The sequence below is a fragment of the Clostridium sp. CS001 genome (assembly GCF_020443565.1).
GTDB lineage: Bacteria > Bacillota > Clostridia > Clostridiales > Clostridiaceae > Clostridium_AD.
In genome coordinates, this window is sequence record NZ_JAIZZN010000010.1 from 57,672 (window position 1) to 115,342 (window position 57,671).

55 protein-coding genes and 1 pseudogene (2 of these 56 cut by a window edge) are annotated in these 57,671 nt (G+C 32.8%); 46 read left to right on the forward strand and 10 right to left on the reverse strand.

Annotation, left to right across the window (positions count from 1 at the left end; all coding sequences use genetic code 11):
• From hydG to LGK97_RS08955, 5 genes are all read left to right on the forward strand, one after another.
• Positions 1-892, forward strand: partial view of a [FeFe] hydrogenase H-cluster radical SAM maturase HydG gene (hydG, locus tag LGK97_RS08935; protein ID WP_226259417.1) — the 3' portion only. Its footprint begins 524 nt before the window's first position; only the last 892 of its 1,416 coding nucleotides appear in the window; its start codon lies off the left edge, out of view; it ends in the stop codon at positions 890-892.
• An 18-nt stretch (positions 893-910) separates the two neighbouring features.
• The gene (hydF, locus tag LGK97_RS08940) at positions 911-2,116 is read left to right on the forward strand and encodes a [FeFe] hydrogenase H-cluster maturation GTPase HydF (RefSeq protein ID WP_226259418.1); all 1,206 of its coding nucleotides are present in this window, start codon (positions 911-913) and stop codon (positions 2,114-2,116) included.
• Between the two features lie 227 nt (positions 2,117-2,343).
• The gene (locus LGK97_RS08945; RefSeq protein WP_226259419.1) at positions 2,344-2,598 is read left to right on the forward strand and encodes a (2Fe-2S) ferredoxin domain-containing protein; all 255 of its coding nucleotides are present in this window, start codon (positions 2,344-2,346) and stop codon (positions 2,596-2,598) included.
• On the forward strand, positions 2,591-4,309 hold the full coding sequence (locus LGK97_RS08950; protein WP_226259420.1) for a [Fe-Fe] hydrogenase large subunit C-terminal domain-containing protein: 1,719 nt from the start codon (positions 2,591-2,593) through the stop codon (positions 4,307-4,309). Before LGK97_RS08945 ends, LGK97_RS08950 begins: the two co-directional genes overlap by 8 nt.
• A complete protein-coding gene (locus tag LGK97_RS08955) occupies positions 4,310-5,482 on the forward strand; it encodes a SpoIIE family protein phosphatase (RefSeq protein ID WP_226259421.1) in 1,173 nt (390 codons plus the stop codon). It begins immediately after the preceding gene.
• 43 nt (positions 5,483-5,525) lie between these two features.
• Here the strand turns inward: LGK97_RS08955 and LGK97_RS08960 are convergent, their stop codons facing one another.
• From LGK97_RS08960 to LGK97_RS08970, 3 genes are all read right to left on the reverse strand, one after another.
• On the reverse strand, positions 5,526-7,262 hold the full coding sequence (locus LGK97_RS08960) for an NADH-dependent [FeFe] hydrogenase, group A6 (protein ID WP_226259422.1): 1,737 nt from the start codon (positions 7,260-7,262) through the stop codon (positions 5,526-5,528).
• Between the two features lie 48 nt (positions 7,263-7,310).
• On the reverse strand, positions 7,311-9,131 hold the full coding sequence (locus LGK97_RS08965) for an NADH-ubiquinone oxidoreductase-F iron-sulfur binding region domain-containing protein (protein ID WP_413228427.1): 1,821 nt from the start codon (positions 9,129-9,131) through the stop codon (positions 7,311-7,313).
• 89 nt (positions 9,132-9,220) lie between these two features.
• Positions 9,221-9,700, reverse strand: a complete 480-nt coding sequence (locus tag LGK97_RS08970; RefSeq protein ID WP_226259424.1) for an NAD(P)H-dependent oxidoreductase subunit E — start codon at positions 9,698-9,700, stop codon at positions 9,221-9,223.
• A gap of 981 nt (positions 9,701-10,681) precedes the next feature.
• Between LGK97_RS08970 and LGK97_RS08975 the strand changes: the two genes are divergently transcribed.
• From LGK97_RS08975 to LGK97_RS08990, 4 genes are all read left to right on the forward strand, one after another.
• Positions 10,682-11,950 carry an HD-GYP domain-containing protein gene (locus LGK97_RS08975; protein ID WP_226259425.1) on the forward strand — a complete coding sequence of 423 codons (1,269 nt, stop codon included), beginning with the start codon at positions 10,682-10,684 and terminating at the stop codon, positions 11,948-11,950.
• A gap of 12 nt (positions 11,951-11,962) precedes the next feature.
• Positions 11,963-12,496 carry a DUF5317 domain-containing protein gene (locus LGK97_RS08980; RefSeq protein ID WP_226259426.1) on the forward strand — a complete coding sequence of 178 codons (534 nt, stop codon included), beginning with the start codon at positions 11,963-11,965 and terminating at the stop codon, positions 12,494-12,496.
• Between the two features lie 144 nt (positions 12,497-12,640).
• Positions 12,641-14,392 carry a methyl-accepting chemotaxis protein gene (locus tag LGK97_RS08985; RefSeq protein ID WP_226259427.1) on the forward strand — a complete coding sequence of 584 codons (1,752 nt, stop codon included), beginning with the start codon at positions 12,641-12,643 and terminating at the stop codon, positions 14,390-14,392.
• A 258-nt stretch (positions 14,393-14,650) separates the two neighbouring features.
• Positions 14,651-14,863 (forward strand): heavy-metal-associated domain-containing protein, encoded by a 213-nt coding sequence (locus LGK97_RS08990; protein ID WP_226259428.1) that lies wholly within the window; start codon positions 14,651-14,653, stop codon positions 14,861-14,863.
• A gap of 67 nt (positions 14,864-14,930) precedes the next feature.
• On the opposite strand, the gene LGK97_RS08995 is transcribed toward LGK97_RS08990, so the two are convergent.
• Positions 14,931-15,422 (reverse strand): metallophosphoesterase family protein, encoded by a 492-nt coding sequence (locus LGK97_RS08995; protein ID WP_226259429.1) that lies wholly within the window; start codon positions 15,420-15,422, stop codon positions 14,931-14,933.
• Positions 15,423-15,600: 178 nt separating this feature from the next.
• Between LGK97_RS08995 and LGK97_RS09000 the strand changes: the two genes are divergently transcribed.
• From LGK97_RS09000 to LGK97_RS09010, 3 genes are read left to right on the forward strand one after another with little or no spacing between them, the layout of a single operon-like run.
• Entirely contained in the window at positions 15,601-15,969 is a 369-nt protein-coding gene (locus tag LGK97_RS09000; RefSeq protein WP_226259480.1) for a DUF2500 domain-containing protein, read from the forward strand.
• A gap of 16 nt (positions 15,970-15,985) precedes the next feature.
• Positions 15,986-16,723, forward strand: coding sequence for a hypothetical protein (locus tag LGK97_RS09005; RefSeq protein WP_226259430.1), 738 nt, complete (start codon positions 15,986-15,988; stop codon positions 16,721-16,723).
• Positions 16,716-17,693 (forward strand): 2-hydroxyacid dehydrogenase, encoded by a 978-nt coding sequence (locus LGK97_RS09010; RefSeq protein WP_226259431.1) that lies wholly within the window; start codon positions 16,716-16,718, stop codon positions 17,691-17,693. Before LGK97_RS09005 ends, LGK97_RS09010 begins: the two co-directional genes overlap by 8 nt.
• A 106-nt stretch (positions 17,694-17,799) precedes the next feature.
• On the opposite strand, the gene LGK97_RS09015 is transcribed toward LGK97_RS09010, so the two are convergent.
• Complete coding sequence (locus tag LGK97_RS09015) at positions 17,800-18,264, reverse strand: nucleoside deaminase (protein ID WP_226259432.1); 465 nt, start codon at positions 18,262-18,264, stop codon at positions 17,800-17,802.
• Positions 18,265-18,360: 96 nt separating this feature from the next.
• The gene (locus LGK97_RS09020; RefSeq protein WP_226259433.1) at positions 18,361-19,011 is read right to left on the reverse strand and encodes a transcriptional regulator; all 651 of its coding nucleotides are present in this window, start codon (positions 19,009-19,011) and stop codon (positions 18,361-18,363) included.
• Positions 19,012-19,311: 300 nt separating this feature from the next.
• Between LGK97_RS09020 and ade the strand changes: the two genes are divergently transcribed.
• The 9 genes from ade to LGK97_RS09065 all read left to right on the forward strand — a co-directional run bounded on the left by ade (position 19,312) and on the right by LGK97_RS09065 (position 30,981).
• Positions 19,312-21,036 carry an adenine deaminase gene (ade, locus tag LGK97_RS09025; RefSeq protein WP_226259434.1) on the forward strand — a complete coding sequence of 575 codons (1,725 nt, stop codon included), beginning with the start codon at positions 19,312-19,314 and terminating at the stop codon, positions 21,034-21,036.
• Between the two features lie 54 nt (positions 21,037-21,090).
• Positions 21,091-23,370: a xanthine dehydrogenase subunit XdhA gene (gene xdhA, locus LGK97_RS09030; RefSeq protein ID WP_226259435.1), complete on the forward strand. Its 2,280-nt coding sequence runs from the start codon at positions 21,091-21,093 to the stop codon at positions 23,368-23,370.
• A gap of 19 nt (positions 23,371-23,389) precedes the next feature.
• Complete coding sequence (gene xdhB, locus LGK97_RS09035; RefSeq protein WP_226259436.1) at positions 23,390-24,277, forward strand: xanthine dehydrogenase subunit XdhB; 888 nt, start codon at positions 23,390-23,392, stop codon at positions 24,275-24,277.
• Complete coding sequence (xdhC, locus tag LGK97_RS09040; RefSeq protein WP_226259437.1) at positions 24,270-24,770, forward strand: xanthine dehydrogenase subunit XdhC; 501 nt, start codon at positions 24,270-24,272, stop codon at positions 24,768-24,770. Before xdhB ends, xdhC begins: the two co-directional genes overlap by 8 nt.
• Before the next feature lie 75 nt (positions 24,771-24,845).
• Entirely contained in the window at positions 24,846-26,195 is a 1,350-nt protein-coding gene (locus LGK97_RS09045) for an NCS2 family permease (RefSeq protein WP_226259438.1), read from the forward strand.
• Positions 26,196-26,540: 345 nt separating this feature from the next.
• The gene (locus tag LGK97_RS09050) at positions 26,541-27,752 is read left to right on the forward strand and encodes an NAD(P)/FAD-dependent oxidoreductase (protein ID WP_226259439.1); all 1,212 of its coding nucleotides are present in this window, start codon (positions 26,541-26,543) and stop codon (positions 27,750-27,752) included.
• A gap of 20 nt (positions 27,753-27,772) precedes the next feature.
• Positions 27,773-27,991: a DUF1450 domain-containing protein gene (locus tag LGK97_RS09055; RefSeq protein ID WP_226259440.1), complete on the forward strand. Its 219-nt coding sequence runs from the start codon at positions 27,773-27,775 to the stop codon at positions 27,989-27,991.
• A gap of 59 nt (positions 27,992-28,050) precedes the next feature.
• On the forward strand, positions 28,051-29,703 hold the full coding sequence (gene hcp, locus LGK97_RS09060; RefSeq protein ID WP_226259441.1) for a hydroxylamine reductase: 1,653 nt from the start codon (positions 28,051-28,053) through the stop codon (positions 29,701-29,703).
• Between the two features lie 564 nt (positions 29,704-30,267).
• The gene (locus tag LGK97_RS09065) at positions 30,268-30,981 is read left to right on the forward strand and encodes a group II intron maturase-specific domain-containing protein (RefSeq protein ID WP_226259442.1); all 714 of its coding nucleotides are present in this window, start codon (positions 30,268-30,270) and stop codon (positions 30,979-30,981) included.
• Positions 30,982-31,104: 123 nt separating this feature from the next.
• Here LGK97_RS09065 and LGK97_RS09070 read toward each other — a convergent pair whose 3' ends face one another.
• Positions 31,105-32,136, reverse strand: a complete 1,032-nt coding sequence (locus LGK97_RS09070) for a YeiH family protein (protein WP_226259443.1) — start codon at positions 32,134-32,136, stop codon at positions 31,105-31,107.
• A gap of 190 nt (positions 32,137-32,326) precedes the next feature.
• Between LGK97_RS09070 and LGK97_RS09075 the strand changes: the two genes are divergently transcribed.
• The 23 genes and pseudogenes from LGK97_RS09075 to LGK97_RS09180 all read left to right on the forward strand — a co-directional run bounded on the left by LGK97_RS09075 (position 32,327) and on the right by LGK97_RS09180 (position 49,867).
• The gene (locus tag LGK97_RS09075; protein WP_226259444.1) at positions 32,327-33,205 is read left to right on the forward strand and encodes a LysR family transcriptional regulator; all 879 of its coding nucleotides are present in this window, start codon (positions 32,327-32,329) and stop codon (positions 33,203-33,205) included.
• 111 nt (positions 33,206-33,316) lie between these two features.
• Positions 33,317-33,543: pseudogene (locus LGK97_RS09080) on the forward strand (RNase III inhibitor); the annotation flags it as partial.
• A 362-nt stretch (positions 33,544-33,905) separates the two neighbouring features.
• Positions 33,906-34,691 (forward strand): EFR1 family ferrodoxin, encoded by a 786-nt coding sequence (locus LGK97_RS09085; RefSeq protein ID WP_226259445.1) that lies wholly within the window; start codon positions 33,906-33,908, stop codon positions 34,689-34,691.
• A gap of 131 nt (positions 34,692-34,822) precedes the next feature.
• Positions 34,823-35,380 (forward strand): methylated-DNA--[protein]-cysteine S-methyltransferase, encoded by a 558-nt coding sequence (locus LGK97_RS09090; protein ID WP_226259446.1) that lies wholly within the window; start codon positions 34,823-34,825, stop codon positions 35,378-35,380.
• Positions 35,380-35,514 (forward strand): hypothetical protein, encoded by a 135-nt coding sequence (locus LGK97_RS19780; RefSeq protein ID WP_264174999.1) that lies wholly within the window; start codon positions 35,380-35,382, stop codon positions 35,512-35,514. The genes LGK97_RS09090 and LGK97_RS19780 overlap by 1 nt, the downstream gene beginning before the upstream one ends.
• Positions 35,515-35,654: 140 nt before the next feature.
• A complete protein-coding gene (locus tag LGK97_RS09095; RefSeq protein ID WP_226259447.1) occupies positions 35,655-36,251 on the forward strand; it encodes a cysteine hydrolase family protein in 597 nt (198 codons plus the stop codon).
• Between the two features lie 487 nt (positions 36,252-36,738).
• Positions 36,739-37,587 (forward strand): sialate O-acetylesterase, encoded by an 849-nt coding sequence (locus LGK97_RS09100; RefSeq protein ID WP_226259448.1) that lies wholly within the window; start codon positions 36,739-36,741, stop codon positions 37,585-37,587.
• 64 nt (positions 37,588-37,651) lie between these two features.
• Positions 37,652-38,185 carry a PadR family transcriptional regulator gene (locus tag LGK97_RS09105; RefSeq protein ID WP_226259449.1) on the forward strand — a complete coding sequence of 178 codons (534 nt, stop codon included), beginning with the start codon at positions 37,652-37,654 and terminating at the stop codon, positions 38,183-38,185.
• 331 nt (positions 38,186-38,516) lie between these two features.
• Positions 38,517-38,654: a hypothetical protein gene (locus LGK97_RS19935; RefSeq protein WP_226259483.1), complete on the forward strand. Its 138-nt coding sequence runs from the start codon at positions 38,517-38,519 to the stop codon at positions 38,652-38,654.
• Entirely contained in the window at positions 38,635-39,138 is a 504-nt protein-coding gene (locus tag LGK97_RS09115; protein WP_319001555.1) for a DUF4179 domain-containing protein, read from the forward strand. Before LGK97_RS19935 ends, LGK97_RS09115 begins: the two co-directional genes overlap by 20 nt.
• 345 nt (positions 39,139-39,483) lie before the next feature.
• Positions 39,484-39,885: a DUF4418 family protein gene (locus tag LGK97_RS09120; RefSeq protein WP_226259450.1), complete on the forward strand. Its 402-nt coding sequence runs from the start codon at positions 39,484-39,486 to the stop codon at positions 39,883-39,885.
• A gap of 1 nt (position 39,886) precedes the next feature.
• A complete protein-coding gene (locus LGK97_RS09125) occupies positions 39,887-41,101 on the forward strand; it encodes an ABC transporter permease (protein WP_226259451.1) in 1,215 nt (404 codons plus the stop codon).
• Positions 41,101-41,760, forward strand: a complete 660-nt coding sequence (locus LGK97_RS09130; RefSeq protein WP_226259452.1) for an ABC transporter ATP-binding protein — start codon at positions 41,101-41,103, stop codon at positions 41,758-41,760. Before LGK97_RS09125 ends, LGK97_RS09130 begins: the two co-directional genes overlap by 1 nt.
• Positions 41,761-41,793: 33 nt before the next feature.
• Positions 41,794-42,516 (forward strand): TVP38/TMEM64 family protein, encoded by a 723-nt coding sequence (locus tag LGK97_RS09135; RefSeq protein WP_226259453.1) that lies wholly within the window; start codon positions 41,794-41,796, stop codon positions 42,514-42,516.
• 115 nt (positions 42,517-42,631) lie between these two features.
• Positions 42,632-43,252, forward strand: coding sequence for a YdjY domain-containing protein (locus LGK97_RS09140; RefSeq protein ID WP_226259454.1), 621 nt, complete (start codon positions 42,632-42,634; stop codon positions 43,250-43,252).
• A gap of 19 nt (positions 43,253-43,271) precedes the next feature.
• Positions 43,272-43,673 (forward strand): hypothetical protein, encoded by a 402-nt coding sequence (locus LGK97_RS09145; RefSeq protein WP_226259455.1) that lies wholly within the window; start codon positions 43,272-43,274, stop codon positions 43,671-43,673.
• Between the two features lie 87 nt (positions 43,674-43,760).
• Entirely contained in the window at positions 43,761-44,462 is a 702-nt protein-coding gene (locus LGK97_RS09150; protein ID WP_319001556.1) for a TVP38/TMEM64 family protein, read from the forward strand.
• A 118-nt stretch (positions 44,463-44,580) separates the two neighbouring features.
• The gene (locus tag LGK97_RS09155) at positions 44,581-45,558 is read left to right on the forward strand and encodes a (Fe-S)-binding protein (protein ID WP_226259456.1); all 978 of its coding nucleotides are present in this window, start codon (positions 44,581-44,583) and stop codon (positions 45,556-45,558) included.
• Positions 45,559-45,654: 96 nt separating this feature from the next.
• Positions 45,655-46,254 (forward strand): CDP-alcohol phosphatidyltransferase family protein, encoded by a 600-nt coding sequence (locus LGK97_RS09160; RefSeq protein WP_226259457.1) that lies wholly within the window; start codon positions 45,655-45,657, stop codon positions 46,252-46,254.
• The gene (locus LGK97_RS09165; RefSeq protein ID WP_226259458.1) at positions 46,244-47,452 is read left to right on the forward strand and encodes an ABC transporter substrate-binding protein; all 1,209 of its coding nucleotides are present in this window, start codon (positions 46,244-46,246) and stop codon (positions 47,450-47,452) included. Before LGK97_RS09160 ends, LGK97_RS09165 begins: the two co-directional genes overlap by 11 nt.
• Positions 47,442-48,308 (forward strand): ABC transporter permease subunit, encoded by an 867-nt coding sequence (locus tag LGK97_RS09170; protein ID WP_226259459.1) that lies wholly within the window; start codon positions 47,442-47,444, stop codon positions 48,306-48,308. Before LGK97_RS09165 ends, LGK97_RS09170 begins: the two co-directional genes overlap by 11 nt.
• Positions 48,305-49,090, forward strand: coding sequence for an ABC transporter permease (locus tag LGK97_RS09175; RefSeq protein WP_226259460.1), 786 nt, complete (start codon positions 48,305-48,307; stop codon positions 49,088-49,090). Before LGK97_RS09170 ends, LGK97_RS09175 begins: the two co-directional genes overlap by 4 nt.
• A 12-nt stretch (positions 49,091-49,102) precedes the next feature.
• Positions 49,103-49,867 (forward strand): ABC transporter ATP-binding protein, encoded by a 765-nt coding sequence (locus LGK97_RS09180; RefSeq protein ID WP_226259461.1) that lies wholly within the window; start codon positions 49,103-49,105, stop codon positions 49,865-49,867.
• A gap of 344 nt (positions 49,868-50,211) precedes the next feature.
• Here LGK97_RS09180 and ygeW read toward each other — a convergent pair whose 3' ends face one another.
• Genes ygeW through dpaL form a run of 3 tightly spaced genes read right to left on the reverse strand, consistent with a single transcriptional unit; the run spans position 50,212 to position 54,004 of the window.
• Positions 50,212-51,405, reverse strand: coding sequence for a knotted carbamoyltransferase YgeW (gene ygeW, locus LGK97_RS09185; RefSeq protein WP_226259462.1), 1,194 nt, complete (start codon positions 51,403-51,405; stop codon positions 50,212-50,214).
• 23 nt (positions 51,406-51,428) lie between these two features.
• A complete protein-coding gene (locus LGK97_RS09190; protein ID WP_226259463.1) occupies positions 51,429-52,742 on the reverse strand; it encodes a YgeY family selenium metabolism-linked hydrolase in 1,314 nt (437 codons plus the stop codon).
• A 50-nt stretch (positions 52,743-52,792) separates the two neighbouring features.
• Complete coding sequence (gene dpaL / locus LGK97_RS09195; protein WP_226259464.1) at positions 52,793-54,004, reverse strand: diaminopropionate ammonia-lyase; 1,212 nt, start codon at positions 54,002-54,004, stop codon at positions 52,793-52,795.
• Between the two features lie 384 nt (positions 54,005-54,388).
• On the opposite strand from dpaL, the gene ssnA reads away from it, so the two are divergent.
• Together ssnA and ygfK are read left to right on the forward strand one after the other, a co-directional pair.
• Positions 54,389-55,720, forward strand: coding sequence for a putative aminohydrolase SsnA (gene ssnA / locus LGK97_RS09200; protein ID WP_226259465.1), 1,332 nt, complete (start codon positions 54,389-54,391; stop codon positions 55,718-55,720).
• Between the two features lie 49 nt (positions 55,721-55,769).
• On the forward strand, positions 55,770-57,671 hold the 5' portion of the coding sequence (ygfK, locus tag LGK97_RS09205; protein ID WP_226259466.1) for a putative selenate reductase subunit YgfK. It continues 1,101 nt past the right edge of the window; only the first 1,902 of its 3,003 coding nucleotides appear in the window; its start codon is at positions 55,770-55,772; its stop codon lies beyond the right edge, outside the window.

A 57,671-nucleotide genomic window follows, 5' to 3' on the forward strand; every position in this document is an offset into this window, starting at 1 on the left:
AGCTACAACTGTAGAAGAATATAAAATGCTTAAGGATGCAGACATAGGAACGTATATTTTATTCCAAGAAACCTATCATAAAGAAACCTATGAAAAAGTTCATCCAAATGGTCCGAAACATAATTATAACTATCATACAACAGCAATGGACAGAGCAAAGCAAGCTGGAATAGATGATGTGGGTATTGGAGTTCTATACGGATTATATGAATATAAGTACGATACAATAGCAATGCTTATGCATGCAGAACATTTAGAAGCAAGTACTGGAGTAGGCCCTCATACTGTATCAGTACCAAGATTAAGAGCAGCCGAAAATGTAAGTCTTAAGGATTATCCGTATTTAGTGACAGACGATGAATTTAAAAAACTAGTGGCAGTATTAAGACTTGCTGTTCCATATGCGGGAATGATTTTATCCACAAGGGAAGATATAAAATTTAGAGAAGAAGTTTTAGCTTTGGGTATTTCTCAAGTTAGTGCAGGTTCTTGTACTGGTGTTGGTGGATATTCTGATGAATATAATCACCATGTAAGTGACGAAAAACCACAATTTGAGGTTGGAGATAATAGGTCACCAAAAGAAATCATAGGAAGTCTTTGTGCAGGTGGGTATATTCCAAGCTATTGTACTGCATGCTACAGAGAAGGAAGAACTGGGGATAGATTCATGAGACTTGCAAAGACTGGTCAGATACACAATGTATGTCAACCTAATGCTCTTCTTACTTTAAAGGAATTCGTAATGGATTACGGTGATGACAATATTACAAAAGTAGCAGAGGAAACTATAAAAAAAGGATTAGAAGAGATACCAAATGAAAAGGCAAGAGAGGCAACGAAGGAGAAGTTAGACAGAATAGAAAAAGGGGAACGAGATTTAAGATTCTAATAGTAGGAGGCATAGATTATGCAGCAAACACCAAATGCTAATAGGCTTCATATAGCTATTTTTGGAAAAAGAAATGTAGGGAAATCAAGTTTGATTAATGCACTTACGGCTCAAGACATTGCTTTGGTATCGGATTTAGCTGGAACCACCACTGATCCAGTGTATAAGGCTATGGAACTGCTTCCAATAGGGCCAGTTGTTATTATAGATACTGCGGGACTTGACGATCAGGGAGCCATTGGTGAGCTTAGAATTAAGAAGACTAAGGAAGTTATGGATAAAACGGATTTGGCTCTTTTGGTTATAGATGGAGAGGCAACAGACTTATCTTTTGAGAAAGAATGGTATGAAGATTTAAAGCAAAGAAAGATACCTGTAGTCGGTGTTATAAATAAGATTGACAAGAACGAAGTGGCAGTGGAAGATATTCAAAAGATAATAGATATACCTTTTGTGAGAATTAGCGCAAAGGATAATGTGAATATTGATGAGCTTAAGAAGGCAATTATGAACATGGCTCCCGAGGATTTTGAAAAGAGTACAATTGTGGGGGATATAGTAAAAGCAAAAGCTAGAGTAATAGTTGTTGCGCCACAGGATTTGCAGGCACCAAAGGGAAGGTTAATACTTCCCCAGGTTCAGATAATTAGGGATCTTCTTGATAATGATGCCATGGCTTACGTTGTAAAGGACAGTGAACTTCAGGATGTATTAGATTCACTAAAGGAAAAGCCAGATTTAGTAATTACAGATTCACAAGTATTTAAAAAAGTTAACGCTATAGTTCCAAAAGATGTACCGCTTACTTCTTTCTCTATACTTATGGCTAGATACAAAGGTGATTTAAACAGTTTGGTTAAAGGGGCTAGAGCTATAGATACTCTAAAGGTAGGAGACAAGGTATTAATAGCAGAGGCTTGCACACATCATCCCTTAGAGGGAGACATAGGACGGGAAAAGCTTCCTATATGGCTTGAGGAAAAGATAGGTGGAAAATTGGATATAACAGTTTGTGCAGGAAGTAGTTTTCCAGAGGATTTAAGTGGCTTTAAGCTTGTAGTTCATTGTGGAGCATGTATGTTTAACAGGCAACAATTAATGGCGAGAATTAAGAAGGCTAATATGGAAGAGTTGCCTATTACGAATTTTGGAATAGCTATAGCGCATATAAATGGTATATTAGATAGGGTACTTAGTGCTTTTGATGTGAATACACAAATATAAGGGTAATATCCACAACTGAAGTTAAATTGCTACTTCAGTTGTGGATATTTTTTAAAATCATTGTTAAAAAAAAGTCAAAGGCTATATTAATTTTGTCAAAGTTAGTGTAAAATTGAATTATAGATAGTTTTAATGTAAACGGTATGATGAAATAAAGAAATTTAGAATTTCATAATTAAGATATAGTGAAAAATAAATATAAGAAACTAATATGAAAGGATGATAATATGATAATTATTAGTGTGTGTGTAGGAAGTGCCTGTCATCTAAAAGGTTCTAGGGAAGTAATTGAAGGTTTGCAAAGATTAATTAAAGAAAATGACATTTCAGATAAAGTAGAACTTAAGGGCGCCTTTTGCAGTGGGAGATGTATGGAGGCAGTTTCTGTAAGTGTAGATGATAAGGAATTATTTTCCTTAAATGAAAGTAATGTAGATGAATTTTTTAAGGAAACTATTATGAGGAGCATATCAAATGAATAACATAAATTTTTCTAAAGCAGATTGTAGAAATTGTTATAAGTGTCTTCGTTCATGCCCGGTGAAGGCAATAAGATTTGAAAATGAACAAGCTATTATAGATGAGGAAAGATGTATAGAATGTGGACATTGTCTTACCATATGCCCACAAAATGCTAGAGAAATTAAAAGTGATTTAGATACTGTTAAAGAGGCTATAAAAAAAGGTAAAAATGTTATAGCAAGCTTAGCGCCCTCTTTTGCTGGTTTTTTTGATATGCAGCCTGGAAAAGTAGTGTCAGCATTAAAAAAACTAGGATTTAACATAGTAGAGGAAACGGCAGTAGGAGCAGAGGTAGTATCTAATCTATATAATGAGTATGTTAAAGAAAATGAGCAAGAAGTGTATATAACCACATCTTGTCCATCAGCTAATTATTTAGTGGAGAAATATTTTAAAGAGATTATTCCATATTTAATTCCCACAGTATCGCCAATGATAGCCCATGGAAAGTTATTAAAGGATAAGTTTGGCACAGAAAGCTTTGTTGTATTTATAGGTCCATGCCTTGCAAAAAAATCTGAGTTCCAAAGTTATTCAAAGGAGAATATAATTGATGCAGTATTAACTTTTGATGAGATAAACTTATGGACGTCTGAACTTGGAATAGAAATAGATGAGTTAAAAGAAGAAAAATTCGATACAAATCCCTATAGCAGAGGACAAGGATTTCCTCTTGGAGGAGGTATTATTGAAGCTATGGGTGAAAAATTAGAAAAAAGCCCGCTTTCAGTTATTACTGTTAGTGGAATGGAAGCATGTATGGAAGTCTTTAATAGTATTAAAAGTGGCGATTTAAAAGGAGTGCTAATAGAAGCAAGTGCATGTGATGGAAGTTGCATTGGTGGACCGGTTATGATCAAGAATGGTGAGAATTATTATACCAAGTTAAAAAAGGTTAGAAACTATATAAAGAGCCGTAAAAACTATAATGATCCAAAGGATATGGAGGTACCACAAAATATAAATTTCTCTAGGGAATTTGCGGAAAGGCAAGTAAAAAGAGTTTTAGCTACAGAAGAAGAACTTACAGCTATCATGAGAGAAATGGGAAAATATGAACTCAAAGATGAACTCAATTGTGGAGTTTGTGGATATAATACCTGCAGGATGAAGGCTCAAGCAGTATTTGAAGGTATGGCGGAGACAAATATGTGTCTTCATTATATGAGAACTAAGGCCGAAAGCCTTGCTAATGAAATAGTTGAGCATACTGCTAGTAATATTATTTTGCTAGATGGGGAAATGAATGTGAGAGAGATAAATCCAGCGGCTCAAGCTGTGTTTAAAATTCAACATCAAAATATAATTGGTAAGCCTATATCTATGCTTATTGATGATGAGGATTTTAGAAATGTAAAAGAAACTGGGCAAAGTATAACGGGCAAAAAGGTTGCTTATCCAAAGTATGGGGTAGTATTTATAGCTAATATAGTGTATCTACCAAAGCAAAACATGGTGCTTGCAAGTATGATTAATGTTATCAGCGAAGAGAAAAACAAAAAAGAACTTATGAAGGTTAAAGAAAATACCTTAAATGCAGCTCAAGAAGTTATTGAAAAACAAATGAGAGTTGCGCAAGAAATAGCAAGTCTACTAGGTGAAACCACTGCAGAAACAAAGATTATTTTAACCAAGCTTAAGAAAATAGTTGCGGGGGAAGATGGTGATTAAATGGGACTATTCATTGATGTAGCTTATGATAACTTGATAAAAAAAGATGAAGAACTTTGCGGAGATAGGGTAGAAGTTATAAGGCTAGAAGATAGTACTATAATTGTACTTGCAGATGGCCTCGGTAGTGGTGTAAAAGCTAATATATTAGCATCATTAACAGCTAAAATTGCAAGTACAATGCTTAAAGAGGGAGCAGATATTTACGAAACTGTAGATACCATAGTAAATACTCTTCCTGTTTGCAAAGTTAGGAATATTGCCTATTGCACTTTTACTCTTATAAAAGTTTATAATGACGGAAGGACATATATTGCGGAATATGATAATCCGCCGTTTTTTCTAATAAGGAATAAAACAGGTGTTGAAATTGATAAAAAGGAAAGTATAATTAATGATAAGAAAGTAGTGGAAAGTCAATTCACACTACAAGAAGGTGACGTACTAACTATAGTTAGCGACGGATGCATTCATGCCGGAATTGGGAATATGTTAAATTTAGGTTGGAGTTGGGACAATGTACAAAATTACTTAATTAGAAATACACAGTGTAGGCGAAGTTCAAAAAACATTGCAAAGGATCTAATTCAAGTATGTTGGGATTTATATGGGGGAAAGCCAGGGGATGATACTACAGCCCTATGTATAAAAGCTAGAAAACCAGAGTTCATTGATCTGTTTACAGGGCCACCTAAGGATGAGCGAAATGATAGCTCAATGATTAAAGAATTTATGAAAGGTCCTGGTAAAAAGATAATTTGTGGCGGAACGGCCTCTAATATTGCAAGTAGAGAGTTAAATCGTCCTATTAAAGTTGATCTAACCTTTTATGATAAGGATGTACCACCTACAGCTACTATGGAGGGAATAGATTTAGTAACTGAAGGAGTTTTAACTTTGAGCAAAGCGCTAGAGAAGCTAGCAAATTATGAGGCAGGATTTTTGCAACAAGAGTATTCCTGCGATTTAGAAGGCCTTGATGGAGCCAGTAGACTTGTTAAGATGCTAATTGAAGATTGTACTCATTTTAACTTATGGATAGGAAAGGCTATAAATCCAGCGCATCAAAATCCTAACTTTCCTGTAGATTTAAGTATTAAGCTAAAACTTGTAGACAAATTAGTAAAACATATGAAAAAACTTGGTAAGTACGTTACTATTAATTATTTATAAAAAAGGTAGCAGTTTTTGTTAAACTGCTACCTTTTCTTTAATACTATTTACGTTTTACATAATGTGTGTGAAGAAGTTCGTGAGCTTTTTCTCCATACGGCTCTCCAAGGAACTCTTCATATATTTTTATGATGGATGGATTCTCATGAGATTTTCTTATTATCTTGTTTTTATCTTCACTATATAAAACAGACATTCTCTTTGATAATATATCTTCATAATCATTTGAGTAAGGTTGTCCGCCACCATTAATACATCCACCAGGGCAAGCCATGATTTCAATTAAGTGATAGTTAGCTTCTCCAGACCTAATCGCTTCTAATAATTTACGAGCATTTCCAAGTCCACTAGCGATAGCAACTTTAACATCAAGATCGTTAATTTTTACAGAAGCTTCTTTTATGCCATCCATACCTCTTACTGCTTCAAAATCTACATTTTCAAGTGTTTCATTTGTAAGCCATTCATAAGCAGTTCTAAGTGCAGCTTCCATAACTCCACCAGATGTACCGAATATAACCCCAGCACCAGTAGATTCGCCTAATGGGCTATCGAATTCTCCTTCTGGTAATGAATTGAAATCAATTCCAGCTTCTTTTATCATTTTAGCAAGTTCTCTTGTACTTATAACTATGTCAACATCTGGTACTCCATCTGTAGCCATTTCCGGCCGCGCAGCTTCATACTTCTTTGCAAGACAAGGCATTACAGATACAACTATCATGTTTTCAGCGGTAACATTCATTTTTTGTGCAAGGTATGTTTTAGCAACAGCACCCCACATTTGTTGTGGTGACTTACAAGTAGATGGAATGTCTAATAAATCATTAAACTGATGCTCAAAGAATTTAACCCAACCAGGACAACAACTAGTAAGCATTGGAAGCTTTCCACCATGTTGTAATCTATGAGCAAATTCACTGGCTTCTTCCATTATTGTTAAGTCAGCTGCAAAGTCAGTATCAAATACTTTATGGAACCCCAAAGCTCTTAAAGCAGAAACCATTTTTCCAGTAACAGGAGTGCCATGTGGAAGTCCAAATTCTTCACCAAGAGCAGCTCTAACTGCAGGAGCAGTTTGAACAACAACAACCTTTTCTGTTTGGTCTAAAGCATTCCAAACTTTTGATGAGTTATTTACTTCTGTTAATGCACCAGTTGGGCATACAGCAACGCATTGTCCACAGAAAGTACAAGCAGTGTCTCCCATTGGTAATCCAAAAGCAGGAGATACAACAGTGTCAAAGCCTCTGTTTATACCAGATAAAACTCCAACAGTTTGAACTTCATTACATGCAGTTTCGCAGCGTCTGCACAATATACATTTATCTAAGTTTCTAACAATAGAACTACTTGAATTATCCATAGGGTAAGTTGACATTGCACCCTTATAGTGAATTTCACGAATACCTAGTTCTGCAGCTAATCTTTGTAATTCACACATAGTATTTTTTTCGCATAATAAGCAATCTTGTGGGTGATCAGAAAGAATTAATTCAAGAACAGTTCTACGTGCTTTAATAGCTCTAATAGAAGTTGTCTTTATATCCATTCCATCTGTAGCAGGAGTACAGCAGGCAGGGGCTAAGTTTCTCCTTCCTGTAACTTCAACCACACATACACGGCAAGAACCTGGATGGTTTGTAGTTTTGCCATCATGCATATTTAAATGGCATAATGTAGGGATATTTATATTTAACATTCTAGCAGCTTGTAGAATAGTTGTGCCTTGTTCTACTTGAATTTCTTTATCGTTTATAGTAAGGGTAATTAAACTCACAGCTTGCACCTCTTTCTCATATTTTATATTTTACAACTGATTGTCATATTATTTTTTAATAATTGCATTAACTGGACATGCAGTTTGACATGCACCACACTTAATACATGCAGCTTGATCAATAACATGTAATGTTTTAACTTTTCCACTAATACAGTTAACAGGACATTGTCTTGCACATTTTGTACAACCTATACATTTATCAGTGATATTGTATCTTAATAAGTCCTTACATACTCCAGAAGGACAAGTCTTATCATATACATGAGCTTCATATTCACTTTGGAAGTATTTCATAGTGCTTAATATTGGATTTGGAGCAGTTTGTCCAAGACCGCATAATGAAGTATCTTTGATAGTATTTGCAAGTGATTTTAGTTTATCAAGATCTTCTTTTGTTCCTTTTCCTTTTGAAATCTTTTCAAGCATTTCAAGGAGACGTTTATTTCCTATTCTACAAGGACTACATTTACCACAAGACTCTTCAACAGTAAATTCCAAGTAGAATTTAGCTATATCAATCATACAGTTATCTTCATCCATAACAATCATACCACCAGAACCCATCATAGATCCTATAGCACTTAGTGATTCATAATCAATTGGAGTATCTAAGAATTCTGCTGTAATACATCCGCCTGATGGTCCACCTGTTTGAACAGCTTTAAATTCACGGCCATTCTTAATTCCGCCACCAATATCGTATATAATTTCTCTTAGAGTAGTTCCCATTGGAACTTCAACAAGACCAACATTATTGATTTTACCAGCAAGAGCAAAAACTTTTGTGCCCTTAGATGTTGCTGTACCTATGGAACTGTACCATGCAGCACCTTTGTTAATGATAGCTGGAATATTAGCAAGAGTTTCAACGTTATTAACACAAGTTGGTTTATTCCATAATCCACTTTGTGCTGGGAATGGTGGTTTATTAGTTGGTTCTCCACGTTCACCTTCAATAGAATGAATTAATGCAGTTTCTTCTCCGCATACGAAAGCACCAGCACCATATTTAATTTCTATATCAAAGCTAAAATCAGTTCCTAAAATATTTTTCCCAAGAAGTCCACACTCGCGAGCTTGTTCTATAGCAATTCTTAATCTGCTAATTGCAAGAGGATATTCTGCTCTAATATAAATACAACCGATTGAAGCTCCAATGCTATAACCTGCTATAGCCATGGCTTCAAGAACACTATGAGGGTCACCTTCAAGAATAGAACGATCCATGAAAGCACCTGGGTCTCCTTCATCAGCATTACAGATTATATATTTTTGATCAGCATCATACATTTTAGCGAAAGCCCACTTCTTACCTGTTGGGAAGCCACCGCCACCTCTGCCTCTTAAACCTGAATCAATTATTAATTTTATAATATCATCTTGAGTCATTTCTGTGATTACCTTGCCCAGGGCTATATAGCCATCTTCAGCAATGTATTCTTTTATATCTTCAGGATTGATAAGTCCACAGTTTCTAAGTGCAATTCTCACTTGCTTCTTATAAAAAGGCATATCTTCCTGTTTCTTTATTTTTGTTTTTATAGTTGGTTCCTGAAATAAAAGTCTATCCACCGTTATTCCTTTTAATAAGTGTTCTCTAACTATTTCTTCTGCATCGCTTGGCTTAACATTAACGTAGAAAACGTTATCAGGAGAAACCTTAACGATTGGACCTTTTTCACAAAATCCAAAGCAACCAGTTATAGCAGCAGTTACTTCATCAGCTAGTCCACAGGCAGTAATTTCTTTTTGAAGATTTGCTAATATTTCATCACCTTGAGCTGACTTACAGCCTGTACCGCCACAAATTGATAAATACCTTGTACATCTACTGCCTTCTGAAGATAATTCAAGGTCTTCGTTTATCTTTCTCAGTTCTAGCAATGAATTATATCTATTTTGAATGTTTTTAAGTTCATCAAAAGAATTAATGTTATTCAATGTATTTCCCTCCTCTACTTTTCATACTCAGCTAGTATTCTATCTACTTGGTCCACTGTAACATGACCATAAACTTTATCGTTAATGGTTACTACAGGTGCAAGACCACAGGCACCTACACATCTTAATGAACCTACTGTAAATTTACCATCGCTAGTAGTTTCTCCAGTTTTGATGTTTAACTTCTTCTCAAATTCGTTAAGTACATCACCAGAACCTCTAACAAAACAAGCAGTTCCCATACAGACATTTACTACATATTCCCCTCTTGGTTTAATAGTGAAGTAGGAATAGAAAGTTACAACACCATAAACTTTGGAAACAGGAACATTTAATTTTTCTGCTACAAAGGCTTGTACTTCTTGAGGTAAGTATCCAAATAGACCTTGCGCTTTATGAAGTACTTCAATAAGGGCACCGTCTTTACTTGGAAGGTCATTAATAAACTCTTCTAAAATCCTAAAACTTTCTTGGTTTAAACAATTAGAACACACTAAAATATACCTCCTTTAAGATACATAAATATATTATATTATAGATAGGAACAACTATAAAATTTTAAAATTCTATTGTGGATCTATAATATTAAGCAATATACCACATTAAAAGTTACATATGAATTGTAAAAAAAACATTGTGAAAAATTTAACTTTCATGATATAAGATTATAGCATTAAAGTAATGAGTAAAATATATAGAATAAGTAGAACTTACACATATATAATACATAAATGACAATAATATACCAAACTATCAGATTAATGATGTAAATTATTCATGTTATTCACAGGTCATTGCAAATATGAAGCATAATGCATCATATACAGTATAATATTATTTATGCAAAAAATCCACTAAATATTAAGAAAGTTTTTATTATTGCGAGTACACAGAAAACTACTATGAAAAGGTTTAAATAAAGATGAGGTTACATCAAAAATTATTTCATGGTAAAAGAAATTAAGTTTGTTTTACCATGACAAAATGTTGATATTAAAAGAATAAAAATATTACAATAATAATATGTAAAACTTGTATACTAATGCTAGTTATGATATGATTTATTTAGTATCCTAAAAAGATCGGATGTATTATAAATTTTGATATTTTCAAGAGATAATAAATAAAGTAAATGGAATAATTAGTACAAAAAACAATCTTTTAAGACCTTTTTAACAACTTTTATAGTTGTTAAGAGCCACTTAGTGGTTCATGAACTTGATTTAAAGGCCGATACCTTATTATTTTAAATTTGTTACAAAATTATTATTTTTAATATGCATCTTAATGTAGCTACATTATGATATGCTATGGTGAAAGCTTATTAATTTAGATTGAAAGGGGGTTTGAAAATGAAAAAATTAACTACAATATTATTAGTTATATTAGCACTTGCTATAGCTGGTGGTTCAACAGTTACTTGGGTTTGGTAATATAAAGGTTGATCGGCCTTTAAAATATATAGGGGGATACAAATGAAAAAACTACCACTAAAGCTAAATCTTTTTCTTATAAGTATATATAGTGTAACATTTATAGCCTTATCATTCTTTATTATTCAAACTCCATTACAAGTTAATATTGATAACTATGGTAATATAGTTTTTTTTATTATGTTAACAGCATTAACTGAAAGCTGTACAGTAATCTTTAGAGATATGTCTTTTAGTACTAGTTTTGCAACCCAATTGGCTTGCTATTTGTTGTTTGGACCATATATGACTTTATTTATAATTATTTTGGGGTTTTCGGCTAGGGTATTGAAGGTTAAGAATGGATATCAACATATCTTAAATACGCCAATGTATGGTACCCTTTTTAATTATTGTATTTTAATTTTGGCTGTTTTATGTGGTAACTATATCTACTTGCTAAATGGAGGTACTTTTTCAATTGATAATCTTTCAAGCAATGTGGTTCAAATAATTTTATTTTGTTTGATATTTTTTATTGTAAATACTGTAGTAATTTCAATCTTATCAGCCTTAATGACTAATAAAAACGTTATTTATGTATTGATTGGTAATATAAGGCTTATAATTTTAAACATTTTAGTAATTGCTCCATTTGGAATTATATTAGCTTATGCATTTTATAAGTTTGGTTATGGGGGTGTAATAATAATACTATGCCCTATAGTATTAACTAGGTATACTTTCTCATTATATATAAAATCAAAATCTCAATACATTGAAACAGTAGATGCACTTATGCTTGCCATGGAGGCAAGAGACAAATATACAGAAGGACATTCCAAAAGAGTGGCTGAAATCTCCACAAATATAGCAAAACAGTTAAAGTATAATGATTGGAAGATCGAACAATTAAATATGGCTGCGCTACTCCATGATGTTGGGAAGATAGGAATAGATGACAACATCTTAAACAAGCCTGGTGATCTAACAAAGGAAGAATTTGATACGATAAAGACTCACCCTCAAATTGGATACAATATTTTAAAGGATATTAAAAGTTTAGAAAGTATATTGCCTATTGTACGCAACCACCATGAGAGATATGATGGAAAAGGCTATCCAGATGGTAAAAAAGCAGAGAAGTTAAACCTTGATGTTTTTATTGTCCAACTTGCAGACTCTATTGATGCTATGTCTACAGACAGGCCTTACAGAAAAGCCTTACATAACGATGAAATTATAGAAGAGGTTAAGAATAATTCTGGAAGTCAGTTTCATCCAAAGGTAGTTGAAGCATATTTAAAAGTGCTAAAAAAAACAGAAAAGTAAGTGGGGAATAAAATGTTTATTGAAGGATTAATATTTGCAGTGATTATAGGATACATATTAAAAGGAAACATAAAGAATTTAGAAAATGTAGATGTAAAAGGAGTGAATTTTGTTTTTATATCCTTTTTCATAGAATTTTTTATTATTATAGGCATAAGAAAGGGTCTTTTTAGTATAGGTATCTTTACATACATATTAGATTTTTTCATGTATATTTTATTGGCAGTGTTTGTTTACTTTAATAGAAAAAATAAGTATATAGTACTTATGGGATTAGGGTTTTTGCTAAATGCTATTCCAATCTTTTTAAATGGAGGAGCAATGCCAGTGAGTGCTAAAGCGGCAACTGCTGCTGGGCTTAGTTTAAATATGAGCAAAGAAGGTCTTTATACATTAATAAGTGAAAATACTAGGGTTTGGTTCTTAGGAGATATCATTCCCCTAACTTTCTTAAGGAATTTCGCTATAAGCATAGGGGATATTCTTACTCTGCTAGGACTAATGTTATTTATCATTACTGGAATGAGAAAAACAGCTAAAAATTAGCTGTTTTATTATTTTGACATTTATCTATAAAAAAATAATCATTAGATTATGTTAGTAATGTTAACAATATTTTCATTAGATTTTTATATTAAATGGTATATAATTTAGTGTACAAGTTTAATTTCATAAGAGGGGGCAACTAACATGATTCAAGACATTCATAAGAAAAAGAAGAAGAAAACATCAATAAGTGGTAAATTGAGCAAAAGCGTAATGTTATTAATAGGTTCTATACTTTTAATAATAGTTATTGCTACATATCTATTACTCCAATCTGTTATTAGCAAAGTAGTTGTAGCAATAGGTCCAGCAGTAACAACGGTAATTACTAATCGTCTTGAAAAGGTAGATTATGATAAATTTTTAAGTGAAAAAGAAGAAAACGAAATTTATAAAGAAATAAATGATGGCATAACCTTTTTAGGTGATAAAGGGAAAAGCTTTATACAAGAAATATCTATTGTTACTTTAAGTGAAGATAATAAGTGGACATACATTATAGATAAATCTGAAGGAAATCCAGCTAAGTTTGGGGATGTTTTTGAAGATGCTTCTAATAAGGAATTAATTGAAGAGACCCTAAAAACGGGTAAAGCAACTACCTCGGATGCGGAGAAAGATGTAATTGATAGAAAATCCTCAATGAATACATATATACCTATAAAAACACAAAAGGGAATGAATACATTAGTAATTTTAAAGATTAAATTAGATACTATATTACAAGCTCAATTAATGATTTTGCTAGGAGTAATTATATTTTCAATTATTATTCTTTCAATTATAAAGATAATAGTTGATAGAATTACCAAAAGGCAGACTAAATCAATAAATGTATTAGCAGAAAAGATGAAGGAAATGTCTAATTTGGAAGGTGACTTAACAAAACGGATCGAAATAGATAGTAATGATGAAATTGGCGAGTTAGCGGAAAGCACCAATAAGATGCTAGATACTTTCCAAGAACTTTTAGTTCATATTAGCACGACTTCTAATAAAATCTATGAGGTTGAAGAGAAATTTACAGATGCATTCCAAAGGAATGTAGAAGGTTTTACAGAAATGAATATAATAACAGGAAATATTGCTTCAAGAATAGATGGGCAGACAGAAGAATTAAATAGCTCTGCTAGTAGTATTCATTACATTAATGAATCAGTAGTTCAAATTGCAGCTAATTCACAAATGGTTACGCAGCAAGCAATTGATGCTAAGGATAATGCAAATGAAGGAAATAAAACTATGAGGGAACTTGAAATTAAGTCCAAAGAAATAGTAGATGAGGTTGGAAATACTTCACGGTTAGTTAAGGACCTAGATGAAAAGTCAGTAGCGATAAATGGGATAGTAGATGCTATTACAGCCATATCTCAGCAAACAAACTTATTAGCACTAAATGCTTCCATTGAGGCGGCCAGAGCAGGCGAACAAGGAAGAGGATTTGCAGTAGTTGCAGATGAAGTAAGAAAGTTAGCAGAGGAATCATCCAGATCTACTGAAGAAATATCTGAACTTATAAAAGAAGTTCAAAGAGGAATAGCAGCTGCAGGTGGATCAATGGAAGGGGTGGCACATCGGGTTAAAGATGTGTATAGGTATGTTGAGGTAGCAGCTAATAAATTTGAAAAAATAGTTACCTCCATTAGTAACGTTTCACAGAATGTAGAAGAGGTATCGGCGGTTACTGAAGAAATGTCTGCAAATGCATCTACCATAAATAATCAAATTGAAAATTTAGTAAGTACTTCAAAAGAAAATAATAATGCTACAGAAAGTATGGCAGCAAGTATTCAGTATCAAGTAAATGAGGTAACAAAATTGCAACTTGTATTAAAAGAATTAGATGATTCTACATTAGCATTAATGAAGAGATTATTAAAATTAAAGTTGAAGTAAAAGGGAATTTATTTTAGACTTTAGGATATAATACTTTAGTAGTATAGTAGCTATGGGATTTCTACATATTTTTGTTATCAATAATTTAATTCTACAATTTTGACAGTAATTACAAGATTCCAAAGTAATTGTAGTATTAAATACATGTAGACAAAAGTAATTTAAACAAGTAATATAAAATTAAGTTGACTTATTGATTATATAATTTAAAATTAAATATATAATAGTATAGATTAACAATTGAAAGGGGAAGTTGAAATGATTAAAAAAATATATATTGATGGTATGAGTTGCGGACATTGTGTAAGTCACGTAAAGGAAGCACTATTAGATATTGGCGCTCTTAAAGTAAAAGTTGACTTAGAGGAAAAATTTGCAATAGCAGATTTTGATGATGAAGTAAGTGATAGTGATATTACACTAGCTATTGAAGATATAGGATATGAAGTTGCTGAAATAGAAGAAGATTAGTACAAAACATAAAAAAGCTTACCAGTAGTGGTAGGCTTTTTTATTTTCATATTTGTTTTTATACACCTTAATTAAAAAATTTTAATTGAACGCTTATTTTCTTATCGTATATTTCTAAAATAATATACGAATACCATGGCTCCTTTCTTTTATAAGAAGGTGAACCAGGATTTATCATGAGTACTTTGTTTTTAGTTAGAATAAGTGGTTGGTGACTGTGTCCGAAGACAATTATATCTACTTTGTCGCCACTAAATTCATCGTAAGCTCTTTGTAATGTATTTTTTGAATCACCGTGACCGTGATACAAACCAATTTTATATCCTTCTACAGGCACAATCATCTTTTCTTTTAACAAGTCTCTGATGGACCCTTTATCATTATTTCCCCATACACCAACAAAGTTTCTATGTTCCTTTAATTTTGATACCACAGTAGAGGACACATAATCGCCAGCATGAATTATCATGTCAGCTTCCTTTGATAAGTTATCTATTAGTTTAAAAAGTTTATCGCTATGTTTTTTTACATGTGTGTCAGAAAGGATTGCAATTTTCATATAACTCATCACCTTATAACAATATATTATTTTATAATTTTTAATTTCTTTATTATAACATCTTTGGTATGATTATTATATAATATATGATGAGGTGTATTTTAGAGTTACCATTTAAAATATATCTTAAACCTTATTGTATGCATGATAATAAAGTGCGGGAGGGGAAGGCATGTTTATGTTTAATATTATACAATATTTATTTCCCATTATGTTTTTTCTGGTATTTGGCATAATTATATTTACCGTAATTAAAGGTATTGGTGAATGGTCTAATAACAATAGGCAACCAGTTTTATCAGTAGATGCTAAAATAGTATCAAAGAGAGTAAATGTGTCTAACAGCAGTAATATGAATAATGGTCAGCACCATCATACTAGTAGTACATCCTATTATGTAACCTTTGAGGTAGAGAGCGGAGATAGAATGGAGCTACAAACAAGGGGTGATGAATACGGGTTATTAGCAGAAGGAGATTCTGGAAAGCTTGTGTTCCAAGGAACTAGGTATAAAAGTTTTCAAAGGAAAGTTTCAAATACTTATTAAAACATAAGGAGAAAATATGAAAGAAACAAAAGATAAGGGTTTTATTTTAGAGGAAATGGGTATAAATATAAATAATGAAAGATCTTTGCATTCGTCCATTAAGCAATGGTATGCGGTCCCAGGAGATAGGCTAGAAGTAAAAGTGGACAAATATATAATTGATTTAGTGAGAGAAGATTCCTTAATAGAAATACAAACAAAAAACTTTAGTGCTATTGGCAACAAGCTAAGACAACTAGTTAAGTATAATAAGGTTATGCTAGTTCATCCAATAGCTGTTGAAAAGTATATAGTTACAACGGAAATCTCAGAGGAGATAATTAGCAGAAGAAAGTCTCCTAAAAAAGGTAAGCTTATAGATTTATTTGATGAGTTAGTTAGGATACCTGACTTGATAGCAGAAGAAAACTTTACACTAGAAATCCTGATGACCAAAGAAGAAGAGATACGGTGCAAAGATGGGAAAGGAAGCTGGAGAAGAAAAGGGATTAGTATTAAAGATAGAAAGCTTGTAGATGTAGTTGAAAAAGTTACATTTAAAGAAAATAAGGATTTTTTAATATTTATCCCTAAAGAGCTACCACAAAACTTTACAAATAAAGAATTAGCAAAAATATTGAAGATCACCGTATATAAAGCAAGAAAAATTACTTATTGTTTTAGAAAAATGAACATTATAAAAGAGGTAGGAAAACTTAGAAATGAGATTATATTCGCGAGAGTAGATGAAACGGAGTGTGAAATATATGGATAAAAAAAAGGTCTACATAACAAGAAGAATTCCTGAGGAAGCCATAAAACTTTTACAAGAGCATTTTAATGTAGAGATTAATCCACAAGACAGAGTCTTAACAAGAGAAGAGTTGATACAAAATGTGAAAGGAAAGGATGCAGTTTTATGTGTTATAACAGATAGAGTTGATAAAGAAGTGTTTGAAGCAGCTGGAGCTAAATGCAAGATATTTGCTAACTATGGGGTAGGTTATAATAATATTGATATAGTCGCAGCTACTGAAAATAATATAATAGTTACAAATACTCCTGGAGTATTAGATGATGCTACTGCAGATCTTGCATGGACACTGCTTATGACAGTTGCTAGAAGGATAATACCAGCAGATAAATTCACTAGAAACGGTGCTTTTCAGGCTTGGGATCCTATGATGTTTCTTGGACGTGACATTACAGGTAAGACTTTGGGCATTGTAGGAGCTGGTAGAATTGGTTCTAACTTTGCAAAAAAAGCTAGAGCTTTTGATATGAAAATACTTTACACAGGACTAAGACAAAACTTTAAGCTAGAAGAAGAATTAGGTGCTATTTATGTGGACAAAGAAACACTATTAAGGGAATCGGACTTTGTTTCATTGCATGTACCACTTTTGCCTTCTACTACTCATTACATTGGTGAGAAAGAATTTTCTATGATGAAAAAAACTGCAGTTATTGTTAATACATCTAGGGGGCCAGTAGTAGATGAAAAAGCATTAATCAAAGCTCTTAAACAAGGAAAGATATGGGGAGCGGGACTTGATGTATATGAACGTGAACCAGATATTGAACCAGAACTTTTAGACATGTACAATGTTGTTTTGGTTCCACATATTGCATCAGCTACACTAGAAACAAGAACAAATATGGGGCTTATTGCAGCTAGGAATATTATTAAAGTTTTAAATGGTGAAAAACCTGATACTTGTGTTAATGAGGCGGTATTAAAATAAGATCTATATAATTACTTTCATATATAAAAAACCTGTACAAATTATGCGTACAGGTTTTTTATAACATTATTTTTATCCTAGAGTATATTATAGCTTTTGAGGATATCTAATATTGAACTCTATCCATTTTACCTTTCCATTGCTTAAACGGTTCAAGGCTATCTTCTCTGTCAATTTGTAGCACTTCAACTTGGAGCTCTGTTGCAGTGCCATTGATAACGTCATATATATATTGGTCGTCAAAATCAATATTTGCAGCATCATTTCTAGTTGAACCATAGTAAAGTTTTTTTATCTTTGCCCAATGAATTGCAGCAAAACACATAGGACAAGGTTCACAGGAAGAGTATATTTCGCAATCTGATAAATCAAACCTACCAAGTAGGCTAGAAGCTTTTCTTATTGCAGAAACCTCAGCATGGGCAGTAGGGTCATTAGTTTCAACAACTTCGTTATGAGCGCTACAAATAATCTCACCATTTCTCACAATGACGGCTCCAAACGGACCGCCAGCATTACAATTCATTCCCTTTAATGCTTCATTTACTGCAATTTTCATAAACTCATTCATAATATTACACCGCCTTATTAAAAATCCACCATAGTGGGCTAATTAAAACCATATTATATTTGTATGACAAGTAGAGAAATTCTTAAATTGTTGACATTAAGGTTTGTTTTTAATATCTATATAATTGTATATGGAGTATTTTGAAATTCCCAGAAAATTTGCCGTTTTATCCCCGGCCTTTGTAATTAAGAAGGCTCCGGCATCATTAAGAAATTGAACAGCTTCTATCTTTTGTTCTTTGCTCATAAGTGCTACTGGTTTACCAATTCTTTTTACGGATTCCTCTAACAAATCATCTAGAAGTTGATTTACATTTTGAGGGATTTTATCTACATCTTCAATATTTCCTCTTGTGGTAGTTAAAGAATCTAAGCAGTTTTTAGCTATAGTTAATTCTGTAATATCATAATTTATAGAAAAGATTCCTATGGGCTTATTGTCATTATCTCGTATATATATAGTACTTGATTTTAAAATTTTACCATCATGGGTAGTAGTAAGATAATCTAATTTATCTTCAAGTGAATTAGATAAATCAGAAACATGTTTTAGAGCATTTAAAACCACGCGTGAGGCGCTAGTGCTTGTTGTTCTATGTGTAACATCGCCATTTTCAATAAATATAATTGGATAATCTATATTGCCAGAAGATAGATCATGAATGACTACTTCGCAATTTCGCCCAAATTGAGTTGAAATACCTTTTGCCAATCTTTTTAAAAAATCTAAGTTAGAGTCATTGTTCATACAAACCTCCCCATTTATAAACTGAAATTAAAGTTAAAGAATTCCATAAATGATTTATAGATTTAGTATATCAATATTTATTTTTAAAATCAACACAATTTACAAAAATGGTTTTAGTTTGCAAAAATTTTTAGCGAAAATAAGTATAAAATTTCCATGTAAGGTAATAGAATATAAGTAAAATTATTAATTTTGCAAAAGTATTTTGAATTAAAAAAATATTTTGAAAATTCCATTGACTTTTATTTTTTATAATGGTAATGTTAAGAAATGACAGGTATATAGAGGAGAAGGTATGATATGAAAGTAAGCAAAACTAAAAACTTAATTGAGGTGGCTACAGGCAGAAAAAAAGCAGATTTAGTCATTGAAAATTGTAATGTTATTAATGTTTTCTCACAGGAAATCATATATGGTAAATTAGCTATTAGTGACGGCGTATTTATTGGTATTGGCGATTACGAAGCTGCAGAAGTAATTGATGGTGAAGGAAAATATATAGTTCCAGGTTTAATTGATTCACATGTGCATATAGAGTCATCTATGGGTTCACCATACCAGTTTGCAAGGGCAGTATTGCCAAGGGGAACCACTACAGTTATATCTGATTGCCATGAAATAGCAAATGTCAAAGGTCTTGTTGGAATTAAATATATGATTGATTCTAGTGAGAATTTACCACTAGATGTATATATTATGCTACCATCTTGTGTTCCGGCTACAGCCTTTGAAACATCAGGTGCCATATTAGAAGCAGATGATTTAGAAGAACTTATGAAGCACGAAAGAGTTCTAGGCCTTGGAGAACTTATGAATTATCAAGGGGTTGTTTTTACAGATGAAGGCATAATGAAAAAACTTGAACTCACCGACAATTATCATAAGGTAGTGGATGGTCATGGACCTATTATTAAAGAAAAGGAACTTAATGCCTACTCTTTAGCAGGTGTTAAAACAGATCATGAATGTAGTAATCATAAAGAAGTATTAGATAGACTTAGAAATGGAATATATGTTGCGATAAGAGAAGGCTCAGCGGCAAAGAATTTACTAGATTTAGTTAGTTCTGTTAATCCCTTTAATGAGCGTAGATTTACCTTCTGCACAGATGATAGGCATCCTAAGGATATTCTGCAAGAAGGACACATAGACAATAATATTAGACTTGCTATAAGAGGGGGTGTGAGCCCCATAACTGCAATTAGAATGGCAACACTAAATTCAGCAGAATGCTATGGACTTAAAAAGCTTGGTGCTATTGCTCCTGGCTATATAGCAGATTTTATAATAGTTAATAATTTAACTGATTTTAATGTTTTAAAAACCTTTAAAAAAGGCAAACAAATAAAGGATGATTGGTATACCTCTATAAAGGAAGATAAAAAACTATTGGAAATGGTAACTAACAGTGTTAATATAAAAAACTTTACACAAGAGGATTTAAAAATAAAGTTATCATCTAGCTGTGCAAAGGTAATTAAAATTATGGATCATAGCCTTTTCACAGAAAATGTAACGAGACAGGTAAATGTAGATAACAATGGATATTATATTTATAATAAATCGGAGGATATTTTGCCTATTTATGTATTTGAGAGACATAAAGGTACTGGGAATATTGGTAAAGGTTTAATTGAGGGGTATGGTCTAAAGAATGGTGCAATTGCCTCTACAATAGCACATGATTCACACAACTTAATTGTTATAGGGGATAATCCAGCTAACATTGAAATAGCTGTTCAAAAGATAATAGATATTGGCGGAGGTCTAGTCATTGTTAAAGATGGTGAAGTTAAGGGATATTTACCTTTAGATATTGGGGGTATTATGTCTAGTGAAGATTTAGAAACTGTATCTAAAGGCCATGAAAGTCTTAACAAAATCGCTATGGAGGAATTAGGAATAAGTAAAAGTGTAAATGCGTTTATGACCTTAGCCTTTATGGCATTACCGGTTATACCGGAACTGAAAATTACCGATCAGGGGCTATTTGATGTTATAAAATTTCAGCATACCAATTTATAATTATTTTAAAATGATTGTTAATTATTATTAGAAGATTATACAAGGGGGCAGAAAATGAGTATTGGGAAAAGTATTAAAAGAGTTGATGCTTTTGATAAGGTAACAGGACGTGCACAGTTTACTGATGATTTTGCATTAAGTAACACGCTTGTTGCTAAGGTTATGCACAGTACTATTGCCAATGGTATTGTTAAAAGTATTGATATTACAGAGGCTATGAAACTTGAAGGAGTAATAAAAATTGTAACTTGTTTTGATGTTCCTGACATTACATTTCCTACAGCAGGGCATCCATATTCATTGGACCCGGATCATCAGGACATTGCGGACAGGAAGTTACTTAATAAAAGAGTTAGATATTATGGTGATGATATAGCAGCTGTAATTGCGAAAGACAATGTAATTGCAACAAGAGCAATTAATCTTATAAAAGTTGAATATGAGAAATATGAAATTTTAATGACTATTGAGGCTGCTTTAGCATCAAAAGAAAAAGCAATTCATGAGGAGTATCCTGATAATATTCTTGCACATACTAGTTATGAAATTGGCAATTATGCTGAGGCTATAAAGGAAGAAGGTCTTATGGTTTTTGAAGGAGACTATGAAACTCCAGCAGTTAAACATTGCCATATTGAAAATCCGATTTCTTATGCTTATGCAGAAGGTAAAAGAATAGTTGTAGTGTCATCAACGCAAATACCTCACATTGTACGCCGTGTAGTTGGGCAAGCTCTTGGTATTGATTGGGGTAAAATAAGAGTTATTAAACCATATATAGGTGGAGGATTTGGGAATAAACAAGAGGTGCTTTATGAACCACTTAATGCATATTTAAGCCAAGTTGTCGGAGGAAGATGTGTTAAACTTGATATTTCCAGAGAAGAGGATTTCGTTAATACTCGTCTTCGTACTGCTATGAAAATTAAAATTAAAAGTTATGTGAGACCAAATGGACGATTTGTAGCAAGGTCCATAGAGATGTATGGCAACAAGGGCGCTTATGCATCTCATGGACATAGTGTAACAAGTAAATCAGGACATGCATTTAAACAAATTTATCAAGATGAAGTTGCAACTAAAGGTGATATGTATTCTGTATTTACAAATATGCCACCATCAGGTGCTATGCGGGGCTATGGTATACCACAAATTACTTTTGCTCTTGAATCCCATATTGATGATATGGCAAGAACACTAAAGATTGATCCTATCGAAGTAAGAAAACTCAATCATATGAAGATAGGATTTGTGGATAATCAGATTAAATGTAATAGTAATGGTCTTGATGAGTGCATTGAAAAAGGTAAGAAATATATTGATTGGGATAATAAACGCAAGGAGTATCAAAATCAAACAGGACCAATAAGACGCGGTGTTGGTATGGCCATATTTAGTTATGCTACAGGTGTTTATCCAATTTCACTAGAAACAGCAGGTTGTAGGATTATACTTAACCAAGATGGATCTGTTCAAGTTCAAATGGGTGCCACAGAGATAGGACAAGGGGCAGATACTGTATTTACACAAATGGTAGCAGAGATTATAGATATTCCAGTTGAAAACGTAAACATTATATCCACCCAAGATACTGATGTTACACCATTTGACACTGGAGCATATGCGTCCAGGCAATCATATGTATCAGGTATGGCAGCGAAAAAGGCTGCTATGGAGATGAAAGAAAAAATAGTGGAGCATGCGCATTTCATGCTAAAACTTCCTTTAGGTAATCTTGAACTTAAGGAGAATAATATTATTATTAAGGAAACTGGTGAAATTTTAGCTTCAGTTAAAGAGGTTGCCATGCATGCACTTTATAATACAGAAAGGTCAGTTCATATAACAGCAGAGGTAACAAATCAATGCAAATCAAATACATTCTCCTTTGGAGTATGTTTTGCAGATGTGGAAGTGGATATTCCGCTAGGTAAAATTAAAGTTAATAAGGTTATTAACGTTCATGATTGTGGCAAAGTGCTTAATCCTATGATGGCTGTAGGACAGGTACAAGGGGGCATGAGCATGAGTTTAGGTTATGGTTTAACTGAGCAACTTTTATTTGATGAAAAGACCGGTAGAATGCTAAATGATAATTTATTAGATTATAAACTTCCAACTACTATGGATACGCCACATTTAGAAGCTCAGTTTGTAGAAACTTACGATGTATCAGGTCCTTTTGGTAATAAAGCACTTGGAGAACCACCTACTATTCCCGTTGCACCTGCAATTAGAAATGCTGTGCTTTGTGCTACAGGGGTACAGTTTAATGTTGCTCCGTTAACACCACAAAGACTTGTAGAAAAATTCAAAGAGAAAAAACTGATATAAAGGTGGAGGTGAAATAACAATGTTTGATATTGAAAAATTATATGAAGCAACTTCGGTTAAACATGCCATAAAACATCTTGTAGAGGATTCTAAAGCCATAATTATTGCAGGTGGAAGTGATGTGCTTATTAGTATTCGTCATGGAAAGCTTGCTGGGTGTAGTCTTGTAAGTATTAATGGATTGGATGAACTAAGAGGAATTACGCTTCAAGAAGATGGTAGTATAAAAATAGGTGCTCTAACAAGTTTTGCACATATAACAAATAATGAAATTATCCAAAAATATATTCCAGTGTTAGGGGAAGCTGTAGATGAAATAGGAGGTCCACAATTAAGGAACATTGGCACAATTGGGGGGAACATTTCAAATGGAGTTACTAGTGCTGATAGTGCATCCACGTTATTTGCATTAAATGCTAAACTTCAAATTGAAGGACCGGATGGAGAGAGATTTATCCCTATCTCTGAGTACTATATAGGACCAGGAAAGGTTAGTCTAAAAAATGGCGAAATACTTACAGCTATATATATTACAAAAGACAATTATGAAAACTTTAAAGGTGATTATATTAAATATGCTATGCGAAATGCAATGGATATTGCAACCCTTGGATGTAGTGTAGTTTGTAAACTCAATGCACAGAAAGATAGAATAGAAGATGTGCGTCTTGCCTTTGGTGTTGCAGGTCCCATACCTATGAGATGCCCAAAAGCTGAAAAAGCTATAAAGGGACTTGAAATTTCTGAGGAAATGCTTAATATATTTGGTGAAACGGCAATAACAGAAGTGAGTCCTCGTTCTTCCTGGCGTGCATCTAAGGACTTTCGCCTTCAACTTGTTTATGAGTTAAGTAAACGAGCTTTGACGGAAGCAATAAAAAGATGTGGAGGTGTAATTAATGGCTAATAAGATTTTAAGCTGCAGGGTAAATGGTGAGGCTAAACAAATTATGATAGATGACAGAGAGTCACTTACAGATGTTTTAAGAAATCATCTTCACCTTACAAGTGTTAAAAAAGGTTGTGAGGTTGGAGAGTGTGGAGCTTGTACTGTTCTTATTAATGGTGAAGCTTTTGATTCTTGTATTTATCTTGCAATTTGGGCAGAGGGTAAAGAAATTCTTACAACTGAGGGGCTTATGGATGATGAGGGGAATATATCAGACATCCAAGAGGCATTTATTGAAGAAGGAGCTGTTCAGTGCGGTTTCTGTACTTGTGGAGCTATTATGGCATCTGTTCCTGTTCTCGATGACAATAAGGAATACACTTCTGATGAGATTAGAAAAAAACTTTCTGGTAATCTTTGCCGTTGTACAGGTTATGAGAATATATTAAATGCAGTAGGGAAGGTTAAGAAACATCGATGTGATTGTAATAACTCAAAACATGATAACTAAAACAATGTTTTAAATTTTGCTCTGTGAATAATTCATAGGGCTTAATTATAAAAAATATGTGAAGGGGGAACAAAAATGGAGCGTTTTAAGTTACAAGAGCTTGGAAGTGACGTAAGAAAGGAGGTTATTGGCGGAATAACCACATTTTTAACCATGGCATATATTATTGCAGTTAATGCAAACATTTTAGGAGAAACTGGAATGAATGTTGGGGCTGTAGTAACAGTGACTTGTTTAACAGCAGGACTAACTACAATAGCTATGGGTTTATATGCAAATCTTCCGTTTGCGTTAGCATCGGGAATGGGACTTAATGCATTCTTTGCTTTTAGTGTAGTAATTGGAATGAAAGTTCCGTGGCAAGTAGCATTAGCAGCTGTATTTATAGAAGGTATTATTTTCATTGTATTATCATTATCTAATGTGCGAGAAGCTGTAGTTACTGCTATACCAACAACCTTAAAATTGGCAGTTACCGCAGGTATAGGACTTTTCATTGCATTTATTGGTTTTGTAGATGCAGGAATTGTAGTTTCTAATGAAGCAACAAAAGTGGCTATGGGAACCTTTAGATCTCCAGCAGTACTAATAACGGTACTAGGGGTAATTATAATAGTAGTATTATCAAAGAAAAAGGTTAGAGGAGCTATATTATGGGGAATACTTGCAAGTGCAGTAGTAGCTTGGATATTTGCAATGATATCACCAGAATCGGCAGCTACTTATGGAATATCTACACCAAAAGGACTAATAAAATATGAATCAATGTCACCAATTGCCTTTCAATTAGATTTCTCATACTTAAAAGATCCAGCTAAGATTATGCAATTTGTAACAATAATGTTAACATTTTTATTTGTTGACTTCTTTGATACTGTAGGAACCTTAGTAGGAGTTGCTTCAAAGGTTGGAATGGTTGATAAAGAAGGTAGAGTAAGAAATGCTGGAAAGGCACTACTTGTAGATGCTGTTGGTACTACTATAGGAGCTGTTCTTGGTACGTCAACTGTAACTACTTATGTAGAAAGTTCAGCGGGAGTTGCAGAAGGTGCTAGAACTGGACTTGCTTCTGTTGTAACAGGAATATTATTCTTAATAGCAATGTTCTTTTCACCACTATTTATTTCAATACCAATGTGTGCAACTGCACCGGCTTTAATAGTAGTAGGGTTTTTCATGATGGAAGGTGTAACTAAAATAGACTTCAATGACTTCACAGAAGGGGTGCCTGCTTTCTTAACAATCGCAATGATGCCACTTACTTACAGTATTGGAGACGGTTTAACAATGGGAATACTTTCCTATGCAGTGTTAAACTTTATAAACAATCTATTTACTAAGGACCCTAGTAAAAAGAAAAAGGTTTCAATTGTAATTTATATATTAGCCATAATATTTATTGCTAAGTTATACTTTACTGGCTAGGAGTAATAATGGGACAATAGAAATAAAAAACAATTCGCTTTATTTTTAAGGCGAATTGTTTTTTTATAGTAGGTATCACCCATCTGTTGTTTGATTAAAGCATCGCAACAATAACAAGAAATTGTTCCTGTAGTTTCTTACACTACTACATTGAGAAGTTATAAAGGTCTTGATGTAAACTTCCAGGATACTATTACATATGTCGCTTACAGCGAATATTTTACATTGGGAGTTTTAAAAGTATTGTCTTAATACTAGTCTAATAATCAATTATAAGAATAATGCGTAGAAAAGGAGTAATAATATAATAAGAGATTAGTATTATTGGAAAGTATGGTGATAAAAATGACCAAAAGAATAGTGATTATAGGTGATGGGATAGCAGGAATTACAGCAATCAAAGCAATTAGAGAAATAGATTTTGATTCAGAGGTGTGTTTAATTGGAGAAGAAGAATTTTATCCCTATAATCGTATAAGATTATCTAAAGGCATATTTAATCAACTTGAGGGAAATAATATACTTCTTCAAAGGAAAGAGTGGTATGAACAAAATAAAATAAAAATATTAGTTAACACAAAAGTAGTAAATATAAACATCGATTGTCATGAAGTATTATTATATGATGGCAGTAAAATTAAGTATGATAAGTTACTACTGGCAAATGGAGCAAGTAATAAAATACCACCAATTGATGGTATAGGTAAGAAAGGTGTTTATACATTAAGAAATCTTAATGATGCCTTGGATATTAAAAATAGACTTAATGAAAGTAAGGAAATAATAATTGTTGGTGGAGGAATACAGGGATTAGAAACAGCTTGGATACTACATCAACATAGTAAAAAAGTTATAGTTGTTGAATTATTATCAAGGCTTATGCCTTATCAATTGGATGATAAGGCATCGGATATGTTAAAGAATATAATACAAAGCCATGGAATACAAGTATTAACTAGTACAACTGTAAATGAAATATTAGGAGACGATAAGGTAGAAGGAATTATAATAGACGAAAAAATTGAATTAAAGTGTGATATGGTTATTTACTCGACGGGAATTAAGACTAACATAGATTTAATAGGAAATACTAGCGTTCAAACAGCGAGAGGAATACTAGTAAATGACAAAATGGAAACAAGTATAAAAAACATTTATGCAGCAGGAGATATTGCTGAGTTTAATAATCAAGTTGCTGGCCTATGGAATATTGCCATAGCTCAGGGGAGAGTTGCAGGGTACAACATTACAGGTAGAGAAATAGTATATGAAAATATAACTCCGGTGACCACTTTAAATGCTTTTGGCATTTCATTATTTTCTATGGGATGCATAGATGAAACAAAGTCTACAGAGATAATAACAGATGAAGATATTAATTTAAAAGAGTATAAAAAAATATTTATAAACAATAATAACATAGTGGGTGCAATTGTAATAGGAGATACAAGAAAATCACCAATACTCAAATCAGCTATAGAAAAAGAAATAAAATTAGATGAAGTTGATTTATCTAATATATCTGTTGATGAGTTATTAGATAAACTAAAGAGATAAATAATTAGGAGGTATAAAAGGTGACAGAAATAAAATTTTGTGAAAATAACTTTACTTTTGGGACAGAGGAAACTATGAAAAAACTAAAAGAAAATTTTAGCAATGTTGATGTGTCAGCAGAAGGTTGTTTAGGATATTGTGGAGACTGTGCAGTGGGACCATATGCGTTAGTAAATGATGAAATGATACAGGCTGATACAGCAGATGAATTATTTGAGAAAATAAAAAATATTATATAAAATTAAAGGTGAAAAAGAAATTTTAAGATAAATATCATTGGTTATGAGGAGAGTGCTAAATGGAAAATTTAATGTTTTGCTACCAGTGCGAACAAACAGCTGGAGGAAAAGGATGTACCAAAAGTGGTGTTTGCGGAAAAACATCAGAAATCGCAAATTTACAAGATTTACTAGTCTATCAGTTAAAAGGAATTTCTTGCTATGTAAAACCTCTAATTGAACAAGGAAAGGTTATTGATAAAGAAATAGTAAAATTTGTGGAGAATGGTCTATTTACTACATTAACAAATGTAAACTTCGATGCTGAGGTTCATGTAAAGTTATTAAGAGAATCCCAAAAAATAAAAGAATCATTAAGAGATCAAGCACCAGAAGGACAATACCCAGAGGCAGCCACTTATAATTTAAGTAATACAAAAGAAGATATGTTAAAAGACTCAGTTAAAGCTGGAATTATGTATAACCAAGAAATTGACGCTGATATTAGATCTTTAAGGTCAACGATATTATATGGATTAAAAGGTGTAAGTGCTTATGGACATCAAGCAAGGTTTATAGGATATAATAGTGACCAGGTAGACCAATTTTATTTTTTAGGACTAGAAGCTACTACAAATGATAGCTTAGTTCTTGAAGATATGATACGTATGACTATGAGAACTGGTGATATGAGTGTAGAAGTAATGCAAACCCTAGATGAGGCTAATACCACAAGATACAAAAATCCTTCACCACATAAAGTAAATGTTAATATTAAGAAAGGTCCATTTATTATAGTATCTGGACATGACTTGAGAGATTTAGAAATGCTTCTTGAGCAAACAGAAGGTAAGGGAATTAATATTTATACTCATGGAGAAATGCTACCAGCACATGGGTATCCAGCACTAAAAAAATATAACCATTTAGTTGGAAACTATGGTTCTGCTTGGCAAAATCAACAGAAAGAATTTGACGGAATACCGGGATGTATCTTAATGACTACTAACTGTTTGATGAGACCAAGGGAAACATATAAAGATAGAATATTTAGTACTAGTGTTGTGGGTTGGGACGGAGTAAAATATATTGGAGTCTCAGAAGATGGAACTAAAGATTTTACTGAAATAATAAATAAAGCACTAGAACTTGGTGGTTTTGAAAAAGATGAAGAAGAAAAAGAAATTCTAGTAGGCTTTGGACATCATGCCACATTATCACACGCCGAAACTATAGTTAATGCAGTTAAGGAAGGAAAGATAAGACATTTCTTCTTAATAGGTGGTTGTGATGGAGCAAGACCTGGAAGAAACTATTATACTGAGTTTGCTCAAATGGTTCCTGAAGATTGTATAATTCTTACTTTAGCTTGTGGTAAGTACAGATTTAACAAATTAGACTTTGGAACGGTTGCAGGATTACCAAGATTATTAGACATAGGTCAATGTAATGATGCCTATTCAGCAGTTAGAATAGCTACAGCGCTAGCTGATGCATTTGAAACTGATGTAAATTCGTTACCACTCACTATTATACTTTCTTGGTATGAACAAAAGGCAGTTGCAGATTTATTAGCACTATTATCACTTGGAATAAAAGGAATATATTTAGGACCGACGCTGCCAGCCTTTATATCTCCAAATGTATTACAACATCTAGTGGATACGTTTGACATTAAGCCAATAAGTACACCAGAGGATGATTTAAAGAGTTCACTTAAGCAAACAAATTAAAATTATAGTAAAAAGGCACACTATTTTTGATTTTGTAGTGTGCCTTGTTGTTGTGCGCCCGGCATGGACGCAATCTAATGGGTGAAAGTCCCTAGCACGGGTTAATAGTACCAAGTGCATAGCTTAAGACAAGGGTGTCCACCGTGAGGTGGAATCTAAAGGAAGTCGGCGGCAAAACTCTGGTCTGACGAACAGAAACTACATATAAGGCATATGCTTGTGGGTAAGTTTGCAACACAAAATGAAGCCCAAAACTATTCGAAACAGGCGGTGTAAATGTAGCAGATAGATGGAGTGAAAGATAGCGTTCTTACCCGGGGAGATCTGATAGGTAAGTTGTGGATATGAATTTAGAAATAACAAACCATATAGTGATGTATGGCTGAACTATCAGAAGTCAGCAGACGTCATAGTACCATGCGAAACGCGTTAGCGTGGGAAGGACTGAACAATAGGAGGTTTTGGAATTTTGAAAGATACGAGGAAATATGATAAAAGCAGACAACTTCATAAAGAAGGCTCTCTACGAGAGAATAGAGTGGAGTTCTGATAAATGGGGTATTTATGAATACAGAAGAAGGAGCACCTCAAGGTGGACCCTTGTCCCCATTATTAAGTAACATAATGTTACATGAACTTGATGTAGAACTAACAAAGCGAGGACTAAACTTTTGTAGATATGCTGATGATGCTAATATATACGTCAAAAGTGAGAAATCAGCAAATAGAGTAATGAAGAGTGTTACAAGATTTATTGAGGAAAAGTTAAAGCTTAAAGTGAATAAGGAAAAGAGCACAGTAGATAGACCTTGGAAACTTAAATTTTTAGGATTTTCGTTTTACCGAGCAAAAGGTGAATACAGAATGAGAGTTCATCAAAAACCTATAAGTAAATTTAAAGCAAAGCTAAAGGAATTAACTTCAAGAAGTAATGCGATGAGCATGGAATATAGGTTTATGAAACTTAAGCAGGTAATAGTAGGATGGGTAAATTATTTTGCTATTGCAGACATTAAAAGTATTCTCAAAACCCTTGATGAATGGTTAAGGCGAAGGATTAGAATGTGTTTTTGGAAGCAATGGAAAATGATTAAAACAAAACATGACAATCTTGTTAGATTAGGGTCGATAAATAGCAAAGCATGGCAATATGCAAACACAAGGAAAAGCTACTGGAGAATATCCAGTAGTCCTATATTATCAAAAACTTTAACTAATAAATACCTTAAAAATATAGGATTAGTTTCAATTTACGAAACGTATTCATTAAAACATTAATTTCTATTGAACCGCCGTGTACCGAACGGTATGCACGGTGGTGTGAGAGGTCGCTAAATAAATTAATTATTTAGCTCCTACTCGATTCATTTAATATGAGGTTATGAAATATAATTTGATATATTACCAAATTCCAAGGAGATGCTGCAATATAAGACTTACTGCAGTAATTCCTACCCAACAGCAAAATCCCATAATGATTGGTTTGCCGCCAGATTTTACTAGTTTCACTATGTTTGTATTTAGACCGATTGCTGCCATAGCAAGGATTATAAAGAATTTACTTAGCTCCTTGAATGGTGCAAATATTGATGCAGGAACACCAAAACCTGTACAGATAGTGGTAATAAGAGAAGCTAGTATAAAAAATATGATAAAGAAAGGAAAGATTTTTTTGAAATCTACTTTTTTACCGTCTGTATTTTTTTCTGTTTTTGTACGAATAAACGCAAGTATCAGCGTAATAGGAATAATGGCTAAAGTCCTTGTTAATTTAACAGTAACAGCTTTATCAAGGGTTGCTGAGCCTAGACTATACATATTGTCCCATGTAGAAGCTGCAGCAGTTACGGATGAGGTATCATTAATTGCTGTTCCTGCAAAGACACCAAATGCATCACCAGAAGTGTGAGAAAAACCAAGCCAAGCACCAAAGGCTGGAAACAAAATAGCAGCAAGTACATTAAAGAAGAAGATAACAGAGATTGCCTGAGCAACTTCTTCGTCGTCTGCATCAATAACCGGAGCTGTGGCAGCAATTGCAGAGCCTCCACAAATAGAAGAACCTACACCTACCAAGGTAGATATCTTTGATGGTATGTGCATTACCTTATGGAGCACAAATGCAATAACAAGTGAAGTAGTAATAGTACTAATAATAATTGGAAGCGATTGCTTTCCAGTCTCTAATACTACAGAAAGGTTTAATCCAAAACCTAACAATATAACTGCATATTGAAGAATTTTTTTTGAAGTAAATTTAATTCCCGAATCAAACTTGCTTTTATTTTTAATAAATAATGTAATAATCATGCTGACCACAATTGCAATTACAGGGCCACCAATTAGGGGAAACTTTTTGCCTAATAGCCATGATGGAATAGCAATGATCATACAAAGTGCTATTCCCATCCAATTCTTTTTAATAAAATTCATGCTTTTATCCCTCTCTTTTATATATGGATTTACATTGGAAATTTGTGCCTATCACACTTATAAGGATATCATAATGCATTGATAAAGTAAAATTATGAATATTTATAATTAGATAAGATTATGTTATAGTTAATGTATAATAATGCTTATATAATTGAGCAAATAACTAAGGAAAGGGACACTTATAATTATGATGGATTTTAGGATTGATACCTTTTTAACAGTATGCACATATATGAATTTTACTAGAGCTGCCAAGGCACTTAATATTACACAGCCAGCAGTATCGCAACATATACATTACCTTGAAGCATTTTACAACGTAAAGTTATTTACATATGAAGGGAAAAAGATGTATTTAACAAATGCCGGTGATATCTTATATCAAGCAGCTATTACCATGAAACATGATGATCTATATTTAAAGGAAACCATTAATGATTTGAGCAAAAGAAAAAGCAGGTTAATCTTTGGAACAACTTTAACAATAGGTGAATTTGTTATGGCGAAACATATAAAATCATATTTAAGTTTATATCCTGATACAGAGCTACGGATGACAGTAGGAAATACAAGTGAGCTACTTAAAATGCTTAGGATGGGGGAAATTGATTTTGCATTAGTAGAAGGAAATTATGCAAAGGAAGAGTACGATTATCTAGTGTACTCGCAAGAGCGATATATACCAGTGTGTAGCAAAGATTATACTTTTGAAAGAGAACCGAAGAAATTAACGGATTTGTTGTCAGAACGTATTATTATAAGGGAAAGGGGTTCAGGGACAAGAGAAATACTTGAAAAGAATCTGGAATACAGAAATCTAGAAATTAGTGATTTTAGATATAGAGTTGAAATTGGAGGAATAAATGCTATAAAATCCTTGGTGGAATCTAGCTGTGGAATTACTTTTTTATATGAGGTAGCGGTTAAAGAGGAATTGGAAAAAGGGATTTTAAGAGAGATAAAATTGAAAGATTTTAAGGTTTCACACGATTTTGCGTTTATCTGGAACAAAGGTAGCATCTTTTCTAAGAACTACCGTGAGATATGTGAAATACTAAGAAACTGAAAATATAGAGTAAGGAATTTTACTAAAGGAGACTACAAATATGCCTATGATAATAATCCGAAATGATATAACAAAAATGAAAATAGATGTTATTGTAAACACTACGAATACAGCTCTAAAAGTTACAATCCTAGTAAAGTAACGTCAATACTTTTGCTATAGCCATTAGATTAAATTTAGATGAAACACTTGATTTACTAAATAAAGCTGGATATACATTGTCTCATAGCAGTAAATTTGATGTAATTATTGAATATTTCATTGAAGAAGGGAATTACAATATCTACGAGATAAATGAAGCTTTGTTCGCCTTTGATCAAGTTCTACTTGGAATATAATTGTCGCTTTGAAAGCGACCAGTTAACATGTAATTATTGTTATCCTTTAACTATAAAGGAAGGGGGTTAGCAATATGAAAACAAATTTAACTGAATTGGTATTAGTTCAGACAGGGCAGCCAATTACAACGCTGATGGTGAGGGCACAAGACTGAATTAAGAGGCAGTTAGCGATGTTGTCTCTGAACTTCGTGCAAGTAGACCAATTACTGAGAATTGGAAATCAGGGATTGATGATGACTTTAAACGCCGAAATAAAAAAATATAAATAATCTGTATATGTTATACTAAATAGGATAAAAAGGGACGGTTCATACTAATTATAAATTAGAATGAACCGTCCCTATTAAGGAGAGATAAAAATGGATATAAAAAAAGTGATAGCAATTTATTTTTCACCAAATGGTAGTACTAAAAAAATAGTAAAAAAGATAGCAAAAGATATTGGAATTTATACTGTAGAAGAAATCGATTTAACCTCAGTAAAATCAAGAAATAAGAAAATAAAATTCGGTAAGGATGAATTAGTTGTAATAGGGTTTCCAGTATATGCTGATAGATTACCAGTGGTTTGCAATGAAATATTTAAAAATATTGAAGGAAATAATACCACTACTATTGCAATAGTAAGCTATGGAAATAGAGATTATGGGGATGCATTATTAGAGTTAACAGAAGGTTTGAAGAAATCCAATATGAAGGTTATTTCCGGAGCTGCAATCATTGGACAACATTGTCTTAATAATAATGTTGCCACTAATAGGCCTGATGAAGAAGATAATGCACTTTTATTAGAATATGCAAATAAAATTAGAGATAAAATAAACAATATTGAACAAATAGAAAAATTGGAAGATATTTCTGTAAAAGGTAACTATCCTTATAAACCTTTAAAATCTCAAAGTGCACCTTTAGGGGATTCTAAATGTATACAATGTGGTTTATGTGAGAAAAAATGTCCTGTTAATGCTATAGATAAAAAGGAATTTAGACAAACTGATAATAGCAAATGTATTTCCTGTGGAGCTTGTATTAATGTATGTCCCACAAATGCAAGGGACATAAGAGAAGAAGCCTTTAAAAGTCTCATGAAAAAGTTAGAAGTGATAGCTAAAGAAAGAAAAGAAATAGAGATTTTCATTAATTGAGATTGCACCAAGGGTAGTAGTGTATAATAAATTCATATATTTGGAAAGATACAAATATATCATCATAGTATTAATGTTGCAATATTATTTATTTAGATAGCAGTAAAAACTTCTACGAAATGGGGTTGTGTATGCAAGCAATGCAAGTAATGCAAGTTGATAAAATTATTGATTTCTTAGAAACAGATACAATAAGTGTTACTTTTTCATCTCATGGGTTAAAATATTTATCTTTAAAAAGTAATAATGGTAATAAACTTATAGATTTAAAAAGTTTTAGTGAGGAGAATGAACAAAATCCAATGGTATGTTTGTTAATTAAAGAAACGTTGAATTTTTTAGAGACAGGAACTCATAATATGATACTAGATCTAACAGATTTTACATCTTTCCAACAAGCAGTTTTTGAGGCTACTTCTAAAATTAATGTAGGAGATATTTGCACCTATAAGGGACTAGCTGAAGCGCTGGGAAAATCAGGTGCAGCACAAGCTGTTGGTAGCGCAATTGCAAAGAATCCAGTTTCTTATTTTATACCAACGCATAGGGTGTTGCCACAAAAGGGTATAGGAATATGCAGAAGTGGAGCTGGGTCCTTAAGGGAGAAACTTTTGATACTTGAAGGGCATGATATTGAGAAACTTAGAGGTAATTATGTATGTAATAGGAAGAAGTGTTGCATGGAGTGATGTATATACTAGGTATTAGGTACACACCTATTACAGCAACGCCAGGAGAACTGGTTTTGGGTATAGGTACAGAGATGACCGTTATGCTACTTGAAAGATATTTGGAAGAAAGAAAATTCGAAAAAGAAAGATAGCATAAACTACAAGGAAGTTATAGAATGAAATAATCGGAGTAGATAATCAACATAATAAAACGAAGGTTTTTACTATTTCTATTCTTTATATTAAGTGGTAAAATATTAATGAGATTAACAACGCAAAGGATGGGATGAACATGTTAAAGAAAAAGGATACAGCATTACTCATAATTGATATGCAATATGGTGGAGGAGCTCCTGATGGATCCATGGTGAAAATGCTGAATGTGGATATAACAAAGCAGGAAGATATAGTAACCCCTATAGTAAAGTTAAAGGATTACTTCAATGAAAATGAAATGTTAGTTGTTAATATTAAGACTGAATATGAAGAAGATTTCAGTGATTGGGAAATGTTAGCTGAAAGGTTTGAGGTAGAAAAATATAAACATTTTGCCAAAGGTTCATTGGATGCAGAAATCATACCTCCACTAGCACCACGAGATGGTGAAGAGTTAATTATTAAAAACAGATGGAATGCATTTTTTAATACGAGATTGGATGAGATACTTAAAGGTAGAAATATAAAGAACCTTGTATTAGTTGGAGCGGCTACTGATGTTTGCGTATTGGAAACCTGCAGTTATGCTTTTTCTTTAAATTATAACTGTATAGTGCCAAAAGAAACAACAGCTTCATTTAATGCTGAGAAAAAGAAAATAGGATTGGAACTTCTTAGTTTTGGAAGAAGCAAAGTTGTTAATGTTGATGAAGTATATACCATGTTTGAGTAGGACTGAGACAAGAAGCGCATAAGTAATGGGAGAGCACAACATATGCGATTGAGAAATACAAAATGAATCTGATTTTAAGAGTATAAATATCAAGAAATAAATCAAATCATAGGCACTAAAAACCTATGCCGTCTGAGGTGAAGTAAAAGTATTCACCTTAGAGGGCTATTTTTGTTATCAATTAGTTCTGAAGGTAGTTGGAATTCCCAAATGTAAAATCAATCAATTAATGAATATTTCTCTGCACCATCTAAAATATATATTGGATTTACTTTTGAAAAAAACATAGTTGACAATTAGTCTAATTAGACTATAATATTTAAGTGTTACTAGTCTAATTAGACTAGTAATTAATTTAGTAATTTTTGATATCAAGGAAAATCACTTGAAGCAATAGTTAAGAAATTAAATAAGTAACTACTAAATATTTATTAAGAACTGGAAACATTTTTTAATAAACATCACATAAAAAGAAAGGATGAAAAAAATGGTTAAATCGTTTTTAATGTTAGGACAGTCGAATATGGCTGGACGTGGATTTATTCATGAAGTGACCCCGATTTATAATGAAAGAATACAAATGCTGCGTAACGGTAGATGGCAAATGATGACTGAGCCCATCAATTATGACCGGCCTGTTTCAGGAATAAGTCTGGCCGGTTCATTTGCAGAGGCATGGTGTCGTCAAAGTCAAGAAGATACTATTGGCTTAATTCCTTGTGCTGAAGGTGGAAGCACACTGGATGAATGGGCTGTAGAGGGAACACTTTTTAAGCACGCAATAACTGAATCTAAATTTGCTATGCAAAGTAGTGAGTTAACAGGAATTCTATGGCATCAAGGAGAAAGTGATAGTTTCAATGGTAACTACAAAGTCTATTATAAAAAATTATTTTTAATTATTGAAGCTCTTAGAAAGGAGTTAAATGCTCCAGATCTTCCTATAATTATTGGCGGGTTAGGAGATTTTTTAGGCAAAGAAGGATTTGGAAAACACTGCATTGAATATGACTTTATTAATAAGGAATTATGTAAATTTGCTTTCGAACAAGATAATTGTTACTTCGTCACAGCATCAGGTTTAACTTCTAATCCTGATGGCATTCATATTGATGCAATCTCTCAAAAAAAATTTGGTTTACGATATTTTGAAGCCTTTTTCAATAAGCAACATGTATTGAAGCCGCTAATTAATGAAAATGAGTTGATAAGTCTTAATTATGCTAGAGCACATACCAAAACAGAAAAGATATATATGAAAAGTATGGATTTGGCATTGGGGAAAATATCCTATGATGAATTCGAATCTCAATTCATACAAATCAACAATGGTTAAGACTAATAATTATGGAGTAATTATTAGTCTTAATCTTGATGAATAAGATAAAGGAGATGTTTTTTTGATACCATTACTAATTTTAGGGTTATTAAAACAAAAACCAGGTTCTTACGGATACGAGTTATTAACCCTAATGGAAGAGAGGCACTATAAATATATAGTAAATTTCACTAAAGGGTCATTCTATTATAATCTTCAACAATTAGAAGCAAAACAATATATTAAAGAAATTGACCAATTAGACAATACTAGAGAGACGCATAATTATATAATCACTGAACTAGGAAATAAGGAATTTGAAAAATTGATGTATAAGTATGGTTCTAAGACAGAGTATGTAAATTTATCTTTTTATGCAACAATGCTATTTACTAATGAATATAAAAGCGAAGAACTAATAAAACTAATAGAAATACAAATCGAGCAAACTAAGCAGAAAATTTTTTTATTAGAACAATCCCTTGAGAATAATGCAACTATCCCTACTTATTTTAGAAAAATGTTAGAAAATTCACTATCTCATCATTTGGTAAATGTTCAATGGTTTGAAGAAATGTTAGAAGATATAAGAAATGAAAATGCAAATTTAATATAAGTATAAGGTACATATTTTTACCATTAGGTATAGATATGTATTTTTTTTATTAATATTTATAAAGATAAGTTTGAAACTAAATGCTTTACTTTTCAGTCTAATACACGAAAATGAATATAGGGCACTTATTTAGTGGTTTTTGGGGAAGGAGAATTAAATACATGAATAATGGAGATTTAGTTAAGGCGGCTCAAAAGGGAGACTCTGAGTCTTTTTATGAACTTATCTTGAGCTGCAAGGGTAATGGGATGTCCTGAAGGCACAATAAATACCTGGGTTTCTAGAGGGTTAAAACAATTAAAAGAACTATTGAATATAGGCGGTGATTTTAATGTTTGATAATGAAGAAAAACGATTAATGGAGCTTAGTGATAAACTTAATAATACAGCTAAACCTGATTGCATTAATAATTTTTATATTCTTTTCAGTTACGATCCGCATTTCGCCGGTGTTTGCATCTTATATTAGCAAAGTACCAGGCCTTGCGTATTTAGTGAATTTAATAAATTATGACAAAGGCATCAAAGATGCAGTAGAAAATAATTTCATTCAAAATATAAACATGTCACTGGAACATGAGGGTCTTGTTTTTACTATAAAGGATATTATTATTGATAATTCCAAGGCCATACTATTTTACTCCATTCAAAATAAAACAAATCACAAGTTTGTTAATATAGCTGAAATCAAGTTAAAGGATGAGAACGGAAAAGATGTAATCGCAGGTAGTAACATGAATCTATTTGTTAATGAGAATATGATGGACCAAAAGGAGCTCCTTGGCAAGGCGGACTTTAATTTTTTTGATGATAAAACAATAATTCCAGATATACTCACTATTGACGTGAAATTACAAGAAGAAGTTATAAGTGAGGTCGCTTCACGAGATAGAAGAAATAAAATACATAATAATTATAGAAATTTCCTTGGGGAAATTCATAGAGATAAATAAATTGGTAGTGGATAATATGTACATTAACTATTAAATATAATATTGTAAAAAACTTCTGATAATATAGGCATAATGATATTGGCAGAAGCTTTTTTTATAATCAAAAGCTAAAGATTTTTTTTAAATGTAGACTGTAAAACAAAAAAACAGTATTACTTTTACCTATAGACAAACATGTATCTATAGGTAAACTGTATTGGCAAATAACACAGAATGATGTTAAAATATGCCGAGTGTTAAGAATTTAATTTTAAAATACAGGATATGGAATGTTAAAAATTTAATTAGTTTAGATAAAAGATGAAACAATAAAAGTTCTATTAATCTAGATAATAAGGGGGACATATGAGAAAGAAAGTAGTTTACGGCATTTATCTTATTATTATTGGAGCGGTGCTTGCCGTAGGACCCCACACACTATTTGCAGTTTGTGAGAAGGGTGAAAGCATTATGAAATGCTGGTGGTCAGCGCAAGCAGAAATATCCAATGGTATCCTAATTATATCAGCAGGGATAGCTATACTAGTTTTAAAATCAAAGGAAACTCAACTTGGCATTAGTATCATGACAAGTCTTTTAGGTGTGTCTACTATCTTGATACCAAGTGTACTAATTGGTGGGTGTATGAAAAGTACAATGCCTTGTCAAAGCGTTACTTTTCCATGGATTTATATTATTGGAGTGATTACAATTATTGTTTCTCTTTTTAATTGTATATCCTTATTAAAACAAATAAAGAGGACGTAAGATGAAGAAAGAAAAGCAATTAAGTATTTTCGCTATTTCTATGCAAAACATAAGGCATAGAGTTTTTCGTAGTGGTTTCATGATATTTTTTGTATTGTTACAGGCTTTTACATTATTTTTTGGCAGTATGCTAATGGAAAACATGGAAAGAGGTATTATAAATACCACAGATCGAATGGGAGCAGATGTTATTGTTGTTCCTGATAAAAACTCAAAGCAGCTTCAGGAATCATTATTTATGGGGAAACCTTGTACAATTTATTTTCAGCGTCAGTGGGTAAATAAACTACAAGAAGTAAAAGGAGTAAATAAAATCTCATCGCAGTTATATTTAGCTACTTTAGAATCTTCCTGTTGTGAGTCGTCAGTGCAACTAGTTGCTATCGATCCAGAAACTGATTTTGTTATTAAGCCTTGGCTGAAAACTCAGGGGGATTTGCAATTAAAAAAAGGGCAAGTTGTTGTTGGGCACGAGGTTACTGCAAAAGTAGGGGAGAAGGTCACTTTTTATAATGTGGACTTTCAAGTTAGTGGAAAACTAGAAAAAACTGGAATGGGATATGATAATTCGGTATTTATGAGTTATGATACTGTATTTCAGCTTAATGATTCTAATGTAGCTAATGAAAACCTGAAACTAAGCAATAGCCAAGATTTAATATCCATGGTGCTGATAGATGCAGAGGATAAATATTCTCCTGACAAGTTATCAGTTGAAATTCAGCATATGTATGATGCTGATAATATTGGAGTTTATACTGCAAATAGTCTTTTTAGTGGTATATCCTCAGAAATGAAAAAGCTTACTACCTATAGCGTAATATTTATTGTAATGTTATTTATAGCAACGGCTATGGCTTTAGTCAGTATTTTCACTATCACTATTAATGAAAGAAAACGAGAATTTGGAATTCTATATACCTTGGGTGCGAGTGGCAGACAAATATTTTCTATGGTAATAGTAGAAGCGTTGATTATTAGTATTGTAGGAGGTCTGCTGGGAGTGCTTTTATCAGAAGGATTACTATTTCTATTTAGAAATTTGGTTAGTATGAAGCTTGGAATCCCTTATTTTCAAATGGGATTAACAGATGTACTATTATTATCTAGTAAATGCATGATACTTTCCATATTCACAGGTATTGTGGCATCTTTTTATTCTGCCTATAAGATAAGTAAGGAAGAGCCCTATATGCTCATAAGGGAGAATGAATGATGATTTTAGAAATAAGAAACCTAAGAAAAGAATATAAAAGAAAAAATGAAATGTTCTTGGCAGTAAATGATGTGAATTTATCAATTTCAAAGGGTGAATTTGTAAGTATAGTGGGACATTCTGGATGTGGAAAAAGCACCTTGCTTAATATGGTGGCTGGACTACTAAGACCCACCGATGGGGAGATTTTAATCCATGGAAGTGATGTATCTGAAAAAAATGAAAAAGAGTTAGCTCTTCTAAGAAATGAAACAATAGGTTATATATTGCAAGGACAAAATCTATTATCTAACTTTACAATTCTAGACAATATATGTATGCCTGCATATTTGTCACCTAGAAAAAAGATAGTGAAAGTGAAAGCTTTGGAACTTCTAGAGGAGGTTGGGCTTAAAGGAATGGATGGGGAATATCCAGCTAACCTTTCTGGTGGTGAATTACGGAGGGTTTCAATTATAAGGGCATTGATAAACAGCCCTGAAATTCTTATAGCGGATGAACCCACAAGTAATTTAGATCCTGAAAATTCAAAAATGGTTATGAAGCTCTTTAAAGAGATTTCGGATAAAGGAACAACAGTTTTGATAAGTACCCATGATCTAGAGTTTTTAGATTATACACACAAAAACTATGAAATGAAAAAAGGAATTTTAAAATAGAAGATAAAATAATAAATTAAGGGAGAGATGAAAATGGAAAACACACCTAATGAGAAAAAAAGTTTACTTAGTAAGATTATAGTGATTTTACTGCTTGTAGGCACAGTTCTCAGTTACTTTTTTATTCCTAGTATAAAAACATTATTTAATGAGGTCCTTAAGATGTTTGCCAGTGGGGATTTTGAAGTTGTTAAAGAATTTGTTGCATCCTATGGAGTTTATGCTGCAGCTATGTCTTTCTTATTGATGATTTTACAATCTATAGCAGCTCCGTTACCGGCATTCTTAGTTACATTTGCCAACGCAAACCTATTTGGATGGTGGCAAGGAGCTATTCTTTCTTGGACTAGTGCTATGGCAGGAGCAGCAGTGTGCTTCTTCATTGCTAAAATCCTGGGTCGAGACGTTGTTATGAAACTAACAAGTAAAACGGGACTAGATCAAATTGATACATTCTTTGAAAAACATGGTAAAATGAGCATCTTGATTGCTAGATTATTACCATTTATGTCCTTTGATATTGTAAGTTATGCAGCAGGTCTTACTTCTATGTCCTTTGGATCATTCTTTATTGCAACTGGTATTGGGCAATTACCTGCAACAATTATTTACTCCTATGTAGGAGGTATGTTAACTGGCGGTGCAAGATTAGTTGTAACAGGCCTACTATGTTTATTTGCACTATCTGCACTAGTTATATTGATTAGAAGAGTTTATATGGAAAAACAAAAGAAAAAGGCTACTATAAATAAATAAATAAATAAATAAATAAAATCTGTTTTACAGATTTTTTATAAAATATTATAAATAAAAAGGAGACTTAAATATTATGAAAGTAAAAAAAATAATGTCAGTTTTACTCGGAGCAACAATGATATTGTCACTTACAGCTTGCGCTAAAACGGAAACACCAACGCCAACAGAAACTGGTAAAGCGGAAGTATTGGTAGTTAACAAAGAAGCAAAAGAAATAAAAATGCTTGCTGAAGTGAATGGTAAATACTTTACAGAAGCAACTCGTCACGGTGTGGTTTTTGCTGACGGTTCAAATGGCGAGAAATCAGTTTTACGTGGCCTGGCAGATGAAAAAGAATTTCATCAAGCATTACTTGATATTGGAGCGACAGCAGGCAACAACCTAGTAGCAGCAGATATGAAAGCTGGAGCTGATAATGGAAAGTCAGCTGATGGAGATAAATTAGTAGCTGTAGTAACTTGGGATGGACAAGATAAAGAGATTCCTTTTGCGGATATTATTAAAGCTAGTGAAGAAAGACCAATGGATTTACGGTTCGGTGGAAATCTTGAAAGTGCTAAGAAAAACAATACTGGTTGTGTACTTTGTCTAGATAGCTGTGCAACAGGGATTACAAGTGATGCCGCATATCCAACAGGAACAACACAACATGACGTTGTTAAATTCTATGGTGATGAGAGCGTATTACCAAAAGATGGAACAGTAGTAACAGTTACTTTTCGTCTTGCTAAATAATTAGAGTTTCTGGTGTTATATGAAGTATTTTAATAGTATATATAATAGTTTTCTATGGGCCATGGTAGTTGCAATTACTAGTTTTAAAAGTGAATGGCTTGAAATGAGAGTAAACATTGGCTATATATTCTTTGGAACATTCATTGTTTTATCTGTGATTTTAAGCCTAATTTCAAAAAGAAAACCCCTTAACCTAAGGGGAATGTTCACAACTGTTAATTTAGTTCTTTGTGTAATCTATGGAACAATTCTTTATGGATTGGAAAGATTAACGGTAGTGCCAGCTTCTATCCTTCGGGAAGGAATACATGAAAATAAAATTCCTTTTGAGATCATAAATTGGATGTTGATTATTATTGTAGTCTTAGGACTTATAGCAATTATTATGTTCAATAAATCAAAACAAAAAACATATAAGTAAAGGATAATGGCTTAAAATCTAGAGCATAATACTAAATTTTAGGTCATTATATCTTTTAAAATCCTTGTTAAGGATTTGGAGGTACAAGTGGAGAAAAATAAAAATAAGATGAAAGTATTAATCTTTGCAGCGAGTATCATTTTAATTTTCATTTTGAACAGGCATTTTGGATGGTCTAAATATTTGGGAAACACAGAGAATTTAGCCTTTTTTAAGGATGTTGTGAAAGAAAATATGCTACTGGCCCTGGTTATTTATATAGTTACGACAATTATTGGATGTGTTGTGTTGGCTCTTCCGGGGATTACCTTTGCCGTTTTTGCAGGTATAGTGTTTGGTCCTTGGCTTGGAATTTTTGCTTGCTTAATTGCAACCACCATTGGTGCATCTCTGGCCTTTTTAATTGGAAGATTTTTTCTCAAGGATTCAGTTAAACCAATGCTGGAAAAAAATAAGATACTAAAAAAGTTATTATTTTCAAGTGATGAAAAGAGTGATATGATAGTGCTTATGATTACTAGAATGGTGCCAATTTTCCCATATAATCTACAAAATTTTGCCTATGGAGTTACAGACATGGGATTTTGGAAGTATACAATTTTTACTTTTATATTTATGCTTCCGGGAGTAGCTTTTTTCACCATAGGGGCCGCAGGGCTTACTGCTGGTGCAGAAAAGTGGAAGTATTTCACTGTTGCGGCAGTGTTAGCAGTGATAGTAACTTTAGGTGGGATCCTTATTAAAAACAGGTTTCTCACTAATGAAACTGAAGAATACGCTGATATGTAATAAGGACTTAAGAGGGCATCTTATATAAAAATAAGAGCCCTTTCAGAATATAATGCTACAAAATTCTAAAATTATGGATAAATTAAGAAGAATATAAGTTGATAATGAGGGAGTGTATATGGATAAAGAAAAGGTCTTGGATTGTATTAATTGTGGTAAGTGTACAAAAGAATGTAGCTTTTTAAATAAACATGAATTGAACTTGTCGCATTTTTCCAAAAGAGAGGACTTGGCATATAATTGTTTCTTATGTGGAAAATGTGCAGAGGTATGTCCAAAGGATATCCACGGAAAGAAAATTGCAATGAAGATGAGACGAAAGCTTGTAGAGGAAAAAGGCGGGGTTATGCCCGAAAAAGGATATGAAATTCTTCTTGCGGAGAAAAATCCTTATAAGTTTTCAAATTATCGTAAAGGGAATAGAAAATCTGTAATATTTGCTGGTTGTAATTTTCCTTCCTTTTTCCCCAAAACTACAAATCATCTTGTGAAACTTTTAAAGCAAGAAGAAATTGGAGTGATCTATGAATGTTGTGGCAAGCCAGTGGAGGAACTTGGTCTTTTTAGGGATGTAGAGATTAGTATAAAAAATATTAATAAGAAGCTGAAAACTATGGGTGTAGAAGAAGTAATTATGGTATGCCCTAACTGCTATCACTTCTTGCAAGGAAAATTAGACGTGAAAATTATATCTATTTATGAAAAATTAGATTCTTTGAACCTAGGTAAAAAAATTGAAATAGAAAAGATACCCATGTATTATCCTTGTCCTGATAGAAAAAACAAAGAAATCATGGCAGATATTAGAAAGTTTTTATTGGGCGAAGAAATTGACGGATTTCCAAAGACACAATGTTGTGGTTGTGGTGGGTGTGCTTCAAAAAATGAAGGTGACTTATGTGTGGAAATGGCTAAGTCTGTTGCGAATACAGAGCACGATATACTTTTTACATATTGCGCTTCCTGTATAAGTAATTACAAAAGAAAAGGGTTTACAAAGGCTTATCACATGCTACCTTTAATTTTAGGTATTGAAGAACAGGTGCCTTTAAAAATAAGGCCTTTTATAAATAGAGCAATTTGTAAATTCAAATAAGGAGCAGTATAGAATTATAATGATCTTCTACTATAGTAGAATGATTTTGAGGAATATTGCTAAGATTATAATAGTGGGATAGAGGAAGGATAAGGAATGTTAGACACAAATGGTAGAAAGTATTTTGATAAACTGTTTCAAATTGGGGCAAATGTATTCTTAAAAATAGGACTAAAGCCCACTCATATTACATTGATGGCTGCTTTTGTTGGAATAATGGGATCAGTGGTATTTTTATATAATCAAGTTATCCTTTCAATTATATTATTATGGTTATCTGGATATTTAGATGCGGTAGATGGTGCTATGGCAAGAAAAAGTGGTCAGACTTCCGCTATAGGAACATTATTAGATATATGGCTAGATAGGTTAGTGGAGATTGTATATATAATTGCTTTTGCTATTAAGTGCAGTGACGCCACTTTTTCATTAATGATTTTATCCTGTGCCATAATTTTATCCATGACAGTATTTTTAACTAGCGGAACGCTTATAGAAAATAAGGGAATAAAAAGTTTTCATTATCAAGCAGGACTTATGGAGAGAACAGAAGGATTTATTATGTTCACTATCATGATGGCTTTTTCTAATTACATGAGAATTTTAGCTTTTGTTTATGCTTTGCTCATTTTATATACTGCAATACAAAGGTTATTTATGACTATTAAATTTTTAGGAGGTAACAATGAAGAATAACAAATTATTATCATTTATCTTAGTTTTAACTTTAATGATGTCTCTGGTGGTTTTTACAGGCTGTGCAAAGACAACACAGGAAAATCAAGTAGTAAATTTTTATGGTTGGGGTGGAGATGAAAACGTTAATTCATGGATTGATAATGAACTTGCACCATATGTAAAAGAAAATAATAATATAACTCTTAATCGTGTTCCAATGAATATTGATGAAATTTTATTAAAACTTACGGATGAAAAAAGTTCAAATAAAACTGGAGCTATTGATATAGTTTGGATAAATGGCGAAAATTTTTATTCTGCAAAGAAAAATAATCTTTTATATGGACCAATTTTAAATAACTTAGAAAATGCAAAAAAATATTATGATTTAGAGGGAGGTTCAGCAACTACTGATTTTGGCTATGCTACAGAAGGATATGAAGCACCATGGGGAACGGCTCAATTTACATTTAACTATGATAGCGCAAAGGTGAAGTTAGCACCTGCAAATGCAGACACTCTTAAAGAGTATGTGAAAAATAATCCAGGGCGGTTTACATATCCTCAAAGTAGTGATTTTTCAGGTTCTGCCTTTATCAGAACTGTATTATATGATATAGTTGGTTATGATAACTTAAAGGATTTGGAGCCAAACTATGATACAGTTAAGAAAGCTATTACTCCAGCCATAGATTATTTTAAGGAAATTGAACCTTATTTATGGAAAAAGGGTCAAGTTTACCCTTCAGACTCTTCGCAATTAGATAACCTATATAAGGATGGGCAAATAGACATTACAATGTCTTATACTGCCAATAAAGCACTTGGCTTAGTTAAAAGTAAAAGCTGGCCTTCAACTACTAGAACTGCCGTTTGGGACAAAGGAACACCTTTTAACACACATTATCTTGCAATACCAGCTAATGCACCAAATGTGGAAGGAGCTTTAAATGTAATTAATGCAGCATTATCACCTGCAATGCAGATATCTAAGGCAAACCTTAATGTATGGGCAGATTTGCCAACCATACAATATGAAAAATTATCCTCAGAGGAGAAAGGAAATCTTGATAAAATTCTAACTCCAACAGAGGGATATGCAGATTCAATATTAAAATACGAGGAGCTTTCAAAGCATCAAAAACCAGAACTTAAAGCTGATTTAGTAGTAATAATCGAAAAGGTATGGGAGGACGTGATTCTTTTTGATAAATAGTACCAAAAGGAAAAACATTGAAAAACTATTATTAATTCTACCATCATTATCCATAATAGTTGTAGTTACAGTGTACGTTATTATTAACACATTTATAGAAAGCTTAGGATATATTCCTGAGCTTTCATTTGATAATTTTACATTTAAGTATTATGTGGATTTGTTTACGAATTTGATTTTCTTAAGAAGCTTATATTTTAGTGTTAAGATAGCATTTATATCAGCAATAATTGCAACTATAATAGGAGTTTACATTGGCTACTTTGTGTCAAGATGGTCTAATAATTTTATGAACGTGTTATATAAATTACCTATATTATTATCATATGTTGCTGCATCAACTTTAATCTATAATACCTACAGTGATAAGGGCTTACTCTATCATATTATTTCCGCCATGGGAGTTTCAAAACCTAATATTGACTTGATTTATACTTCCAGTGGGTTTGGGGTAATACTACTAAATGTATTTAAGGGTTTGCCATTTGTGGCCTTTTGTGTGGCACCAATTTTTATGAAAGCTGATAAAATCTATAGTTTTGTAGCTCAGAATTTAGGGTGTACTAGGATCAAATATATATTTAAAATATTATTGCCATTAGCTAAGAGATCAATAGTAACTTCCTTTTTAATAATCTTTAATTTTAACATGTTTACCTATGAGGGATTCTATTATCTTGGACCATCAAATCCGATTTCAATTGGAGTATATGCCTATAAGACTTATTTGAATTCTGATTTATCTAATAGAATTTATGGCATGGCTATAAACATGATTATGATTATAATATCTATTGTGTTATCTTTTTTATATTATAAGATGATAAAGGGTAATGGAGAAGGAGACATATTATGATGAAGAAATTCTTTCATAAATTACTATTATTTATAATTTTAACTTTTCTTTTATTACCAGTTTTATCTATGATAATTTGGGCGTTTTTTAGCCATTGGAGAGCTACAGATATATTGCCAAACTCTTTTACTCTAGCGGGGTTTAATTACTTCTTCACGTCTCGGGATTGGTACATCGGAATAAAATCAGTAGTGTTCTCTGTAGAGGTAGCATTAGTAGCTACAATTTTTAGTATAATGATTTCCAGATTTTTAATTTCAGTAAATATAAAGAGTAAGATTACTTTAGAAAGTATTTTCTATTTACCTATGCTACTGCCAGTGATAAGTGTGTGTTTAGGAAGTCATAAACTGTTTTTAAAATCGCCTATGTCGTCTACTTGTGCACTTCTTATTTTGCATATTTACTTTTCTTTGCCTTATGCCTTTAAAATTATGTACTCATATTACACAGTATGGGGTATAGAAGAAGAACTCACGGCTAGAGGGCTTGGAGCTTCTGCGTGGCAAGCTTTTAAATATATAAATATACCCATATATATTCAAGGATATGTGGGGGCCTTTTTTATGGCATTTATTATTTCTTATTCACAGTTTTTTATTAATTTATTTATTGGTAATAGTGATCATGTTAACTTTTCCATGATTATGACTCCCTATGTAACAAGTTCAAATAGAAATATTTCCGCAGTGTATACGTTAATGTATATACTCTATGGTGTAGTTGTAATGATATTAACATCATTAATAGGTAAAAATATAGCAAGAAAGAAGAGTTCATGATGAGGTATGGATATGAGTAAAATACAATTAAAGGATATAGATTTTTCTATTGGTGAAAAGAAAATATTAAAGAATATAAATTTAATCATTGAAAATGGTGAATTCTTTTCTATTTTAGGTCCAAGTGGAGTAGGGAAGACTACAATTTTCAAAATTATCACAGGTGCTCTAAATCCAGGAAGAGGCCGTATTTTAGTGGATGACAATATTATAAATGATGTTCCTATTGAAAAAAGAAATATAGTTATGGTACATCAGGGTAAACTGCTATTTCCACATATGACTATAAGAGAAAACGTAGAATTTGGATTAAAAATGAGGAAGCTACCTAAAGAAAAAATAAGAGAAAAGGTAAATTCTCTTACAGAATTTTTTAATATGGAAGAACATATGAAAAAATATCCGCATCAACTTTCAGGAGGGCAACAACAGCTAGTGGCATTAATGAGAGCTTTAGCCGTAGACCCTAAGGTTCTTCTACTGGACGAACCTTTTACTGGACTAGATAATAATTTAAGAAATTATGTTAGAGCTTACATAATGAAGATTCAAAAAGAATTTGCTATAACAACAATTATGATAACTCATGACAAAGAAGATGCTTTCTCAATGAGTGATACTATTGCTTTCTTATTTGGAGGCACAATAGCGCTGGTAGACAAGATAAAAAACCTAAATAGTAAAACCGGTATAAACTGTATTGACGAATATTTAGGAGAAATTACTACTTTAGAGGATGGAAGAATTATTTTTTCTGATAGGATAATTGAAATATAGAATGATGGATTATTAAAAGAAATCATAAAAAAAATATCAGACAACATTATTCGAATTCGTCCTGGAAGAAGTAATCCTCTCAGAATGACATTGCGGGCTAATAAAAATCCAATGAACAAGAAAAGAGCATTATAATTAAAGATAAAGTAACAATTATACTGTTATAAAATGCAACTTCAACAAGGCATTCAGTCAAAATGACCGAAGGTCTATTAAAGTTGCATATAACTTGGTAATATCTGCAAGTAAGACTTTATGAAGTCATAATAAAACAAATTCAAGTTACAAACTTTGAATGTAAACTATTTGAAGACTAACTCTTGCCACTTGCCACGTGGGTGGCACTATTTTACCTTACGTGCCTTGCCATTGCTTTCAAGCATAGATAAAACTCCCTGAGGGTTTTTAATTTTGCTTAAGAAGATCATAGAAGCTATCGCATAAGGCTTATAAGAAGCTTGTTTATAAAGTGGTTTACGGTAACGATCAAACACAGATGCGTCAACTTCTCCAACTTCACAACTAACTCCTGATATATCAGCTGGCAAGCAGTGCATATAGAGCGCTTTTCCATCTTTTGTTGTTTTCATAAGTTCCTCAGTACACTGCCAATCCATATGCTCAGCGTTATGTGCAAGAAGCTCTTTTTCAAGTGCCTTAATACCAGCATCATCACCTTGTGCATATAAATCTGTACGTTTTTCCATAGCAACAAAAGGAGCCCAGCTCTTAGGATAAACTATGTCAGCATCTTTGAATGCTTCTGCCATAGAGTTTGTTTTTGTAAAGGAACCACCTGAAGCAGCAGCATTTTTTATTGCAATTTCTTCAACTTCACTCATAACCTCATATCCTTCAGGATGAGCAAGAACAACATTCATTCCGAAACGAGTTAAAAGTCCGATTATACCTTGAGGAACTGAAAGTGGCTTACCGTATGATGGTGAATATGCCCAAGACATAGCGATTTTTTTACCTTTTAAGTTTTCAATTCCACCAAATTCGCTGATAAGATGAAGAGCATCAGCTGTGCATTGAGTAGGGTGGTCTATATCGCATTGTAGGTTTACAAGTGTAGGGCGTTGTTCTAAAGTACCTTCAAGATTTCCTTCTTGTACAGCTTTGGATACTTCTCTCATATAAGTATTACCTTTTCCAATATACATATCATCACGGATACCTATTATATCTGCCATGAAAGAAACCATGTTAGCAGTTTCGCGTACAGTTTCACCATGAGCAATTTGAGATTTTCCTTCATCAAGATCTTGAACTTCAAGTCCAAGGAGATTACAAGCAGAAGCAAAACTAAATCTTGTACGAGTTGAATTGTCGCGGAATAGTGAAATTCCAAGACCACTATCAAAAATCTTTGAGGATATATTATTTTGTCTTAACTCTTTAAGAGCTTCTGCAACAGTAAACAATGCTTCCAGTTCATCCGCAGATTTTTCCCAAGTGAGTAAAAAATCGTTGTTATACATGTTTTTAAAATCTAGAGAGTAAAGTTTTTCTATATATTTATCCATTAAAGCCATTTTAGAACTCCCCTTTATATTTATTATTTTTTATTATTGCAATAGATTGTTGGAAGGGCAGCATATACTGCAGCACATTTAACTAAGTCTTCTTTCCAAGTTATTTCATTTGGAGCATGAGCCTGAGATTCTGCACCAGGTCCGAATCCTATGCATGGTATTCCATGACGGCCCATTATAGCAACACCATTTGTTGAGAATGTCCATTTATCAGTAAGTGGACGAGCTTTTCTCATTGCATCAGTATTAGTAGCACCGCTTCTTGTTGTTCCGAACATTCCTTTGTAGGATGCTTCCATTGCCTTAACAACAGCATGATCTTCAGGAATAACCCATGTAGGGAAGTAGCAATCCTGAGGGTATGAAAGTCCAGTCCAACTTGGTTTTTCATATTTGTACATAGTAACTTCTGCATTGTACTTCTTAGCAGCAGGAAGCTGGCGAATTTCTTCTAAGCAACTCTCCCAAGTTTCTCCAGAAGTCATGCGACGGTCTAAGGAAACTGCGCAAGAGTCAGCTACAGCGCAACGGCTTGGTGAAGTAAAGAATATTTCAGATGTAGTTATAGTGCCACGTCCGAGGAACTGCGCTTCTTTGAAATTAGGGTTGTATTTTTCATCTAACATTTTTACGAGACCTTTGATTTCTGTAGAATCTTCAGCATCGTTTGTGTTAAGGTTTTTGATATCCATTAATATTTCAGCCATTTTGTATATTGCGTTATCTCCTCGCTCTGGAGCTGAACCGTGGCATGAAACACCCTTAACATCAACGCGGATTTCCATACGTCCTCTATGTCCTCTGTAGATACCGCTATCAGTTGGCTCTGTGCTTACAACAAATTCAGGTTTGATTTTGTCCTGTTCTATGATGTGTAACCAACAGTTTCCATCACAATCTTCTTCTTGTACTGATCCCACTACGAGAACTGTGTAGTCATCGCTTAACATGTCAAGATCCTTCATTATTTTAGCTCCGTATACAGAAGAAACTATACCACCAAGTTGATCAGATGTACCACGTCCTCCAATTTCTACTTCATTTTCATAACCTATATATGGATCGAAGGTCCAGTTGCTAAGCTCCCCAAGACCAACAGTGTCAATATGAGCATCATAAGCTATAAGAGTTTTACCAGTTCCAATATAACCTAAAATATTTCCCTGTGGATCAATTTCTACTTTGTCAAAACCAAGTGATATCATTTCTTGTTCTATTCTTTTAACAACACCTTCTTCTTTGCAACTTTCACCGGGGATAGCAATTAAATCACGTAAGAATTTTGTCATTTGAACTTCATAACCCTCTGATTTTAGTTTGATAGCATTAAAATCCATATTACACTCCTCCTATAATAAATATAAAGTTTTCATTTTAAATTGATATATTACAATGATGAATAATCACCATTCCAAACAATTTCACGATAAACATCGGGATCAGTATTTCCTTCTGTTGAGAACAATAGAACTCTTGAGTTCTCATTAAGATTTAAAGCTTCTTTTAAATCTATTAATTCTTTATTTTTCATAATTTCAAAAAGAATACCCATGGTTACAGCGCCAGATTCACCAGAAATGATACTAGGATCTCCATTAAGAGGCGCATTATATACTCTCATACCTTTAGCAGAAATAAAGTCTGGGCAAGATATAAAGAAAGAGCTGTTGTTTTTTAAAATATCCCATGCTATAGTATTTGGCTCACCGCAGGCAAGACCTGCCATGATAGTTTGCATATTATCACTTACAATTCTTATTTCTCCATCATCAGCTTTAGCTGAGCGGAATAAACAATTTGCCATATTTGGTTCCACCACAACCACAGTTGGGGGATTATCAGGATAAATGTTTGAAAAGTATCCTTGAACAGCACCAGCAAGAGATCCAACACCAGCTTGTACAAAGATATGTGTTGGTCTATCACAGCCTGTAGCATGTAATTGATCATTAGCTTCCATTGCCATTGTTCCATAACCTTGCATAATCCAAGTAGGGATTTCTTCATAACCTTCCCAAGCGGTGTCTTGAATAACCACAGAATTTGGAACTTCAGCTGATGTGGCTATTGCAGTGCGGACACATTCATCATAATTTACTTCCTCTATAGTAGCAGTAGCACCTTCCTTTTGAATGTTTTTAAGTCTGATTTTGGATGAACCCTTTGGCATAAAAACAACGCATTTTTGATTTAGTTTATTAGCAGCCCAGGCAAGACCACGCCCATGATTACCATCTGTTGCTGTAAAAAAGGTTGTCTGACCAAATTCTTTAAGAAGTTCTTCTGATGTAAGGACATCGTATGGGAGTTCAGACACATCTTTTCCTAGTTTTTTTGCTATATAGCAAGCGATAGCAAAAGAACCACCTAATACTTTAAAAGCATTTAATCCAAATCTAAAGGACTCATCTTTCGTAAATATATTTTTAAGTCCTAAGAATTTAGCCATTTTATCTAATTTAACTAAGGGTGTTTGTGTATACTCTGGAAAACTCTTATGAAAAGTAGTAGCCTTAGCCACTTTTTCAGGGGACATTATATTTATCATTTTGTTATCAGTTTTGGGCAATGTATTTGATACCCATTTGATTTTGTTCATAATAGGGCCTCCTAGTTTATTAAGCTACATTGTTATTAATTTTATAGTATTATTACGTAGCTTATTCTTTTAATCTTTAGTTGCTAATTAGTCTGTTTTATATAATTTTTTGAAGATTCATCTATTCAAATAATAAAAATGAAGAATAAATGAATTTTGTAAATACTGTATAAATTCAGTATATCAACATATATTTCTAAAATCAACAAGAATTAAAATGTTTTTTTAAAACTACAAAAATTTTTTAAAAGAAATTGACTAAAATAGGAAAATAAGATAAACTAAATTTAGAATAATAAAAATAATGGCAATAGTCAATCAATTTATAAATTAAATATTTTTCTAGGTTGTTTTAAAGATAAAATAAATTTCAGGAGGAATATTATGATATTAATAGGTAATGGAAGATTAGTGACTAGAGATAGTAGTAATACATTTATGGAAGATGGTTGTGTATGTATTGATGGCAATGTTATCCTTGACCTTGGAACTACGGAGCAAATGAAGGAAAAGTATAGTACTGCAGAGTTTATAGACGCTAAAAAAGGTTTGATTATGCCGGGAATGATAAATACTCATCATCATATATATAGTGCCTTTGCTCGTGGTCTTTCTATTAATGGACATAATCCTAAAAACTTTGGAGATATACTTTCTGGAATGTGGTGGAAGATAGATAGATTATTAACATTAGAAGATACAAGGTATAGCGCTTATACAACCTATTTGGATTGCATAAGAAATGGAGTTACCACTGTTTTTGATCACCATGCAAGTTATGGCGATATTGAAGGAAGCTTATTTCAAATATCTGATGTATCTAAAGAACTTGGAATACGGACATCTTTATGTTATGAAGTTTCTGATAGAGATGGTGAGGAAAAAATGAGACAAGCTGTAAAAGAAAATGTTGAATTTATGAAAGTGGCGAAAAATGATTCCTCTGATATGCAAAAGGGTATGATGGGACTTCACGCATCCTTTACCTTAAGTGATAAAACACTTAATTATTGCGCTGAAAACATGCCTTATGATGCAGGTTACCATGTGCATACAGCAGAAGGTATAGAGGATGTATACGATTCACTTGAAAAATATAATAAAAGAATAGTAAATCGTTTGTTTGATCAAGACATCTTGGGTAGCAAAACCATCGCTGTTCATTGTATACACATTAATGGTGGTGAGATGGATATAGTAAAGGCCACTGATACCATGGTAGTACATAACCCAGAATCTAATATGGGAAATGCAGTGGGATGTACGCCTATACTTGAGTTTATGAAAAAGGGATTAACTTTAGGACTTGGAACTGACGGGTATACAAGTGACATGTTTGAATCTATGAAAGTTGCAAATATCTTGCACAAACATCATAACTGTAATCCAACGGTTGCATGGGGTGAAGTACCGTTAATGCTTTTTGATAACAATGCAAAGATTGCTAATAGATTTTTTGAAAAACTAGTTGGTGTTATACAAAAGGGAGCTTATGCAGACATTATAGTAGCGGAATACGATCCATTAACGCCAATAAGCGGAAGTAATGTAAACTCACATATTTTATTTGGAGTAAATGGAAGATGTGTAACAACTACAATGATAAATGGTAAGGTGCTTATGAAAGACCGCGTAATAATTGGTGTTGACACCGAAGAGATTATGGGGAAATCAAGAGAAGCATCAAGCAGATTGTGGAATAGAATTAATAGTTAAAGTTTATATATAATAGGTAAAAACTAAATTTTAATAGGAGGAATAAGTTATGGGAGACAGAATGACACCTATTCCATTTAAAGAATTAGTAGAGTGGGTAATGGTTGAAAATAAAAAGTTTGGCAAGATATTTGGAGTAAGTAAGTTCTTTAAAAAACAAGACAGTAAGATACTTGAAATATTTGGGGAAAAGTTAGAAACTCCTTTTGGACCAGCAGCGGGACCGGCTACGCAACTAGCACAAAACATAATTGCATCATATGTTTCTGGATGTAGATTCTTCGAATTGAAAACGGTACAAACTCTTGATGGAGAAGATTTACCTGTATCAAAACCATGCATAAAAGCAGATGATGAAGGCTATAACGTAGAGTGGTCAACAGAACTTAGAGTTCAGGAGGGTTATGAGGAATATGTTAAGGCTTGGTTTGTTTTAAAACTGTTATCAAAGGAGTTAGGTCTTGGAAGCCCTAATGGTTTCATATTTAATATGAGCGTAGGTTACGATTTTAAGGGGATTTCTTCACCTAAAATAGATGATTTCATTATGGGTCTCAAAGATGCAAGTGGAACTAGTATTTGGAAAGAATGTAGTGAGTTTCTATTAGAGAATATAGAAAAATTTCAAAATGTAGATAGTGAATATGTTAAGGCTATATCACCTAAGATATGTACATCAATAACGTTATCAACGTTACATGGTTGTCCACCAAAAGAAATTCAGCGTATTTCAGAGTATTTAATAAATGAAAAAGGATTAAATACGTATGTAAAGTGTAATCCTACATTACTGGGCTATGAGTTTGCAAGAAAAACTCTAGATAGTATGGGATATGAGTATATTTCTTTTGATGAGCATCACTTCAATGATGACTTACAATTTGCTGATGCTATTGTTATGTTTAAACATCTACAAACATTAGCAAGTGATAAGGGACTGTCTTTTGGGGTTAAATTAACAAATACCTTCCCAGTCCAGATTAAAAATGCTGAATTACCTGGAGAAGAGATGTACATGTCAGGAAAAGCTCTATATCCTCTTTCCTTAGCACTGGCTACATTACTTTCAAAAGAATTTAATGGAAAACTTAAAGTATCTTATTCGGGAGGCGCAGATGCTTTTAATATAAAGGATATATTTGAAACAGGAATATGGCCAATAACAATAGCAACAACACTTTTAAAAATAGGTGGATATCAAAGATGTGTGCAAATTGCGCAGAAACTAAGTAGCGTAGAATATAATGATAAATATGTAATAGATAATGAAAAATTAATGAAGTTAAAAGCTAAGTCAGTAAAAGATATTCATCATATAAAGGCACTAAAACCAATTCCTAATCGCAAGATAAATGCAAAGGTGCCATTAGCTGATTGTTTTGCTGCAGCATGTGAATCTGGATGCCCTATTGGTCAAGATATTCCAGAATATATAAGCTTTGTGGATCAAGGCAAACATCTTGAAGCTTTAAAGGTAATAGTAGAAAAAAACCCACTTCCATTTATTACAGGGACAATATGCAACCATGCTTGTATGAATAAATGTGCTAGAAATTACTGTGATGAACCAGTTGACATAAGAGGAATTAAGCTACAAGCAGCAGAAAATGCCTACGAAAATTTAATGAAAGAACTTAAAGAAACTGAGAAAAGCAATGTTCGAGTAGCAATAATTGGTGGTGGGGCTACGGGTCTTTCTGCAGCATATTTCCTTGCAAGAGAAGGAATGAAGGTAACAATTTTTGAAAAAAGAAACGCATTAGGTGGAATAGTGAAACATGTTGTTCCAGAGTTTAGAATATCAGGAGATACTGTTGATAAGGATGTTGAACTTATCCGTAGTATGGGAGTTGAAATTAAGTTAAATTCAGAGCAGAACTCTGTGGCTAAGTTAAAAGAAGAAGGATATAAATATATATTGCTTGCAATAGGAGCATGGGAGCCAGGCAAG

Bases quoted from the DNA above. Each gene is read 5' to 3' on its own strand.
- hcp (WP_226259441.1), top strand. From the start codon at position 28,051: ATGGAAAATTTAATGTTTTGCTACCAGTGCGAACAAACAGCTGGAGGA.
- LGK97_RS09175 (WP_226259460.1), top strand. From the start codon at position 48,305: ATGATGAAGAAATTCTTTCATAAATTACTATTATTTATAATTTTAACT.
- LGK97_RS09165 (WP_226259458.1), top strand. From the start codon at position 46,244: ATGAAGAATAACAAATTATTATCATTTATCTTAGTTTTAACTTTAATG.
- LGK97_RS09045 (WP_226259438.1), top strand. From the start codon at position 24,846: ATGGAGCGTTTTAAGTTACAAGAGCTTGGAAGTGACGTAAGAAAGGAG.
- LGK97_RS09140 (WP_226259454.1), top strand. From the start codon at position 42,632: ATGATATTGTCACTTACAGCTTGCGCTAAAACGGAAACACCAACGCCA.
- LGK97_RS09135 (WP_226259453.1), top strand. From the start codon at position 41,794: ATGGAAAACACACCTAATGAGAAAAAAAGTTTACTTAGTAAGATTATA.
- LGK97_RS09120 (WP_226259450.1), top strand. From the start codon at position 39,484: ATGAGAAAGAAAGTAGTTTACGGCATTTATCTTATTATTATTGGAGCG.
- LGK97_RS09160 (WP_226259457.1), top strand. From the start codon at position 45,655: ATGTTAGACACAAATGGTAGAAAGTATTTTGATAAACTGTTTCAAATT.
- LGK97_RS08950 (WP_226259420.1), top strand. From the start codon at position 2,591: ATGAATAACATAAATTTTTCTAAAGCAGATTGTAGAAATTGTTATAAG.
- ssnA (WP_226259465.1), top strand. From the start codon at position 54,389: ATGATATTAATAGGTAATGGAAGATTAGTGACTAGAGATAGTAGTAAT.
- dpaL (WP_226259464.1), bottom strand. From the start codon at position 54,004: ATGAACAAAATCAAATGGGTATCAAATACATTGCCCAAAACTGATAAC.
- LGK97_RS09015 (WP_226259432.1), bottom strand. From the start codon at position 18,264: ATGAATGAGTTTATGAAAATTGCAGTAAATGAAGCATTAAAGGGAATG.
- ygeW (WP_226259462.1), bottom strand. From the start codon at position 51,405: ATGGCTTTAATGGATAAATATATAGAAAAACTTTACTCTCTAGATTTT.
- LGK97_RS08955 (WP_226259421.1), top strand. From the start codon at position 4,310: ATGGGACTATTCATTGATGTAGCTTATGATAACTTGATAAAAAAAGAT.
- LGK97_RS09090 (WP_226259446.1), top strand. From the start codon at position 34,823: ATGCAAGCAATGCAAGTAATGCAAGTTGATAAAATTATTGATTTCTTA.
- LGK97_RS09075 (WP_226259444.1), top strand. From the start codon at position 32,327: ATGATGGATTTTAGGATTGATACCTTTTTAACAGTATGCACATATATG.
- LGK97_RS08985 (WP_226259427.1), top strand. From the start codon at position 12,641: ATGATTCAAGACATTCATAAGAAAAAGAAGAAGAAAACATCAATAAGT.
- LGK97_RS09020 (WP_226259433.1), bottom strand. From the start codon at position 19,011: ATGAACAATGACTCTAACTTAGATTTTTTAAAAAGATTGGCAAAAGGT.
- LGK97_RS09000 (WP_226259480.1), top strand. From the start codon at position 15,601: ATGTTTAATATTATACAATATTTATTTCCCATTATGTTTTTTCTGGTA.
- LGK97_RS19935 (WP_226259483.1), top strand. From the start codon at position 38,517: ATGTTTGATAATGAAGAAAAACGATTAATGGAGCTTAGTGATAAACTT.
- LGK97_RS09100 (WP_226259448.1), top strand. From the start codon at position 36,739: ATGGTTAAATCGTTTTTAATGTTAGGACAGTCGAATATGGCTGGACGT.
- LGK97_RS09095 (WP_226259447.1), top strand. From the start codon at position 35,655: ATGTTAAAGAAAAAGGATACAGCATTACTCATAATTGATATGCAATAT.
- LGK97_RS09125 (WP_226259451.1), top strand. From the start codon at position 39,887: ATGAAGAAAGAAAAGCAATTAAGTATTTTCGCTATTTCTATGCAAAAC.
- LGK97_RS09005 (WP_226259430.1), top strand. From the start codon at position 15,986: ATGAAAGAAACAAAAGATAAGGGTTTTATTTTAGAGGAAATGGGTATA.
- LGK97_RS09155 (WP_226259456.1), top strand. From the start codon at position 44,581: ATGGATAAAGAAAAGGTCTTGGATTGTATTAATTGTGGTAAGTGTACA.
- xdhA (WP_226259435.1), top strand. From the start codon at position 21,091: ATGAGTATTGGGAAAAGTATTAAAAGAGTTGATGCTTTTGATAAGGTA.
- LGK97_RS08945 (WP_226259419.1), top strand. From the start codon at position 2,344: ATGATAATTATTAGTGTGTGTGTAGGAAGTGCCTGTCATCTAAAAGGT.
- xdhC (WP_226259437.1), top strand. From the start codon at position 24,270: ATGGCTAATAAGATTTTAAGCTGCAGGGTAAATGGTGAGGCTAAACAA.
- LGK97_RS09130 (WP_226259452.1), top strand. From the start codon at position 41,101: ATGATTTTAGAAATAAGAAACCTAAGAAAAGAATATAAAAGAAAAAAT.
- LGK97_RS09190 (WP_226259463.1), bottom strand. From the start codon at position 52,742: ATGGATTTTAATGCTATCAAACTAAAATCAGAGGGTTATGAAGTTCAA.
- LGK97_RS08990 (WP_226259428.1), top strand. From the start codon at position 14,651: ATGATTAAAAAAATATATATTGATGGTATGAGTTGCGGACATTGTGTA.
- xdhB (WP_226259436.1), top strand. From the start codon at position 23,390: ATGTTTGATATTGAAAAATTATATGAAGCAACTTCGGTTAAACATGCC.
- LGK97_RS08995 (WP_226259429.1), bottom strand. From the start codon at position 15,422: ATGAAAATTGCAATCCTTTCTGACACACATGTAAAAAAACATAGCGAT.
- ade (WP_226259434.1), top strand. From the start codon at position 19,312: ATGAAAGTAAGCAAAACTAAAAACTTAATTGAGGTGGCTACAGGCAGA.
- LGK97_RS09065 (WP_226259442.1), top strand. From the start codon at position 30,268: ATGAATACAGAAGAAGGAGCACCTCAAGGTGGACCCTTGTCCCCATTA.
- LGK97_RS08980 (WP_226259426.1), top strand. From the start codon at position 11,963: ATGTTTATTGAAGGATTAATATTTGCAGTGATTATAGGATACATATTA.
- LGK97_RS09050 (WP_226259439.1), top strand. From the start codon at position 26,541: ATGACCAAAAGAATAGTGATTATAGGTGATGGGATAGCAGGAATTACA.
- LGK97_RS09145 (WP_226259455.1), top strand. From the start codon at position 43,272: ATGAAGTATTTTAATAGTATATATAATAGTTTTCTATGGGCCATGGTA.
- LGK97_RS09180 (WP_226259461.1), top strand. From the start codon at position 49,103: ATGAGTAAAATACAATTAAAGGATATAGATTTTTCTATTGGTGAAAAG.
- LGK97_RS09070 (WP_226259443.1), bottom strand. From the start codon at position 32,136: ATGAATTTTATTAAAAAGAATTGGATGGGAATAGCACTTTGTATGATC.
- LGK97_RS09085 (WP_226259445.1), top strand. From the start codon at position 33,906: ATGGATATAAAAAAAGTGATAGCAATTTATTTTTCACCAAATGGTAGT.
- LGK97_RS09010 (WP_226259431.1), top strand. From the start codon at position 16,716: ATGGATAAAAAAAAGGTCTACATAACAAGAAGAATTCCTGAGGAAGCC.
- LGK97_RS19780 (WP_264174999.1), top strand. From the start codon at position 35,380: ATGTATATACTAGGTATTAGGTACACACCTATTACAGCAACGCCAGGA.
- LGK97_RS08975 (WP_226259425.1), top strand. From the start codon at position 10,682: ATGAAAAAACTACCACTAAAGCTAAATCTTTTTCTTATAAGTATATAT.
- hydF (WP_226259418.1), top strand. From the start codon at position 911: ATGCAGCAAACACCAAATGCTAATAGGCTTCATATAGCTATTTTTGGA.